This is a genomic window from Sporosarcina sp. AD_1, from assembly GCF_057373025.1.
In genome coordinates this window covers 346,028-403,482 of record NZ_JBPVIR010000004.1, presented here as the reverse complement: position 1 = coordinate 403,482, position 57,455 = coordinate 346,028, and the positions used below count along the sequence as shown (strand labels likewise).

The following is a 57,455-nucleotide window of genomic DNA, read 5'->3' as shown; positions in this document are numbered from 1 at the left end:
ACAAGGACGCCTCTTGGTCATCCCTTTACTTCTTCCAAACTTGCACCGTAATTAATATGATAGACGCTTCCATCAATAACCAACGCAGGAACTGACTTGACTCCTGCCTTTTCGGCTTCTTCAATCCGTCCCCGCTCGGTACCTAGATGTACAATTTCAGGATCAATTTTAGACGAATCGAGATAAGTGACCAGCACTTTCTCCGCATCCAAACAAACCGGGCAACCGGCATGATAGAAAACCGCCTTTGACATAATGAACCACTCCTTATCCTATTGATGCAGCGCTGCTAGCTTTATTATAGGATCAGGAGAGAATAGGGAACAATAGCAAATCCCCTATCCTAACGATAGGAGATTCCTATGATTCAACTGATGGTAGTTTTTTCATTCTCCATCCAGTCAATCATTTGATGTAGAAGCTTTTTTTCCATCTCCCCGCGCAAATAGAGAGGATGCCAGACCCCAAGCAGTTCGATCGCTTTCTTTAACAGCAGAACAGCGTTTTGTGTATCTCCTTGTATGTAAGACAAAAACGCATTTCTTTTCATATCTGTAATAGCATCCAGTTTTCCTATGGATTGCAGAGCATTTTCAATGCCGGGATAGCTTGCAAGCCGACCGGTGAAAAACAGAGCTGTGGCGTACGAGATATCGGCTATATCTGCGTACAGGTCATCCGTCTTTTCTGCACGGGTAAAGGCTGTCTGGAGTCCAACAGATGCAGCTTTTTCAGCATGCTCCGGAAGATGAAAGTAATTGATTGTATGCAAAAAACTTGTTGCAGACGGATCCTTCCCAGAGGTGATTAATTGTTCAACCGTATCAATCAATGTCGGATTCCACTGTTTTACATCCGTATTCCGCGACTCTTCCAACAAAATTTGGTGGCCCATTAAGAGAGCGGATTCATGCAAAGGCTCCGTTTTCAATTTTTGTATGACTAAACCATCAGTGAACACAGATTTGACCGTCGCCGGTTGAAGATTCGAAGCACCCAGCAGGAAGTTCACGAGCCCGAATATGAGTAGGAAGGGATGATGCCAGACACTGAATGCTAGCGCAATGGAAAGGATGCTGAAGGCTATGTTCGTGAACGGTCCGCCATAAATATAACGAATTAATCGGCGTTGCATATCTTCAAGTTCCAGCTTCTCAGAAAACCCCATCATAGCCCGTCCAACGTATCCTAAGGAGGAGGGGATCCAGTGTAAAACGAATTTGCCTCTATGCCGCTCCAAGACCAGGGGACCGACACTCATATTTAATACTTTCATGCCTTGTGAAAGTCCAAACAGCGCATGCCCTGTTTCATGAATAAGGACAGTCAGGGCGAAACTGATGAGAGCATACAAGACCATGCTGACAATCATGCCTAAAGACCATGCCTCTGGATATAAAATAAAATACAGGACCGCCAATAAACCAATGACGGCCCCAAGTAATGCTGAACCTACCTGTTTCATATTGTCACCTCTAGCTGAAAAATGTCTTATAAATGAAGATCAGTACGACACCTGCCAAGAATCCGATCAGTATCCGTCCAAATTGTTTCATATCAATTCCCCCCTTAATCAACCATTCGTTTTCTGTAAATAACAGCAGTAAGCATAAACATCACAACAACCCATGCTGCAATGACTGCCAGTTGCAGCCATACATCCCCAAACCCGGCTCCGGCTTCGACTTTTATCCCGATTTCAAGGAGCTGGATATTAGGCAAATAAGTCGCCGCTTTTAAAATCGGATACTGTTCTGCAAGTGAAGTAATGAATGTCCCGAATGAGAAGATGACCATAACAGGCAATACAATAACAGATGCCTCCATAACTGACTTAGCAAACAGGCCAAGCAAGGTACCAAGAGCAATATAAAATAGGGCGGACAACACGAGGGCAATCGCCACAACTGCAATATTCGCAGGTTTATATTCCGCCAGAAACATGCTCAACAAAATAGTGATAAGTGTTAACACTAAGGATAATAAGCTTTTACCCGTCAAAATTTCAGTCGTGCTGGCGGGAGATAACATCAATCCGCGCAAGGTGTTCTTTTCTTTCTCCTCTGCAATAAGACAACTTTGTACAAAAGCTGCTACCATCGCAAAAGCAAGATTAATCAGCACATAATGGGACTCAATTGCTGTCACGCCCATTCGGCCATAAATGGCTGCCAGAACTGGTGACAAGAAAATCACAATAGATACTGCAAAGTTTCGTGAAAAATCTTTATAATCTTTCATAAATATTGCGTTTACCCGTTTCCAAGAAAATGTCATGCTAATTTCCTCCCTGTCACTTGTACAAAAATGTCACCGAGTGTCGGCTCGTTCGAGTGGATGGTCTCCACTTCATTGGCTTGCATATAATCATAAAGCTGCTGTGCCCCGTCAGCACCGGCGGGCAGTATGATTTTTTCCTCGCTTTTCAGCTCGACTGTAATGGTCGAATCGGAAAACCTTTTCTTTAACTTGTCTGGCGCATCCAGTAATTGAATCCGCCCCTTGTTTAAGAAAGCGACTCTATCGCAAAGTGTCTCTGCTTCTTGCATGTCATGAGTCGTCAGGAATATTGTCGTTCCTTTTTTATTGAGGGCACGCAATCCTTCATAAATATGAAGCGTGTTCACCGGATCAAGAGCTGATGTCGGCTCATCTAGGAATAACAGCTCCGGTTCATGCAAAAGGGCGCGGGCTAATGTGACACGCTGCGTCATTCCTTTTGATAAAGTGGAGATTCGTTTCTTCTGGTCTTCCTGCAAATTGACAGCTGCGAGAACTTCGCCAATTTTTGCGTATGGAACATCATACAAATCGCAATAAAGCTTTAAGTTATCATAGATGGAAAGTCTTCCATACAGGCCGCTGTTGTCCGTTAACACGCCGAATCGTTTACGATAGGCGGGCTGTTTCAACTTCGCGATAGACTCTCCAAAAACTAGGGCTTCTCCGCTGGTCGGCACCAATTGTCCGGTCAATATTTTAATAGTTGTTGTTTTCCCTGATCCGCTCGGGCCGAGAAATCCGAAAATCTCGTCTCGTCTCACTTGAAAATCTACACTCTCGATTGCTTTTTGATTAGAGAAGATCTTCTCGAGGTTTTTCACTTCGATAATATTTACCATTTTCATCCTCCTGGGAATCGTTCTTCATTTCGTATTTGCATCCTTAGATTACTAGGAAGTGAAGAGGCGGGCAGTATATTCCGGATGAAAAGAGCAACCGAGCTAGTCAATGGAGCAATGGAACCGTGAATGGAGCCTCGAATAGTAAAAACTTATTCAGTAAACTGCGTCAAATTACTAGATTAGATAACTGCAAGAGACAGGACATGCCAGAAAACGGTTGGACAAGCGAAAAAAGCCGAAATATTTCCGGGGAAATAATCGGTTTTTCCACATTATTTGAGTCCGAGCATCTCTTTGAGTTCGACCATTTTCGATTTGGAAAGCGGAATTGTCGATTTGGAGATATCCTCCAGGACGAGACTGTAACTATTTCTTGTCCAGGTGACAACTTCCCGTACTTTTTGTAAGTTGACGATGTAGGAGCGGTGACATCGGAAGAAGCCAAATGGCAATAAACGTTCTTCCAACTCGGTCAGTGTAAAGACACAAGGGAAGGACTCTCCCTTAATATGTAAAAAGGTTTGCCCTTCATTACTTTCTATATAATCAATCTCCGGCGGGTTAAAAAGGACAATTTTTTCATTTACCTTAGTCGGTATTTTTTCAAACCGGACGGGTTGTGTGCTTGAGACCGTGCCAGTTGGATCAGATGTCTCTTCGTCCTCATCTGCTTTCAGTTGAATGGAACGCAATCCGTTATCGTCTAATTGAAAGACGGTATCGGCAGACGTAACAGCGCTTTCCAAATTTCCCGTCAAAATGAAGACGACTTTGCCAGCTTCCCGAAGGTGCTGGAGGATCGACAGGTAAATCCGTTTTGATTCCAAATCCATATTTTGATCGGGTTCCTCCAACACAAAGATGGCAGGATCTTGGATGAGCAAACAAGCGAGTTGCACACGTTTCTTCTCCGAAAAGGATAGCTGTTTGATTTTTACTGAACGCTTCCCATCCAGCTGCACCATACGCAAGATATCATCGGCTGAGGCCTTAGAGCTGTGAAGCCTTTTCGTGAACTGCAACATCTCTGCAATGGAAAGGCGCTCATACAGGCCATGATGTAAAAAGAGAAAGCCGGCGCTGCTTGGCTGTTTGAGCTTCTCGTCAAAACGAATTTCTCCATGGGACAGTATTGTTTTACCTAATAATAGGTGAATCAGCTGCTCCCGGACATTTACGCTTGAATAGACAGCAACAACTTGCCCATTGTTTATCTTTAAATTGAATGAAGGGAAAATCAAGGAATCATGAATGCGTTTTTCTGCATTTACAAACTCAAGTGTCATCAAGGTGCCTCATTTCGTTTCAATCTTATATAGAGAGTATAACAGCAATTCTGATAGACTCGAATAGTTGAAGAGAAGATTTTGGTTGGAAAGGGTAAGGGTGGTTTTTTTCTCTCATGGGTAAGATGGAGAATATTTGAATGGAAACATTTCATAGGACCTAGGCGTTCCTAATAATATGAATCAAAAAATGCCAATTTAGCTTTTGTAGGGAGATTGAAACAACATGGATGAACTAACAAAACAGTACATGGTCGGCTTGCGCAATGTAGGCAGTGAGTTAAAGCGCTTCTCCATGGTTTATAAATTTGCGCTGGACGAAATGAATACGAAAATCAATATATTGAAGGAAGAGTTTCTTCATATTCATGATTACAATCCCATTGAACACTGCAGCTCCCGCTTGAAATCACCGGAAAGCATATTGAAAAAGGTGCACCGGAAAGGAATTAAGTTTTCATTAGCGGCCATCAAAGATAACATTAAAGACATTGCCGGAATCCGGATCACCTGTCCTTTTGTATCCGATGTCTTCAAAATTAGTGAAATGATCGGGAACCAGAAAGACGTAGAAATGGTTGAGGTGAAGGATTATATTACGAATCCTAAGCCGAACGGGTATCAAAGCCTACATCTGATCGTCAAAATCCCTGTATTCATGTCAGACCGGGTCGAAGACGTGTTTGTGGAACTGCAAATCCGGACAATTGCCATGGACTTCTGGGCCAGTTTGGAACACCGGATATTCTATAAATATGATAAGGATATACCTCAGCGGATCAAAAATGATTTGAAAGAAGCGGCCCTGGCCGCCTCCGCATTAGACGCCAAGATGGAGAATATTAATAAAGAAGTCGTGATGATCAAAAAGAAGAACAACGAAGAGGCCATTTTTGAAGATACATTAGATGTGCCGCAGCCAATTATTGAATTGCTGTTCAAGGATATCTTCGAGTCCTCGCTTGGAGTGCCGAATCAACTATCGGAACTGCCAGTAACGAGTAAATAAGAAAAGGGTGGAATCCAGTCGATTCCACCCTTTATTCATGGACGTCATATATGCCAAAATACGAGAATAACCGCCAAATAAACCTTCCTAGTCGCCAAATCCTAAGATTTTGCGCGAAATAAAACGGGCTGCCTGCCAAATACCAAGGAGTTACGCCAAATTACAGTGCTCGTGCGCCAAATCCTCATGCTTCTGCGCCAAAACACTATCGCGCGAATCTACTCAGAGCACCGAATAAGCGACCAGTCCCCCTCAAATTGTATCCCTAAATTTCCTTCCTCTTAAAATAAAGCAATCCTGCCAAGAAAAAGACGGCGAAGCTGCCAATAATAACGATAAATAACGTTTCCGCTGATGTATTCAAAGCACCGAAGCTTTCGCTTGAATCGGGCATCATCAATAGGAAAGGCTGCGCCCACGGATAGTAAGGCCCGAACCGCTCTGAATTGACGATCAGCATGTTTGGAATCGTAAAGATAACATTAATGGCAAGCGGAGCTGCAAAGCTTGACCAGGCAACGGATACAAATAGTTGCAGTGCGAGCAATGGCATACATGCCAGCCATCCGCCGAAGATACTTGAACCGATAACATCCCATGGGATATCCGTTGGAAATCCTTTTATCCACCCAATGACGAGCAATGCTACAACAAACAGCAACTGGGTCAGGCCAATCAGTAGGGCGACTAACATCATTTTCACGACATAGACACTCCCGCGTCGAACCGGCAGTGTAAGGAGTTGCTTCCAGCCGCCGCCCGCATGTTCATATCGGCAGACGAAGCTGGCAAAAACACCAGTCAAAAGGGGAAGGAAAAGAATCGCGTGACCGACAGTCATCATGCCCAGTGTCGTAACCCATTGCATTCCTTCAAATTGGGGCACTTCATTGAACTCCAAGAGGCCGATAAAAAATGAAAGCAGCGGACTGACAAAAATTAATAGCCAGATCGACGACTTTCGAAGTTTATAAAACTCGGATGCAAATAAAGCTGCCATTCATTTCACATCCCTTCGTGAAAAATCGATGAGACTGAGCAAATAAATGCCGAGTCCTGTGATAATACCGAATAGGACGGAGTAAACTGGTTCCTCCCATTCATTAACGAGCCAAGGCCATTTCAATGGCATCCAATCAGGGAAACCTGTCGCATACATCGAGACAATTGTGCCTAAAATGCCTGTCGTTAAAGGAATCGCCTGATTCTTCATGGAGATAGCGAGCCATGTTTGAAGCGCTAAAAAAGGCATGGCAGCAAGGAACGGAAAGAAACACATTTTAAGTAAATACAGAATCGGAATATCTGCCCCAAAATTGAGAGCAATGCCTAAAATGATGGTTCCGACGACCAGCAATATGCAAGACATGAATAGTAGTACAAATGACAGCAGCGCTTTCCCTGCAAATACCTTCATTTTAGAAACCGGCAGGGAGAGGAGCTGTTTCCATGCATTCGTCTGGTGCTCTATGTTTGCGATCATGGATGTGAGAATGGTTAGCCCAATCAGAATAGTAGGTACGGAAAGCATCGTCACTTCTCCGATGAGTCCTCCCCATAAATCGTCTTGATATTGGCTGGTCAGCCAGTCATACCGGAGTCCAAAATTGACGGCCTCAAGACCAACAACGCCAAGAGGTCCAAGTACAACAAGGAAGAGAATAAGCTTCCGTTTGATTTTAATAAATTCAGAGAGCATAATTCGTGTCATAGAAGACCGCCCTCCTTGCCAGTCAGCTCAAGGAAGATTTCCTCCAATGATTTCTTTTGTTCTTCCACCCGATAAATCGAGAAATCATGCTCCACAAGAGATTTCACAATGGCCGCCACCTGATCATCCGTCCCGCGATCAATAGTTATGTTATTTTGGACCAAGTCAGTCGTAAAACCGTTCGATAACAGCGTTTTCCACGCAGCTTCCACATCATTCACAGTCAATTTGATGCTGCTGGAAGCCTGCTCCCGCAGTTTTTGGATGGAGTCCTGAAAAATAATGCGGCCTTTTGTAATGATGCCGACTTGAGTCGCCATCTGATCGATTTCCGACAGCAAGTGACTGGACACGACAATCGTGATGCCGTGTTCCTTTGGCATGCTTTTGATCAACTCGCGCATTTCCAAAATACCGGACGGGTCCAGGCCGTTCGTCGGTTCATCCAGAATGAGCAGTTCCGGATTGCCGAGCAGGGCGGTTGCGATGCCAAGACGCTGCTTCATGCCTAAAGAAAAGCCTTTGACGGGGCGTTTTGCGTCTTTTGTCAGCCGGACAATGGAAAGGACTTCATCAATCCGTGATTTTGGTACTTCCAGCAGCACGCGGACCGCTTCTAAATTTTCACGGGCCGTCAAATGTCCATAATAGGAAGGGTACTCCACGAGAGAACCGACTTTTCGAAGGATAGCCAGTTTTTCCTTGCGAATATCCTTTCCGAACATGTGAATCGATCCCTTTGAGGGGCGGGCGAGTCCTAACAGCATGCGGATCGTTGTCGTTTTTCCTGCACCGTTCGGTCCCAAAAAACCGTAGATTTCCCCCTTTTTCACTTTCAAGTCCACATGATTCACGACACGTGTTGTTCCAAACTTCTTTGTTAAATTTTTCGTTTCAATAATGAATTCACTCATGTGTATCACCTCACTATCCAGCTTACCGGGGGAAGGTTAAATCAAAGAGGCGAGGAAGTTTAAATTTCGTTTAAAAAATAAAACCGGCTACACTTGTGTTGAAGTGTAGCCGGCGTAAGGACTTTCATTATTCTTCCATGTGACTTCTGATTTTCTTCGGTATCATAACCACTTCGGTAGTTAAATCTTTTGATCCAAAGGAAGCGTCAATGCATTCATCCCAATAGGCGAGGTGCTGTTTGTCAATCCAATGCTCTGATTCTTCCACGTCTTGGCCACCCTCACCACGTACGGAATACCAATATAGATATTCTTCTCCGTTCAACGTCTCGCGAAAAATCGTTTCCACGTACATCTTTTCACCTTCCAACGTAACAAGTACCTCATCCATATTGTCATTTAGAAACGCCAGCCATTCATCCACACGCTCTGATTTTCCTTCTTTTACTCGATATCTAGTTAGTTCAATGTTCATGATTATTGCTCCTTTGTCTCTGACGGATTGTCATTGTTGTTCCATGCGTAGTTGTTTGGATATCCCATTCCAAGTTCATTTCCTTTATCATCAAGGAAACGATCGAAAGCCCAATGCCGACTCCTTGAGAAGGCGACTTGGATTTCATTCCGGGACCATGATCTTCGATAATCAGTGTTTCTTCTTGAATTCGAATGGCAATAAAGCGGCCATCCACTGCATGCCTATGAATATTTTGCAGCAAGTTATCGAGAATTCGGCTGAACCATTGAGGGTCTGCCTCCCAGAAAACTTGCCGGTCGGGTATATCCAATTCCATCGTGAACTGCAAATTCTCGAAAACTGGATACCACGCGGCGAATGAGGTACGGACGAGCCGGACGATATCAATTTGTTCCGGATGGAACGGGTACTTGCCAGTCGTCAAAAGCGTATAGGAGACAAGATTGTCGATGAGCCCGTCCATGTACTTAATTTTTTCATCAAGTAATTTCACCGATTCCGTTCCCTGTTCACTCAACTGTTCTTGTTGCAGCCGATAGGCGTGACCGCGGATGGTTGTCAGCGGTGTCCGCAGGTCGTGCGATAAGTTGGCAATCAATTCTTTTCGTAATTCCTCTTCCTCTAGTTGGCGATGCCGACCTTCCTCTACTTCTTGAACCATCCGGTTGAAGGACAATTCCAGCTGTCCGATTTCATCCTCGCGTGAGACAGCTACGGGGGAAGGTATCCCGCTTTGATCCGAAATGACCATCGCTTCTTGCAAATGAAGAAGTCGTTTGCGGATACGGTAGAAGAACAAAGTGGAAATGAGAATGAAGACGATAAAAACAGTTAGCAACGCAATTGGAAAGAGAAAATTGTATTGTTCTCTTAATTTATCACTTGGGCTTTGCATATCAGCCCGGGGCAATTGGAAGACGATAAAACCGTTTGTCCCTTGATCTCCAAGGAAAGCGACTGTGGTGAATGGGTCGGTCGTCAGTCCTCTATGATCTTTCATGAATTGAATGGCGTCCGTTGCACTCCATTGTTGCCGTACTGAAAGATTCGCAGGGAACATCACGCGTGTCATCCCTTGTGCATCGACCCAATATAGATTCGCATCTGTGTAGACTTCGTTCAGTTGGTGAAATTTGACCCGGATCTCTTTTTCAGTTGCCTGTTCAAGTCCTTTCGCCGTACGGTGCCACATTTCCTCAAGATCTGTTCCGTTATATAAACGATCGACGGACTCTTCCTTGTACAGCGTATTGTAAAAAACAATGGATAATCCGACCATGGAGACGGGCAAAATCATCGTCGCAAATAAAATAATCAGGACATACTGGACCAATAACGAACGTCTCAGCCGTTTCATTGCTTCACCCGATATCCGATGCCCCGGATCGTTTCAATGATCGTTGGCTGGCTCGGATCTTTTTCGATTTTTTCCCGTAAATAACGGATATGGACTTGGAGTGTTTTATCCCCCTCTAGATAGGGCTCCTGCCAAATGCCCTCGTATAATTGCTCTTTCGTCAGTATTTGGTTCGGGTGTCGCAGGAGATAGGTAAAAATCTGATGCTGCTTGGCAGTCAATAATATTTCATCACCTGCCGTCGTCTCAATCCGGTTCTCCTTTAAATTAACTCGCAAATGCCCTAAAGTTATTTCTTCAATAGAATCCCGTCCAGACCTCCGCAACAACACATCAATCCGCGCTGCCAGCTCATCGGGATGAAAAGGCTTAGTCAAATAATCGTCGGCGAATTGAAGTCCGGCCAATTTATCATCTACTGCAGTACGCGCAGACAACATTAAAATCGGAATATCCCCTTGCTTCCGCTTTAATCGCTGCCCAATCGTAAAGCCGTCCAAACCCGGCAGCATTACATCTAAAACGACAAGATCCGCCTCTGCGAGAACCTCATCCGCCCCTTCGCCTGACAGCAGCCACCGAACCGAAAACCCGCGTGACTCCAAATCATCCTTTACAAATCTCCCAATCTCTCGATCATCCTCTATATATATAATGGTTCGCATATCGTTCCCCCGCAATCTGATATAGCTCTATCCTAGCTGATAGATTGGTGAAATGTAAATCATGGAAAAAAGGAGTTGGACGGTTTAAGACGAAAGGAACTGCAAGGGAGCTGATGGAGTTGAAGAAAAACAAGACGGAGGAAAATGAGAATCTCGTTCACAAGGAGAGGGAAGGGAAGCCCGTCGGAAATGTAAAAGACAGTCTTGATCAAGGGAGCCGGGGTCTTCGGGAAATGAGCTGGAAAGCGACCGGTGTTTTGATTACTGGAGCGCTTCTTGTCTACATAGCAATTGTGATCTTGAGGTGAAGGATGGTGTGACGCAGCTGTCGCCGAAATGCTTTTGGCGATAAAAAAAGAAAGGAATGGAAGACAGAAATAAAACATGAGGAGCACTTGAAAAAATACGAGCGGTTCGGCACAATAATCGAGCGCTTCCCGCAATATACGAGTGGTTCAATACAAGATACGAGCGTTTGCCAAATTATACGAGCGGTTCCTGGAATATACGAGTGGTTCGACACAAGATACGAGAGGTTACAGCAAGTATACGAGCTGTTGCTGTTATGCAGGAGTCACGGAAATACATTTGGCAATAAAACAAGACCGGTTGTACAACAAACATACGAGCAGTTACGGTGACGCAGCTGTCGTCCGAAATGCTTTTGGCAATAAAAGAAGAAAGGAATGGCAGGCAGAAATAAAACATGAGATGCACTTGGAAATATACGAGCGGTTCGGCACAATAATCGAGCGCTTCCCGCGATATACGAGTGGTTCAATACAAGATACGAGCGGTTGCCAAAATATACGAGCGGTTCCTGGAATATACGAGTGGTTCGACACAAGATACGAGCGGTTACAGTAAGTATACGAGCGGTTGCGAAATGCAACAGTCACTGTCATGCAGCGGTCGCAGCAATCACAAAGCAACAAACATACTTAACGGTTTCCAAAAAGACTAACGCCACAGTCGAACATTTAATGAAAACATATCATCCTGTCAGGACGTAAGTACCTTTTGAAATAGGGTGTTCCCTTATAGGTTCAAAGAGATTTTTGCCGTATGATGGTCAATAGTAGAAGAATTGTCTTTATAATCGAGAAGAGAGTATTCCCTTGACTTGCGTTTTGCAGTTTACTTATATGATTAATTAAGAATAATGTGATATTTTAGTAAAGAAATAGTACAACATTACTGGAAATGAGCAAGTCGGTGGAGTTCCCGTTGAATTGTGCAGAACCGGATTATATTCTTGAAAGAAAGCATATCTAATTATATGGAAAAAAGGCGCTTCGCTCATTTTCCATTAGGGAGTCGTAGCCATGAAAGAGGAACTATTTAATGTCCAGCAGGAAATCGAAGGGATTCAGAAGGAATTTGATTTCGATTATGTGGGAGTGGCGTTCGTTCAATCAGCGGATCGGCGGTTCGAATTACGTTGGAAATATGTGACGGGGAACCAGAGTGACCGGCATCAGCGGCTCATTTTGCAGTCGGGGAAAGGGATTGCGGGGCTCGTCTTTAAGACGGGAAAGCCGATGTTCATTTCGAGTGCAAATGAGGAACTTGGCGGGGAGGATCTATATAATTATCCGATCGTTGTGGCGGAGGGACTCATGAGTTTTGGCGCCATCCCGCTTTATAAGTACAACCGGGTGAGAGGTGTGCTGTTAGTGGGATACCGGACAGACGGTAGACTGAAGGCCGATGTTTTTCAGGAGTTCCAGGAATGGATGGGTCCGCAATTTGGTCCGTTTTACAGCAAGGAGATGGTGTGCGAATGAATGGAATCAGTGGAATGCAGTTGTCTGAGCTGTTGATGAAGCTGTATGGCAACTCGGCCGAAGCGATCTTTTTTTTCGACCGGGACGGCAATGTGCTGGGGATGAATGACGCGGCAGCGGATATTTTGGAGGAGGATGTGTACCGTCAATTGATGGCTGGCCAGTCGGGGGCGATCTGCCAAACGTGCAAAGGGTATATGAGTTCTGATGAATTGCAAACGTGTGCTTCTTGCTATATGTCCAAGCCGGATGAAGATATCAGCTCGTTTCAAGTGTATTTTGACACGAAAGGGAAGGGTGTCATCCCGTATTCCGCGAGCATTCAAACGATAGATCAGGAGAGTGGCATCCGGGCGTTTTTGCTTCGGGATATGACACACCAGTTCCAAACGCAGGAGGAACTGAACCAGAAGCGGATGATGAAGCGTGTCATTAAAGCGCAGGAGAATGAACGGAAACGGATTTCCCGTGAACTGCATGATAGTGTGGCGCAGGAGATGCTTAGTTCACTCGTCGATTTGCGTGTGCTGAAATATATGAACATCAGTGAAGAGGCATTGAAGAAATTACAACAGACAGAAGGCTCGCTGATGAGGTTGTTGGATGATATCCGGCATTTGTCCGTTGAGCTCCGCCCTGCCACGCTCGATGATCTCGGCTTGAAGGCAGCGTTCCGGACGCATTTCAAATGGATCGAAAAGAATTATGGATTGGCGATTCATTTTGATACTGGCCTGGAATTGGAACGTTACGGGGGAGAAGTGGAAACCGTCTTCTACCGGGTCTGTCAGGAAGCCGTATTCAATGCACTGAAATATGCCGATGTAGAGGAAATCACCGTCGAGCTTGACGAAAAGGATGAGACACTCCAATTGGTTGTGAAGGATGAGGGCAAAGGGTTTGATTTACATGAAATCGAACCGAAAGGAACGGGTCTTGGTCTGTTTGGAATGAAGGAACGCGCGGAACTGGTGGATGGCGACTTGACAGTGGAATCGGTGATCGGAAAAGGGACGTCCATCCGCTTGCGGGTGCCTGTGAAGAGGAGGGAGGACGCTTGAAAATTGTCATAGCTGACGATCACGCGGTAGTGCGAAGCGGATTCATGTATATTCTAAATTTCCAGGAGGATATGGAAGTGGTGGCTACGGCCGCGGATGGCCTGGAAGCGTATGAAATGGTGGCCAAGCATCACCCGGATATCCTGCTGATGGATTTAAGCATGCCGCCAGGAGAAAGCGGGTTGATTGCCACCGGGAAAATCAAGGAAGACTTCCCTGAAACGAAAATAATCATTTTGACAATGTATGATGATGAAGAGTATTTATTTCATGTGTTAAAAAATGGGGCGTCCGGTTATGTACTGAAGAATTCGCCCGATGAAGAGCTGCTCACGGCAATCCGGACTGTACATGACGGCGGTACATATATCCATCCCTCCATGGCGACATCGCTCGTCCGGCAGTTTGTCCAGAAGGATTACCAGGAGGAAGAAACCGATCCTTATAAAATCCTTTCAAGACGGGAAATCGAAATTCTGCCCCTCGTCGCTAAAGGATATGGGAATAAAGAAATTGCGGAAAAGCTATTTATCTCGGTAAAAACAGTAGAAGCACACAAGTCGAAGATGATGGAAAAGCTGAATTTGAAAAGCCGTCCGGAGCTAGTCGAATATGCGTTGAAAAAGAAATTTCTGAACTTCTGAAAAAGGAGGTCCTCACACGTTATGAAATCGACCTATGACGATGAATTGCCGGCAATCGATGTGCTTAAAAATGAACATAATTTTTTGTCGAAACTGATGGGAAGTTGGCATACCGCTGTTTTGGGCTTCCGGGGGGATAGATATACGCAAGCAGAGGGCAGGGAAGTATGTCAGTCACTGCGCAGACAGATCAAGGAGTTTATCGGACCCTTCAGAAACCATACAGAGAAAGAGGAAGAGTTTCTTTACCCTTTGCTTGTAAAAAACGCGGAAACCGAGCGAGATTTATTCTCCATCAAAAAGGTGAAGGAAGAGCATACAAGGATCTTTGCGGTTATCGAATATTTACTGCGGTATTCCTATGAAGATATTAATAATATGTCTTTGGTGGAATTAAAAGCAATTGCCAAGGATGCAGGTGAACTGTTTGATATGATGACGGCCCATTTTAACAAAGAGGAAACGCTCCTATTTCCAAAGGTTCTTACTAGCCTGCGTTCTCCGGAACAGCAACAGCTGTTTAATGATGTATATACATCTATTATTTAATATCATCGGACTTCTTTTGTTTGGCTGTCTTCTCAAAGACTGTTGTTATTGATTTATAATTAATCTTTAATTCCTGCAAAAATGTATCTACTTGTATATTAATACACCTAATTAATTGGAGAATAAACTTGGTGGTGGTTATTTGAAAAAAAATTTCTTCCTGATATTATTGGTAAGCCTATTATTACTTTCTGCCTGTACTACTGTAGATACGAATGGAAAAACGCAATCATTAGAAGAGTTTTATAAAGATGCAAAAATTGAAAAGGTAGATAAAGTTATCATTCAAGATGGTTCAACTGGTGCTTCTAAAACGATAACTAAGCAGGAAGATATCGGTGAATTTCTATCTCTTATTAAAGCAATTGAATTTACCCCACAAGATAATCAAGAAGAGCGTGTCGGCTGGCTATATGGTATTACTCTTTTTGATGGAGAAAAAGAATTTACGTTTACTCTAAATCACATTGACAATACATATTACGATACAAATCCAGATATTCACCCAATTGTAGATAACTATTACAAACAATTAGACATTGAGGAAGAATAAAGGCTTTAATACTAATTAGACCTCTTTCTATTTAGGTCTCAGACTGTAGACAAAGTCACTTCGAGATGAATAGAAATGCATAAACCAACCGGCAGGGAGCGCAACTTCGCTTTCCATGGGCTTGGCTTCAGCCTCCTCGTCACTTCGTTCCTGCGGGGTCTTCAGCTCAAGCTATTCCCATAGGAGTCTACGTTGCGCTCCCTGCCTTTGATATAATTTCTTTATGTTTAAGTAAATATGAAATTTCTTTTAACTCCCTATATACAAGGTTCATCATTTTTATTATTACTAACATAACTTGTTAGCAGAACATCCGTTGATTGGAGCGGAAGGCGTCGACTCCTGGGGGATGAGCGGGACAGGTGAGACCCCACAGGAAAAGCCGTAACAAGGAACGGCATTTGCGACAAAAAGCAGAGCGTTTGAAGCAAGCTTGAATCGCGAAACAACAGGTAGAGGATGCCTTAATTTCTGCAAAGAACGCAGAAATACGGCAAATCGAACTCTTCGTTGTTCGATTGGCTCACCGCCTGCCCCGGAAAGCGACCGCCAGAAGCGGAAATCAAATTTACTAGGAATCTAAATGTAAGTAGCGGTTGTATATTATTTTTATACGCCACAACAAATTAATATGCTTTTGTCTACGCTCTAAGACCTCTTTCTATTGAGGTCTTTTATTTTGACTTTCTTCATATCTCACCAGTAGTATAATTTGATTTTTGAAACGCTGAAATAAGCATTTTTTTAACTTTCTTATCAAATGCTAAATTCTTTCCTAATTCAAGACGACGGAACCAAGAGGTAGTTATCCAGATAATAAGATCCTACTCATTGTAACTTTCCATCTTCTTGTTTCATCGTTTCAAATAACGCTATTTCCCCTGATTTTGTTAATTCACTGACCTCTTCATACACATCTTTCAACATACTCAAACACCTCCTTAACCCCCATTGCATCAACCTTTTATTAATGGCGTCAAAAAAGAACCCCTGCATTTCTGCTGCAGGCACGGTATACTGAAAGAGATAGAATCGTCAGTTAGTGATAGATATATATAATAAAAAGCAGAACGGGGAAGGCAATTTAGAAATGCTGGCAATTCATGAGGTGGAGGGCGACTTGGAAAAGTTATCCTCATGCCGATTGTCAATATGGCTTCGATCCGTTCCGAGGGCATCCAATCATACCGATTGGAAGCTCTCGGTTTATTTGTCGGAAAGGGGTGTGGGGATGGACAGCAGGTATTCGAGACAAATGCTTTTCAAGCCGATCGGGGAAATGGGACAAGAACGGATTAGCTCGGCTCATGTCGTCATCATCGGCTGCGGTGCGCTCGGTTCCCCGATTGCGGAAATGCTGGTCCGAGCGGGCATCGGGAAATTGACGATTGCGGATCGTGATTATGTGGAACGGTCGAATTTGCAGCGCCAGCAATTGTTTATCGAACAGGATGCGGATGAAGGGACGCCCAAAGTGGTTGCCGCAGAGCGCCGGCTGAAAGACATACGGCGGGATAGCGATATCCGGATTGTGCTGGACCATGTGGACGGTCCATTGTTGGAGGAATTGGTTGCCGATGCCGATTTGATTATGGATGCGACGGACAATTTTGAAACACGTTTGCTAATCAATGACGCGGCTTGGAAGAAGGGCATCCCATGGATACACGGCGCCTGCGTCGGCAGTTCGGGGACGGTATTTCCGTTCATCCCGGGAAGAACCGCCTGTTTCAGATGCCTGCTGCCTGTTCTGCCATCCGTCAATGAAACATGCGATACAGCGGGGATTATCGCACCGGCTGTTCAACTGGTGGCGGCACGGCAGACTGCGGAGGCATTAAAGTGGCTGACAGAAAATGAAGACGCCATGATGACGAAGCTGCATCACTTTGATATGTGGAATAATACGCAGGTGGAAGCAGGTATTTCACGCCTCCGCCGTCCAACTTGCGAGACATGCGGCGAGATGCCGACATACCCGTCTTTACATAAGCCGGAAGGGACGAATTATGCTGTTCTTTGTGGCCGTGAAACAGTGCAAATTAGCCCAGACAGCGGCCGTGCGCTAACAATGGACGATGGAGAGAACGTTGCGAAGCGGATCGGGAGCGACTATAAGCGGACACCCTTTTTCATCGAATTTCATGTGGACGGCTATCGCTGCGTCCTCTTTCAAAACGGCCGCCTGCTGATTCATGGGCTGCGGGATTTGAATAAAGGCCGTCAGATATACCATCAATTGTTCGGATAGGGGGAAGGAAGTTGTCGGAAGTGCTGCCAACAGATAAACGAAAGCCGATAGGCGTAGGTATCTTAACTGTCAGTGATACGCGTACCGCAGCAAATGATAAAAGCGGTGATGTAATAGAAGAGCTAGCGAGAGCAGCAGGCCATCTCATTCACGTACGGCAAATCTGTTCGGATGAACGGGAATCGATTGAATCGGTCGTGAACCAATGGCTGCAGGACGGGCGCGTCGAGGCTATATTGATCACCGGCGGAACGGGGATCGGTTTGCGGGATGTGACGATTGAAACTGTGACACCCTATTTCACGAAGCCGATCGATGGCTTTGGAGAGCTCTTCCGCTTTTTGAGCTATACAGAGGATGTCGGGTCGAAAGCGATGTTAAGCCGCGCTACAGCTGGCGGGATTGGAGAAAAGGCGCTTTTCGCGTTGCCCGGCTCGTCCAAGGCTGTAAAACTTGCGATGGAAAAATTGATTGTGCCGGAGCTCCATCACATCGTTTATGAGTTGACGAAGCACCGGTTGTAATCAGCGACTCATTTCAAACGGGTTGCCGTGTGTAATCGCCATTTTTACCGCCTGTTTTGGATAGCAGCATCGTCGGCCCGATAATCATGTCCTTGCCGGCTGCTTTGCACATATCGTAAATGGTGAGGGCTGCAGCCGAGGCGGCAGTGAGGGCTTCCATTTCGACACCGGTCACGCCTTTTGTTTTGACTTCCGCTTCAATTCGAACCTCGTAGTGACGGGCCGTCTCGTCAATATTCCAGCTAAAACGGACATCGACTCCTGTCAAAGCGAGAGGATGGCACATTGGAATGATGGAGGATGTATTTTTGGCGGCCATAATGGCAGCAACTTGCGCTACGGCGAAGACGTCGCCCTTTTTATTCGTCCCCTCGGTAATTTGAGAGTGGATCGTTTCATTGACGACGATGGACGAAGTTGCAACGGCAGATCGTGTCGTAATGGATTTGTCGGAGACGTCGACCATCTTGGCGCGGCCTTGCTCATTGAAATGCGTGAGTTCAGACAATGGATTCATTCCTTCCGTCATAGTACTGTTAGTATAAGAGAGTTCGAATTTTACGAACTCAAGGATAACTAGTTTATTGTATAAGTATAACAGAAGAGGGGAGCGGGTTTGCATGGTGGAAATGAGAAAGCCGATTCCGGTTTCCGAAGCAGTCCGTCTTGTCATGAAACATGTTGCATCGCTTGGGACGGAGAAGATAGTACTTGATCAGGCGTATGGCAGAATACTGGCCGAGCCGATTGTGGCAAAGCACGATGTACCGCCTTTTGACCGATCGCCTTATGACGGTTTTGCCATTCGTTCGATCGATTCCGAAGGAGCATCCGGCGATAACCGGAAATCTTTCCGGGTGATTGGCGAAATTGGCGCGGGGTATGTGGGCGACAAGCCGATTGGTGAAAAGGAAGCATATCGGATCATGACGGGAGCTCAGCTGCCGGAAGGAGCAGACGCAATCGTCATGCTGGAGCAGACAGTGGAAGGAGAAGCCGGTTTTACGCTGCGCAAACCATTTGAACCCGGCGAGAACATTTCCTTTAGAGGGGAAGATGCCAAAGCGGGAGAACGGCTGGTGGAAGCAGGTGCCCTCATTCATCCGGGAACAATTGCGCTGCTCGCGACATTCGGTTACGCCCAAGTGGAAGTGGCGAAAAAACCAGTCGCAGGTGTACTGTCAACAGGAACAGAGCTGCTCGATGTGGCGGATGAACTCGTGCCCGGAAAAATTCGCAACTCGAACGGACCAATGATTCGCGCCCAGCTGGAGCGCATGGGGATCGCATACCGTTCGTACGGCATGATGGCAGATGATCTAGATGCCTGCACAGAACTTGTAGCCAAGGCGATTGAGGAGACGGATCTTCTATTGACGACAGGCGGCGTTTCGGTCGGCGATTATGATTATTTGCCAGCTATTTATGAGCGGCTCGGCGCAAAAGTGTTGTTCAATAAAGTAGCAATGCGTCCAGGCAGCGTCACGACGGTAGCAGTTTTAGGGGAGAAGCTGCTGTTTGGGCTGTCCGGTAATCCCTCTGCTTGCTTTACAGGATTTGAACTTTTTGCCCGCCCGGCCATTCTCGGCATGATGGGCGGCCATGCACCCTATATGCCAAGGATGCGAGCACGGCTTGGAGCGGATTTTACGAAGCCCAATCCGTTCACACGATTCATCCGGGCGATTTGGGAATTCACTTCCGATGGAATCATCGCTTCGCCGGCAGGTTTTAATAAATCCAATGCGGTCTCTTCGATCGCCCGAGGGAATTGCCTGATTGTGCTGCCGAGCGGGACACGTGGTTATGAGTCAGGTGACGAAGTGGATATCCTCCTTCTAGGAAGCGAGCAAGGCGTCAGCGAGTGGACATTATGAAAACATTGCATGTCGTCGGCTATAAAAACAGCGGGAAAACGACACTCATTTCAAGATGGGTGCGCTTGCTCAAGGAACAGGGAGTCTCGGTCGCCGTACTGAAACACCATGGCCATGGCGGCAAGCCCGTGATGCCTGATGAAGGAACGGATACCGGTACATTTTTAACAAACGGCGCAGATGCGACCCTCGTCGCGGGGGGAGGTTCGGTTCAATTCATCTGGAATGAAGAACCTGATTTTAACCAGCTGAAAACGATCGTTTCCCAAGGTAAGCCTGACATCTTATTCATAGAAGGGTATAAAGGGGAAAAAGGAGAAAAAGTGATTCTCCTTCGAAACGAGGAAGATTGGGAGTCCCTGCGAGATATAGAAGGGAAACAGCTTGTGATTGGATGTCCCGATATCGAAACGGAATGCGTGCATATTGATTCGCGGGAGAATGAACGGGAAATCGATGAATGGTTTGCCAAATGGATAGCAGGGGGGCGTACAGATGAAACCGTTTGAAATTGTTGAGGAACCGATCGATGTAAAAAAATATATGGATTACGTCCTGCACCCGGCTGCTGGGGCAGTGACCGTTTTCACAGGCAATGTGCGGGAATGGACACATGGAGTTAGGACGCTGTATTTATCATACGAAGCTTATGTTCCGATGGCGGAGAAGAAAATGACGGAAATTGGGGCAGAGATGGAGGAAAGATGGCCAGGGGTTCGAGTTGCGATAGCCCACCGAATCGGGGAGCTCCAAATTTCCGATATTGCGGTCGTGATCGCTGTTTCATCCCCCCATCGGAAAGCTGCTTATGAGGCCAATGAGTACGCCATTGACCGCATTAAGGAAGTCGTTCCGATTTGGAAAAAAGAGATTTGGGAAGATGGCGAAGAGTGGATCGGTGCGCAGCAAAAATATCCGGCGAAAGGGGTGGAGTGAAATGATTACAGTAAAATATTTTGCTAGGTTGCGAGATGTGGTCGGGAAAGGCGAGGAGACGCTGGATCGGGAAGAGCTGACCGTTGCGGAGCTGCTTGACTGGGCAGAATCCACATACCCGGGTTTTGGTGCAGACAACGTACAAGTTGCGGTAAATGAAGAATATGCATTAAAGGAAGATCTAATCCGATCTGGAGACGTTTGCGCATTCATCCCTCCTGTGAGCGGAGGCTGATGCGGACGGCAGGAATTGTCCTTGCGGGCGGCTTGTCCAGCCGGTTCGGCTCTCCTAAAGCATTTGCGGAGTGGGAAGGGGTACCGTATTTTAAGTACTCTCTTCAGGCTATGGCTCCTTTTTGTGAAGCGTGCCTAATTGTCACGAGACCGGAATTGGTGCCGCAGTTTCCAGAAGGAATAAAGACGGTGACGGATTTGGCTGAGATTGCAGGACAAGGTCCAGTTGCAGGCATTCTGTCTGGCATGGAATCAATGGAAGCTGACCGATACATCGTGCTGCCTTGTGATATGCCCTTCATGGAGCCGGGCGTGATCGGTGAATTGCTAAAGAGGCATCAATCGGGAGTGACGGCAGTCGTTTTAGACGGTAAGAAACATCCGCTCGTTTCAGTATGGGATGTCTCGGCAAAAGCTGAATTGCGGCAAGCGCTGGAGAGCGGACAGAGACGTGTGATGGATGTGCAGGAGAAGATCGGCATCCAGTGGGTGGATGGCTGTTCATTGACAAGCAACCCTGCAAAGGTTTTCGAGAATGTGAATACACCCGGTGTGTTGGAAAGGAGAGGATCAGATGGAGGCGATCGTCGATAAGCTTGGGCGTCCGATCCGTGATTTACGGATTTCAGTGACAGACCGATGCAATTTTAGATGTACGTACTGTATGCCAAAAGAGATATTCGGTGATGATTATGTTTTTTTGCCGAAAAGCGAACTGCTGTCATTTGAAGAGATCGAGCGATTATCACGCATTTTTGCCTCTCTCGGCGTAAAGAAGCTCAGATTGACGGGCGGCGAGCCATTGATGCGGCGGGATCTTCCCAATTTGATTGCCAGGCTGACGAATATCGAGGGAATTGAGGATATCGGACTGACGACGAACGGCGTGCTGCTCGCCCAGTACGCCAAGCCACTCTATGAAGCGGGTCTCCGCCGATTGAATATGAGTCTGGATGCGCTCGATCCGGAGCTGTTCGGAGCAATGAACGGCCGGGGCATCAAGCCGGATCTCATCCTTTCCAATATCGATCGGGCAAAGGAAATCGGCTTTGACATCAAAATGAACATGGTCGTACAAAAAGGGATCAACGAAAAGGAAATCCTGCCGATGGCTTCCTATTTCAAGGAACGGGGCATTACGTTGCGTTTCATTGAATTTATGGACGTCGGCAACGACAACGGCTGGAGCTTTGAGAAGGTCGTTACGAAGAAAGAAATCTATGACATGCTGAAAGCGGAGTACGAGATGGAGCCTGCTGAGGAAGCGTATTTCGGCGAAGTCGCGAAACGCTACCGCTATCTCGACAACGGCGCGGAAGTCGGTTTCATCACGTCTGTATCGGAATCATTCTGTTACTCCTGCACACGGGCAAGGCTTTCTTCGGAAGGCAAGCTATACACCTGCCTATTTGCATCCAGCGGCTTCGACTTACGCGAGTTGATCCGCAGTGGAATGCCGGATGATGAGGTTCGTGACCGTATTGTTTCCGTATGGGAGGGGCGCGGCGATAGGTACTCCGATGAGCGGACGGAACAGACAGCGAAAAACCGGAAGAAGATTGATATGAGCTATATTGGTGGGTGAGGAAAACGTTCTGCGGCCGGGAGAAGCGACTGTGGAGCGTTTTTTCTTTTACCTGTCTACCATTGTGCAATGCATCTGCAGGTTTTATTCGTTTGTTAATCAATGACTGAATTATGCTACGATAGATGAAACGAAATCGGGAGGTAAGGGGAATGAGACCGAGTGTGTTCATTACAAGAAAGTTGCCGGAGGAAATAGTAGCTCCGCTTCGGGAGAAGTTTGAAGTCAGGATGTGGGACTCCGATGTATCGGCCGTACGCCGTTCCGTATTGCAAGAGGAAATTGCACAAGTGGATGCGCTATGGACAGTGGTATCAGATCGTATTGATCGCGAGCTGCTGGAAGCGGCGGGACCATTGAAAGTCATCGCCAATATGGGGGTAGGATTTAATAATATTGATATAAATACCGCGAAGGACAAGGGAATTATCGTCACAAATACGCCGGATGTGCTCACCGAGACGACGGCTGATTTGGCGTTTGCCTTGCTGCTGGCAACGGCGCGCAGGCTGAATCGAGCGGAACGGGAATTGCGCCATGGCGGGTGGTTATCCTGGACACCGATGGGCTTTACGGGAATGGATGTCGGCGGGAAGACGCTTGGCATTATCGGAATGGGCCGGATCGGGGAAGCGGTTATGCGGCGTGCCAGCGGATTCAACATGCGTGTCCTGTACCATAACCGGAGCCGGAAAGTTGAAGTTGAACAGACATACGGTTGTGAGTACGTGGAGCTGGAACAATTGTTAGAGAGGGCCGATCATGTCGTTGTTTTAGCACCTTTGACAGAACAAACCGCCGGAATGATCGGGCAGCGGGAACTGGGTCTTATGAAAAAGACGGCGACCTTGATCAGCATGTCGCGCGGTGGGATTATCGATGAAGACGCGCTGTATGAAGCGCTAATAAATGAAACGATTTGGGGCGCTGGTCTGGATGTCTGGGAAAAAGAACCGGTGTCCAAGCATCATCCATTGCTCACGCTTCCGAGTGTAACGGCCTTGCCGCATATCGGCAGTGCAACAGTGGAGACAAGGAAAGCGATGATGCAAATGAATGCCGAAGCCATTCTGGATGTGTTGGAAGAACGGGAGCCGGATAATCGGGTTGTGTAAAGGATGTTGGGAGATTCCCTGCCGAATAAGTGAAACGAGTTTCGAATCTCAAGTAAAACGAAGGTGAAATGATGCACATCTATATGCTTCTTCATGACCCACTGGAAGCACAAGGGTTGAAATGGCTGCTCACATCGCAATGGAATGATATGCAAGTATCGATCGCAGAGCAAGCAGCAGATTTGAAATGGATGCATGAGGCCGATTTCTATATTATTGATATGAAGTTCATTACCGAAGGGAAAATGACCATACCTGCTCATGTGGAATGGCTTGGCCTTTCATCAGAACGTACTTTTCAGACCGTATACGAGGCTCTGTCCATGAAAGCGGAAGATATCCTGTTTAGGCCGTTGCAGCCGGAGCGGCTCATATCGCATGTCCAGCAGCTTCGGTTTCGGCGGCGCAATGAAAAAGTGCAGCTGAAACGGCAGGACAAATCCGACCTACCCCTCTCCTATGAAGACTTTCTAGTGGGCAATACGTACCCAGACCGCTTATTGCTTATTGGCTTGATCGCCCCGTCTCATCTGGATAAGCTGCATTATCTCGTGAGAGAACTGGAAAGGTACGATTTTCCGACTCGTTATGATGTGTTTCCATTTTCGGATTTTGTTCTCCTTGTCCATGAAATGAAAGATTCTGCTGAACTTCTGGAAGCATACCGCGCCTTCTTCTCTGAATGGAAATACCAGTCGAATACGCTTTTGACGATCTATTTGCATGAAGGAACAAAGCGGATCAGCTATCGTGAGCTGTATAGGAAAATGCGCCGGTTTCACGAACGGATTTTTTATGACGGGTACGACATTCTTACGTTGGAGAAGGAAGACGTCCATTGGCGGGATCTGGATCCATTTTTATCGCCTCTTGAACAGAGGAAATGGATTGAGATGTTGGAGAAACAGCAATCGGCCGAAATTAGAAGTTGGATGGAGCAAGATTTCCTGACGTTATCCGCACCGTACCCGAACCCGGAGATGGTAAGGATACGTTTGACGAGCATCTTGGCACAAGTGCGACGTTACATGACATCAAAATCACTCATATCGGAGGCGGCGGAGAGTGCCTATTTAACCCTATTCGAAACGATCATCAGGGAGCCTGTCGTTTACCGGATCGTCGAGTCGTTCATCACATTTGTCACTACGCTTTTCGGAACAGCACAGATCGTTTCGAGGCACTCAACGCTTGTCGAAGAAAAAGTGAGGGAGCGCATTGCCTTAAATTATTGGAATGCCTCGTGGAGCCTCGCTGCTTGTGCGGAAGAATTGAATATGCATAAGAGCACGCTGAGCCGGAAGTATTCGAACGAGGCAGGAGAGTCATTCAGTGACTCCTTGCTGAAAAAAAGGGTGGAGGAAGCCGCCCGTTTATTGAAAGAAACAGATCTTTCGATTGCGGATGTCGCCAAGGCAACCGGATTTACACATGCGCCATATTTCAGCAGGCGGTTTAAGGAGAAGACAGGGCTAACCCCAAATCAATATAGAAACCGGTAACAGCGGCGAGGTTCTATCCTCGCCTTTTCTATTTTTCAGCTTAGAAAGGCTACAAGTCTATGAAAGAACAAAATGGATAGAGATATTGTGTAAGAATGTGAAATAATATATAAAAATCATCTAAAATGATTGTAAAAGTATAAGTAATAATAAAATAATATAAACAATTAACCGAACATTACCTATAGAATGAAAGTAACGAAAAAAGGGGGTCGTCAAAAATGAAAGCGGATACAATGGAGAAGGTAGTTCAATACAGGGGGACAGAATTGAATACGAAAGGATGGCAGCAGGAAGCGGCGCTTCGGATGTTGATGAATAATCTGCATCCTGACGTGGCGGAGCATCCGGAAAATCTCGTTGTCTATGGCGGCATCGGCAAGGCGGCGCGGAATTGGGAGAGTTTCGACGCGATTGTCCGGTCGCTGAAGGAGCTGGAGAATGATGAAACGTTGCTCATCCAGTCCGGAAAGCCAGTCGTCATTTTTAAAACCCACGCAAACGCACCGCGCGTCTTGATTGCGAATTCGAATATTGTTCCGGCGTATGCGAATTGGGATACGTTCCATGAGCTAGATAAGAAAGGCCTGATGATGTACGGCCAAATGACGGCGGGTAGCTGGATTTACATCGGCTCGCAAGGGATTGTGCAAGGAACCTATGAGACGTTTGCGGAACTTGGGAAACAGCATTTCGGAGGCTCTCTGAAAGGAACCATCACGCTGACGGCTGGCCTTGGCGGCATGGGCGGAGCTCAGCCACTTGCCGTGACAATGGCAGGCGGCGTCTGTATCGCGGTGGAAGTGGATGAGACGCGGATCGACCGACGCATCGAAACAAGATACACGGATGTTAAAACGGATTCCTTGGATGAAGCGATCCGTTTAGCAGAAGAAGCTAAGAAGGAAGGAAAGGCACTGTCAATTGGACTGCTTGGCAATGCGTCAGACCTCCTGCCTGAGATGCTCGCTCGCGGTTTCAATCCGGATGTTCTGACGGACCAAACATCGGCACATGATCCGCTCAATGGGTATATTCCTTCCGGCATGACACTTGCCGAAGCGTCTGAGCTACGCGCATCAAATCCGGAAGAGTATGTGAAACGTTCCAAAGCATCGATGGCAAGGCATGTAGCAGCCATGATCGACATGATGGATAAAGGCGCAATTACATTCGACTATGGAAATAACATACGCCAAGTGGCGAAGGACGAAGGAGTCGACCGTGCGTTTGATTTCCCTGGATTTGTTCCAGCTTACATCCGCCCGCAGTTCTGCGAAGGAAAAGGGCCTTTCCGCTGGGTGGCATTATCCGGGGATCCGGAAGATATCCGGAAGACGGATGAAGTGATTCTTCGTGAATTTAGCTATAATAAACATTTATGTAATTGGATTAAAATGGCGCAGGAGAAAATCCAGTTCCAAGGCTTGCCTTCCCGGATCTGCTGGCTCGGTTACGGTGAACGGGCACGCTTCGGAAAGATTATCAACGACATGGTTGCAAGTGGTGAAATCAGTGCGCCAATCGTCATTGGCCGTGACCATCTCGATTCCGGTTCTGTCGCCTCGCCAAACCGCGAGACCGAAGCGATGAAGGACGGTTCCGATGTTGTATCCGACTGGCCGATTCTAAACGCGATGATCAATGCGGTCGGAGGGGCGACATGGGTGTCGGTCCACCACGGGGGCGGCGTAGGTATGGGATATTCGCAGCACGCCGGTATGGTCATTGTCGCGGACGGCACGAAGGAAGCGGAAGAGCGTTTGGAACGCGTCTTGACGACAGACCCTGGTATGGGGATCGCGCGACATGTCGATGCAGGATACGAACTCGCCATTAAGACGGCGAAAGAAAAAGGGGTTCACATCCCAATGCTGGAAGGTGAGAATTATTGAAACCAGTTTGGATTAAACATGCAGCACAGTTAGCGACAATTCGCGGAGAGAACGGTCCGAGAAAACGCAAGGATATGTCGGAGCTCGGCATTATTGAAGATGGCAGTGTATGGATAGAAGAAGGTGTCATTCAAGCAGTTGGCACAACGGAAGAACTGGAACGCAAGTATGGGGAGCGTTCCAAGGAAGCGGAAGTGGTCGATGCGACAGGACGCCTTGTCACGCCAGGTCTCGTTGATCCTCATACTCATGTCGTCTTCGGCGGCAGCAGAGAACGGGAATTTGAAATGCGTCTGGAAGGCGCCACGTATATGGATATCATGAATGCGGGCGGCGGTATCCACGCGACAACCCGTATGACGCGGGAAGCGACAGAGGATGACTTGATCGAGCAAGCTTCCAGGCGCCTGGATTCATTCCTCGCGCATGGCGTCACAACAGTGGAAGGGAAAAGCGGCTATGGACTTGACCTCAAAACAGAGCTGAAGCAGTTGCGGACGATGAAACGGCTGAAGGAGCTTCATCCGATCGACCTAGTGTCGACATTCATGGCGGCACATGCCGTTCCGCAAGAATATAAAGGGAATGAAGAAGAATATATTACTAGCATTATCAATGACATGCTTCCAGTCGTAGCGGAAGAGAAGTTAGCCGTTTTCAACGACGTATTCTGCGAAGTCGGCGTGTTCACTCCGGAGCAATCGGAGCGGATTCTGGAAGCTGGGAAGAAGTACGGGTTGATCCCGAAAATCCATGCGGATGAAATTGAATCGTATGGCGGGGCGGAGCTTGCTGCGAAAGTCGGTGCGATTTCGGCGGAGCATTTATTGAAAGCGTCCGATGAAGGGATTCGGAATATGGCGGAAGCCGGTGTTATTGCATGTTTATTGCCTGCGACAGCGCTGTTCCTAAGGGAAGAAGCGGCGAAAGGGCGCCAGATGGTTGATGAAGGGGTGGCGGTCGCCATTTCGACGGATTGCAATCCAGGTTCATCGCCGACTACGTCAATGCCGCTCGTCATGAATCTGGCTTGCATAGCAATGCGTCTCACACCGGCGGAAGCGCTTGTTGCTGCAACAATGAATGCGGCATGCGCCATTCGCATGGAGGAGAAGGTCGGTTCGTTGGAAGTTGGCAAACAAGGCGACGTAGTCCTGTGGAATGTGTCCAACTATCAAGAATTGCAGTATTTGTTCGGCGTGAACCATGTCGGGCAAGTGTGGAAGAAAGGGAAACGGGTTGTAGGGTAAGAAATAGCCGTGAATGGCGGGAGAATCATTCACGGCTTTCTTGTAACAAGAGAAGATTGAATATTCAAATGAGGGGTGAGGAAGATGGCTCAATTGCAGGAAAGTGTGAAAACCCGTTCAACTCCGGGGATGTGGAAGTTTTTTGTGTTCAGTGCAATCGGGGCATTCATGTTTTTTGTGCCCATTACAATTGGTGAGAAGAATTCGATCATGCTCGACCATATTGTGACGTGGATTCAGACAAATGCAGCTGGTGCGCTGCCGTATTATGCATTGTTAGTCATTTTGGCTGGTGCTGTCTATCCGTTTGCTTCTGGAACATGGAAAAAATCGAAGGTTAATATGATTTTCTCGTTTTTCAAAGTCATCGGCTTGATTGTCGGCATTATGCTCATATTCAATATCGGGCCGGCTTGGCTGTTTGAACCGGGCATGGGACCGTTTTTATTGAATAAACTTGTAATTCCTGTTGGCTTGCTCGTTCCGATTGGCGCTGTGTTCTTGGCGCTGTTAGTCGGGTACGGCTTGCTGGAGTTTGTTGGAGTTCTTGTGCAGCCTGTGATGCGGCCAATCTGGCGGACGCCGGGCCGCTCTGCGATTGATGCCGTCGCCTCATTCGTCGGTTCGTATTCATTAGGGCTGCTCATTACCAATCGGGTTTACAAAGAGGGGAAATATACCGCAAAAGAAGCGGCCATCATCGCAACGGGATTTTCGACTGTTTCAGCAACGTTCATGGTGGTTGTGGCGAAAACACTCGATTTAATGAGCATGTGGAACCTTTATTTCTGGGTAACGCTCGTTGTCACATTCATCGTGACGGCCATCACTGTTCATTTGTGGCCGCTCCGTTCCATCAAGGATGAATATTACGAAGGTTCAACGCCGCAGCCAGAAGTGAAGCCGGAAGGGAAGCGGTTTGCAGCAGCTTGGAGCGAGGCGATGGAGACAGTATCCAAGGCGCCATCGTTCGGGCAGAACATCGTCATGAATGTGCGCGACGGCTTGCTCATGGCGATGGCCATCTTGCCGTCCATCCTATCCATTGGGCTGCTTGGTCTGGTGTTAGCGGAATTCACGCCGGTGTTTGATTGGATTGGCTATATTTTTTATCCGTTCACATGGGCGTTGCAGCTGCCGGAACCGATGCTTGTAGCAAAAGCAAGTGCGCTCGGCATTGCAGAAATGTTCCTGCCGGCGATGCTCGTCGTAGAATCGGCGCTCGTCGTCAAATTTGTCATCGCGGTTGTATCCGTCTCGTCGATCATCTTCTTCTCAGCAGTCGTGCCATGTATCGTGTCGACGGAGATCCCGATTTCAATCCCGCAATTGCTAGCCATTTGGGTACAGCGGGTCATTCTGACAATTATTATCGTGACACCAATTGCCTTTTTATTGCTATAACTAAAGAGACATCCGGCCGCTCCATGCGTACCGGATGTCTCTCTTTTTATTTTCCGCCCAACATATTGAACAATCCGCCTGCAATACTGCCTTCATCCTTAGAGCCGCCTGGAGTTCCAGGTGCTGCAGCGAAAACGCGGCTGGCAAGACGGGAGAATGGCAACGACTGGATCCAGACTTTTCCGGGACCGCGCAGAGTAGCGAAGAACAATCCTTCCCCTCCGAATAAAGCCGTTTTTACACCTTTCACCATTTCGATGTTATAGTCGACGTCCTGCGTCATGGCAACCAGGCAGCCTGTATCGACACGCAGCATTTCTCCTGGAGCAAGCGTCTTTTCGACAATCGTTCCTCCCGCATGGATAAAGGCCATTCCGTCCCCTTCAAGCTTTTGCATGATGAAACCTTCTCCGCCGAAGAAGCCAGCACCCAGTCTGCGCTGGAACTCTACGCCGACAGAAACCCCTTTGGCCGCAGCAAGGAAAGCGTCTTTTTGACAGATTATTTTTCCGCTATATTGGCTTAAATCGACAGGAATGATTTTTCCCGGATAAGGAGCAGCGAAGGAGACATGCTTCTTGCCGGAGCCTGTATTCGTGAAGGTCGTCATGAATAAGCTTTCGCCTGTAATCAGCCGTTTTCCTGCTCCCATCAATTTCCCCATCAAACCGCCGCCTCCGCCGGATCCATCGCCAAAGATGGTCTCCATTTCAATACCGTCCTGCATCATCATGAGGGAACCAGCTTCTGCAACGACCGTTTCATGAGGATCCAATTCCACTTCTACAAATTGCATGTCATCCCCGTAAAGCTTGTAGTCGATTTCGTGATTGTTCATAGTGAACCTCCCAGTTCATATTTGGTAGTCAATCTACGCTGGGGAAAGAGAAAGGTTTCATTTGATTAATTATTTTATTGCTTCCAAATCAATATATTGCCATAGTAAATTAGCGATTTCATTTGCATGCAGCGTGTGAGGCCCTTCCTTGCTGAATAACTCGCGGAAGGAACGGGCGACGGCTTCCATAATATGCTGCTTCTTGTTGGGTTGCTCGAGTTCATTCAGCAAGTAATCCACATACTCCAGTCCCTCCAAGTGCTTCTCTTTTGCTAAAGATTTACGAAAGTACTGCAACTTATCGTGGAGTTGTTCTTTAATATCACCAGGGCTTTTAACAGCGGAACTGACGGCAGCTTGTACATCAGAACCGAGCAACGTATCGTTGTGCTCTATCATGTCAAAGATGATGGCATCCACACGTCTAATGGCGAAATGGACGAGTTTATTGATATCCAGCGACTCTTTTGAATAAGCATTCCAAAAATGGATCAGCTGCTTGATCATCCCTAAAACCATAATGGCGCATTCCATCGTATAGGGACGGGCCGGTTCACCATATACATCAATCAAACGGGAAGAAATCCAATTCAGTTCTTCTAAATGATAGGAAGTGACGAACTGTCTCAGTTCCTCATCTCCTGAATAAAACACGGCTTCAAAAATCGGCAATAAATTCCGTTCCCGGTTAATATGCATCCGAATTAAAACCTGTTCAGCTAAAATCATCTTGTCATCTTTCCGCTGGCCAATGAGCAGTTCCCGTCTGCGAATAGTGGACTCTTCATGGGCGAATTCCAAAATCGCCATCAAGCATTCGTTTTTGGACGTGAAATAATTATAGAATGTTCCTTTTGAAATACGGGCTTCCTCGATAATGTCCTGAACGGAAGTCGAATTAAAGCCTTTTTCAACAAATAGGCGCTGTGCAGTAAGAAGTACATGAAGTTTGCGTTCGTTCATTTATATAATCCCCCATGTTCCATAAGGTAGGAATCTGTAGTTTTGTACTGTGAGTCTAACTATATTCTAGTGTGAAAAGCTTGTAATATCAATTATTAAAAGTTTTTTTGGATGAAAGCGATTTCTACAATTGATTATTTTGGACTGACGGTATAAAATGTAGAAATGTTGTACGCAAGGTACAATCATGTTAAATAGATATGGGGGAATCAAGCTTGGAAATGGATATTAAAAAAATGCATGAAAAGCCGCCGTATGGAATGATTGCCATTCTGTTCTTCGGGGCCTTCGTTGCGATTTTGAACAATACATTATTAAATATTGCACTGCCTTCCATCATGAATGAGTTTCAGGTCAAGCCATCTGCTGTCCAATGGCTGACAACGGGCTTCATGCTCGTGAACGGAATCATGATTCCGGCAAGTGCCTTCTTCGTTCAGAAGTTTACAAATAGGAAGCTGTTCATCACGGCGATGCTCCTGTTTTCTCTTGGTACTGGACTTGCGATCGTCGCGCCGTCATTCGGACTGCTCGTATTATCGCGGATGATCCAGGCGTCAGGTTCGGCATTGATGATGCCGCTATTGATGAACGTTATGCTCGTTGCCTTTCCGATTGAAAAACGGGGCTCTGCGATGGGACTTTTCAGTCTAGTTATGTTTACAGCTCCGGCAATTGGACCGACATTGTCAGGGTGGATTGTAGAACATTACTCGTGGCGCACGCTGTTTGAAATTGTTCTGCCGTTTGGGATTATCTCCATTCTGCTCGCGATTTTCAAACTCAAAAACATTACCCCGAATCGTGAAGTTCGTCTTGATGTTGGTTCACTTATCTTCTCAAGCATCGGCTTCGGCGGTTTGCTCTATGGTTTCAGTTCGGCAGGGGATAAAGGCTGGGGTTCGCCAATCGTTTATGGAACAATTGCAATCGGCACAGTATCGCTGCTCATCTTCATCTTCCGCCAGCTTCGCATGAAGGAGCCGTTGCTTGATTTCAAAATTTACAAGCATTCGATGTTCGCACTTGCATCGATCATTTCGATGATTATGTCTGTCGCGATGTTCTCTGGTATGATTTTGACACCGCTGTACGTACAGAATGTCCGGGGCATCTCGCCATTCGATGCAGGTCTACTCATGTTGCCGGGTGCTATCGTTATGGGCGGCATGGCGCCGATTACTGGGCGGATTTTTGATAAGTACGGCCCGAAATTCATTGCGATAACGGGACTTGTCATTACGATTGCCAGCACATTCTACTTAAGCCGTCTCCAGTTGGATTCAGGGTACTACTATTTGATGGCCCTTTATACAATTCGGATGTTCGGAATGTCGATGGTTATGATGCCAATCATGACAAATGGCTTGAACCAGCTGCCAATGAAATCAAATCCTCACGGTACAGCCATCAATAATACGATTCAGCAAGTGTCAGGAGCTATCGGGTCGGCCCTCCTGCTTACTATTATGACAAAGCGCATGGAGAAATCAGGGGAAGAACTGGCACAACAAGCGATGGCGAGCGGCCAGATGCCGACTGACCAGGCGGAAGCATTGGCCATGCAGAAGGAAATCGGGTTGCAGGCGATGCTCGATGGAATTAACCACTCCTTCTTCATCTCGACACTCATTGCGGTTGCCGGGCTGGTTTTGACACTTTTCATCAAGCGGGTGAAACCGCCAACTTTTAATGCTGCAAAATCACCGGCGGTAAAAGAAACATTTGATCCTAAAACCCAACCCGTGCAGGAGTAATCTTCCTGCACGGTTTTTTTGTAGGAAGGGAAATCAATTCGTGATGTAGAATGAGTAATAGAGCATCCAGAAGAAGGAAGTGGTAGTGTGATTGGACGTAACGAACCATGCCCTTGCGGCAGTGGTAAGAAATATAAAAAGTGCTGTGCGCAGAAAGAATCAGTCACAAACGAACAGCTCGTGCAAGAAGAAACGGAACGGGTAATTCGAAGTTATTTTGAAAGTGGACTTCAGAATAACGTGGATTTTAACGATTTAGATCAATATGGCCGTGAGTGGAAACGAAAAGTCGGCCAGATGGATGATAAAGAGGATTCGGAAAATACCATGTTAGATGCCTATATGTTCATTGAACGGGAGGATCTTTGGAATCGGCATTTGATGAAATGGCTGAATACGCCGCTTCGCCCTGTGACGAGAAAGATACTGGAAAGCTGGCGACAGCCGATCGTTTTGCTAGCTAAAGTGACGAGTGTCAAGGGTGGGCGAATTATATGCGAACAATTGCTTGAAGACAGCATGTATGAGTTTGAACAGATGGCATATATGGAGGTGCCGCCGAAAGAAGGATATTATTTATTCAGCATAGCCTTGCGGGACAAAGAACTTTCGGAAAACGGAATTCGCATCATTGACGGTCTTCAGCAATTTCAATCTCCAAATAATTTGATAGAGTCAAAGCAAAGCAAGATGGCGGAGGAAAGCGGCTTGTCGAACAGCCGTGAGTTCTACCGTACGCATTTCGCCGATATTTATAAAATGATCAATGGAGTTTTGGAAATGACGCTAGAGGAATTAGTTGAGCCGGACCAGCTACAAGCCTTTGTTTTGCTGGAGGAACAGCTGAAAGCCCACGGCGGTGGAAAAGTGGCGCTGGAATTTGGACCAGCATTACTCATGGCATATTACAAAGAATGCAATCCAGTCGTCAGAAAACATGAAGGTGTGGCCGCTGCTACATTCAAAGTGCTTTATGACCAGGGCTTGCTGGGGGCAAAGCATTTCACACAAAAAGACATCGCAGCATTGTTTGGAATATCCGTATCTTCCATGACAAAGCATATTGATCCGATGTACGAGATCCTCAACAAGGCCGAAGAGGAGATGGTGACTAAGGAGCAGCCGCAAATCAATTATCAGATTGGACTCCACCCATATACGACCGAACGAATGAACTGGGAAATGTATCACAAATCAGCAGAGCTCGAATTTGATTCATTGGAGGCGTTGAATCAGTATTTCATGGAGGAGGGAAACCGGTCATTTATTCCCGAATCAGATGCCGACCGGGCCCAGATGCTTTGCTATGATGCGTACGCTGCATTCCCTGATGTTGAGAAAGTGGAGGTATTGATTCGAGAAGCTGGGAAACTGGATCCTGAGTCTGTGGATGTGCATTTGCTCTTAGCGGAACTTTCCATGGATGTGAAAGATGCAGAAAGCCTTATTGAAAAGGCGGTGCAGCTCGGTGAAAAAACATTTGAACCAGTTGAAATCCCATGGGCATTAGTGACAAACCGGCGGTATATGCGTGCTCTTTTCATGCTGGGCGTACTCCAGTATGAAGAAGATCGCTTTGGCGAGGCGGCGGCTTGCTTTGAAAAGCTGGTTGAGATAAATCCGAGTGATCAGCAAGGCGCTCACTATTTGGCCATTTCTTCGCGTCTGAGAGGTGGAGATTGGAAGAGGGCGGACGAACTCATTCACATGTATGAATCGGAATTACCAGATCCTACGCTTTCTTTTTTGAAATGGAAGCTGGAACTTAGCCGGAATGATGGGTGGAATAAAAAAGTTGAAGCCCTTTTTGAAAAAGCGAAGTTAGAGAATCCATACGTCGACCATCTAATTGAAAATGACATGCCTAAATTTCCCTACCCGGATCATCTTGTGATCGAGCCTGGAAGTTTGGATGAGGCCATGTATATTTGGAGTTTACTATGAAATAAGCCGGGGGAGCTAAGCGCTTCCTTGCTTTTTTTGGTTCGAATAAAAATAATCATCTGATTTACTGTTTATTTCAGAAATAAGGAAGGATTCCGCTAGTTTGTGTCGAAATAGAGTAACTGAAAGCGGTTTCAAAAAGTTCGAGAGGGAAAGGGGAATGTTGTAATGCAATTGAACAATTACATCGGAGGTTCATGGCAAGACGGTGGGGGAGCGAAATATACAGCGGTCACGAACCCGGCGACTGGAGAAGAACTGGCGCAAGTGCGTCTGTCCACAAAGGAAGATGTCGCTCTGGCCGTTCAGGCGGCGAAGGAGGCCCAGAAGAAATGGGCGCTCGTGCCAGCACCGAAACGGGCAGATTACTTATATGCAATCGGCAATATCATGAAGGAAAAGAAGGAACATCTCTCACAAGTACTGACTAAGGAAATGGGGAAAGTGATCGAGGAAGCACGCGGGGAAGTGCAGGAAGGCATCGACATGGCCTATTATATGGCGGGTGAAGGTCGCCGGCTGTTCGGTGAAACCGTGCCTTCCGAATTGATGGATAAATTTGCAATGAGCGTCCGGGCGCCAATCGGTGTTGTCGGGCTGATCACACCGTGGAATTTCCCGGTAGCCATCGCTACGTGGAAGTCGTTTCCTGCGATGGTCGCGGGGAATACATTCGTTTGGAAGCCTGCCACAGAGACGCCAATGATGGCCTATGAAATGGCTCTTATTTTCGAGGAAGTCGGCTTGCCAGCAGGCGTGGCCAATATCGTCTTCGGGTCCGGCTCGGAAGTCGGTACGGCAATGATTGAACACCCGGATGTCCGCGTCATCTCCTTTACCGGTTCGACAGAAACAGGCCGCCATGTTGCTGAAACGGGCGGGCGCCATCTGAAAAAAGTATCCCTTGAAATGGGCGGCAAAAATGCGGTCATCGTCATGGATGATGCCGATTTGGATCTGGCCGTAGAAGGTATCCTTTGGAGTGCATTTGGTACAGCGGGTCAGCGTTGTACGGCATGCAGCCGGGTCATCGTGCATAAAGATGTAAAGGAAGAGCTGGAGCAGAAGCTTCAAGAGGCGATGAAAACCTTATCCATCGGAAATGGTTTGGACGAGTCCGTCAAGGTGGGTCCTGTCATTAACGGAAAAGCCATCGAAAAGATTCAAAAGTACGTCGAAATCGGGAAAGAAGAAGGGGCCAAGCTTATCGCGGGCGGCAATGTGCTGAATGAAGGAGAAATGGCGAACGGCCACTACTTTGAACCGACGTTGTTCACGGACGTCAAGTGGGACAGCCGCCTGGCACAGGAGGAAATCTTCGGTCCGGTCGTTTCTTTAATTGAAGTCGGAAGCCTTGATGAAGCGATTGAAGTGAACAACAGTGTCCTGTACGGCTTGTCGAGTTCTATCTTTTCCAAAGATGTGAATACGATCTTCAAAGCGCAGCGAGATCTGGATACTGGCATCGTGTACGTCAATGCCGGAACGACAGGCGCGGAAATCCATTTGCCGTTCGGGGGGACGAAGGGCACAGGAAACGGACATCGGGATTCGGGTGTCGCCGCACTGGATGTGTTCACAGAGTGGAAGAGCATTTACGTGGACTTCAGCGGCAAGCTGCAGCGCGCCCAAATTGATACGGAGTAATGTTCCGTTCATCATCGAATTGAAAAGCACCTGAGGACACGGAAATCTTAAAGGGAAGTAGGGGTTGTATGATGAAAGTAGTAGTACTCGGAGCCGGATTAATGGGGAAAGAGGCAGTGCGTGATCTTGTGAAAAGTGATGATGTTCAAAAGGTGTACTTGGCGGACTTGAATGTGCAGCAGGCGGAAGAGTTTGCGTCGAAGCTTTCGTCCGATAAGTTGGATATTCTATCGCTCGATGCGACAAACGATGAGCAATTGAAGGAAGTGATGGGACTTGGGGATGTCGTCATCAATGCGTTATTCTATTCCTTCAATGAAAAAGTGGCCCGGACGGCTGTTGAAATCGGCGTTCATTCCATCGACCTCGGCGGCCATATCGGCGGGGCGACCGATGCCGTGCTGGGGCTCGCGAAAGAGGCCGAAGCCAAAGGGGTAACAATCATTCCGGATCTAGGGGTGGCTCCGGGAATGATCAACATCCTGAGCGGCTACGGTGCAAGCAAGCTCGACAAGGTCGAGAGTATTAAATTATATGTCGGAGGAATTCCGGTGAAGCCGGAGCCGCCGCTCAATTATAATATCGTCTTCTCGCTCGAAGGGGTATTCGATCATTATACCGATCCGTCTCATGTCATCCGTGACGGTCAATTGCTCGAAATTCCGTCCCTCTCTGAAGTGGAGTCCATCCACTTCAAGGATTATGGGGAGCTGGAAGCATTCCATACATCCGGCGGAACATCGACATTGACGAAGACGTTCTCGGATGTGCAGACCTTGGAATATAAGACAATCCGGTACAAAGGGCATGCGGAGAAATTTCAGCTCCTCGTCGATCTCGGCTTGCTGTCAAAGAACAGCGAAGTTGAGGTTGGCGGCTCGAAAGTGAAAGTGCGGGACGTCATGCGGGAACAGCTGTCACCGCAGCTTAAATTAGGCGACAAGGTGGATGCGGTCTTGCTTCGCGTCATTGTCAGCGGAGAGAAAAACGGTGAAACGGCAACGTATGAATACAATCTCGTAACAGAAAAAGATATGTCTGTGAATGAAACAGCGATGGCCCGAGCAACAGCCAACACTATCTCGGTTGTCGCGCAGATGATCGGAAATGGAACGATCACTAAGCGCGGAGTCCATCCGCCGGAGAGCATCGTCCCAGGCGAATTATATATTGAAGAAATGAAAAAACGCGGTGTCGACATTGAAGAATCTGTAGGAAAAACAGAAGCACACGTGTAAGTTTCAGGGGAGGTGAGAGCCTTCCCTTTCGAATGAAAGAAAGGGGATCGTGACATGAATTTCGAGTTTACTGAAGAACAAAAGATGTTGCGCAAAACAGCCCGTCAATTTGTTGATGAGGAAATCATGCCGCATATCCAAAAATGGGATGCGGAAGGCGGCTTTGACCCTGCCATTTGGAAGAAACTCGCCGATCTAGGATTCATGGGCGTTTGCATACCGGAGAAATACGGTGGGAGCGGCATGGATTACAATTCGCTCGCCATCCTTTGCGAAGAATTAGAACGGGGCGATACGGCATTCCGGACGGCTGTCTCTGTCCACATCGGACTCAATTCCATGACGTTGATGCAATGGGCAACGGAAGAACAGAAGCAGAAATATCTTGTACCGCAAGCCGAAGGTAAGAAAATCGGAGCGTTCGGCCTGACAGAACCGGGTGCGGGCTCTGACGTGGCGGCAATGTCGACAACGGCTGTCCGCGATGGCGATCATTATGTCATAAATGGACAGAAGACGTGGATCTCCCTTTGCGACGTCGCAGATCATTTCCTCGTATTCGCTTATACGGATAAATCCCAGAAACATCATGGCATTAGTGCGTTCATCGTCGAGCGGACATTCCCTGGGTTCTCTTCCAAAGCGATTAAAGGGAAATATGGGATCCGTGCGGGTAATACAGGTGAACTGTTCTTCGAGGATATGCGTGTCCCTGCAGAAAACCTTCTTGGCAAGGAAGGGGAAGGCTTCAAAATTGCCATGGCCGCATTGGATAACGGCCGATTCACGGTCGCGGCTGGTGCTGTCGGCCTGATCATGGCATGTCTCGAAGAAAGCGTGAAGTATTGCCACGAACGCGAAACATTCGGCAAAGCGATCGGCAAACATCAGCTCGTTCAGCGGATGATTGCCAATATGGAAGCGGGCTATCAAATGAGCCGTCTTCTTGTGTACCGTGCAGGCGAATTGAAAAACAAAGGCGTTCGCAATACGCGCGAAACGTCCTTAGCGAAGTGGCAAGCATGCGATTTTGCGAACAAAGCGGCGGATGATGCATTCCAAATCCATGGGGCTTACGGATATTCTGATGAATACCCAGTTGCCCGCTTCTTGCGTAACTCGAAAGCGCCAGTCATCTACGAAGGCACTCGCGAAATCCATACGATCATGCAGGCGGAGTATGTATTAGGCTACCGTGAAGATAAGCGGCTCAGCCATATGCTGCCAGAATGGCCGTTTGAATAAATAAGCAGAGGTCTATTGCTTGTTTAGTTGATTAATGATAAAATATTTTTACTATTTATTGATCGGAGGTGAGGAATGATGTTGGACACTGTGAATGCGCGTGAAGTACTATTGGAATATTTAGCCACTTCATGTGCGATTACTCATGAAATTGCGCTCAACGGGATACGTATGCCCTTTTTTAGACAATTTCAGTAATCACACAGCGGTTCGGCACATCATTCCTTACGAATTAGGAAAGATTGCATAAGGCATTACTAGATTGAAGACGATACGGTTCTTTGCTATTTGATTCTCCCTCGTGTGCATGCGCTGCCTTATTTGGCTCTGCCTGCAGCGTCAGGAGTAATGAATGGCGATCAAACCGGAGCACGAACGATGGAAGTGCTTATCGACAGTCTGCTACTGCCCGAACGCAGTCTTTTTTTGTGCGCTTTCTGCTGTGAAAACAGGATGAGAGGAAGCGGAAATTATGATTTGTACAATACAGAAGGTTAGCAAGATGCTAGGCGGCACCAACATATTTCATGACATGTCGTTGGAAATTAAGACAGGTGATCGGTTAGGAATCGTCGGTCGAAATGGAAGCGGCAAAACGACATTATTCAAATTGATTGCCGGAGTAGAAGCAGTCGATTCAGGCTCAATTCACTTTAAAAAAGGAACGAAAGTCGGCTACCTGTCTCAAATTCCTTTACTCGAAAAACCGATGACTGGATACGAAGTGCTGAGGAGTGCATTCGGCGAACTGTTGGAAATAGAAGAAAGCTTGAAGAAACTTGAATTGAAAATGTCGTCGGAATCCGCGGATATGGAGCGGCTGCTCCTGCAATATGGGCAGTTGCAGGAAGAATTCCTGCGCCGGAATGGATATGCGATGGAATCGGAAATCGAAAAAGTGATCAATGGGTTGCAGTTACGAAGTTTCATTCATCAGGATTTTTCGGTGATGAGCGGTGGAGAGCAGACGAAGATGATGCTGGGCAAGCTGCTATTAAGCCAGCCGGATTTATTGCTCCTCGATGAACCGACGAATCATTTGGATTTATTCGCAGTGGAATGGCTGGAGGGTTATTTGTCCGAATATGACGGGACTGTTGTCATCGTGTCGCATGACCGTGCTTTCTTGGATGCAACAGTGAGCAAAATAGCCGATTTGGAAGACGGGGAGCTGCAACTTTACCATGGCGACTATAGTTCGTTCGTCCAGCAGAAGGAGGATCTGCTGCTTCGCCAATTCCAAGAATACGAAGAACAGCAAAAGAAAATCAAGAAAATGAAAGAAGCCATCAAGCGGCTGAAACAATGGGCAAATGAAGCGAACCCGCCGAATGCTGGATTGCACCGGCAAGCGAGAAATATGGAGCGGGCACTGGAAAGGATGGCCAAAATCAAGAAGCCGCTGGTCGACCCGAAAAAGATGGCTTTGTCGTTTGAACCGACAGAGCGCAGCGGGAAAGAAGTCGTTGTCATGGACGATGTCTGCAAATCATTCGGTCCAAAACAGATTTTGACTGAGGCAAATCTTCATATTTATTGGAAAGACCGAGCGGCAATCGTCGGGCAAAACGGCACTGGCAAATCAACAATTTTAAAGTTGCTTATTGGACAGCTGACGGTGGATGAAGGGGTTTGCAAAGTAGGCAGCAACGTGAAAATAGGTTTCTTATCCCAGCATGCCGAAGCGGCAAATCCGAAAGCGAGACTGATCGATGTTTTCAGGGAAGAGGTCAGTGTAGCAGAAGGGGAGGCGAGACATATTCTGGCGAAGTTTATGTTCTACGGACCGGACGTCTTTAAACGTTTATCCGATTTGAGTGGCGGGGAAAGAATGAGGCTCCGGCTGGCACAGCTCATGCATCAGGACATTAATCTTCTGTTGCTCGATGAACCGACCAATCATCTTGATATTGAATCCCGAGAAGTGTTGGAGGAAGCATTGGAAGAGTTTCAGGGTACCATTTTAGCGGTATCGCATGACCGCTATTTCCTAAATAAAATTTTCGACAGGACAGCCTGGCTGGAAGATGGAGAGTTGAAAACATTTGAAGGTCCGTTCGACTGGGCACGCAGAAAATGGGCAGAATTGTATGAGCTGAATAAGTGAGTAAGGAAGGCCTTCCAATTGGGAGGCCTTTTGTTGTGCGTAAAAAAATCTCGTGAAATACTTGAAATTCATTCTAAGAGGGCGTATCATAATGACTGGATGACCGGAATGGTTTTTTAGTCAGCAACAGGAGGTGAAGAAGTGGATCGAAGACGGGAAATTTTGGAGGCAGCTGCAAAATCGTTTTCCCTGTTCGGATACAAGGCGACGACAATGGATCAGGTAGCGAAGATCGCCAATGTCGGAAAAGGAACGATCTATACATTCTTTACGAATAAAGAAGAATTGTTCAATGCCATTGTACTAAAAATGATCGAGGAAATGCGAGCGGCATCGGATTCAGTTGCGGTAGAGGGAGGTTCATTCGAACAAAATGTTCATGCCCGCCTTATGCAATTGCTCAAATTCCGAAAAACGCATCAGCTTTACGCCAAACTGATCGACGAGGAAAAAGAACTTCGAACGCCTGCTGTTACAGAAGTGCTGGCTGGAATTGAAAGAGAAATCGTCTCTTATGTGAAGCTGAAAATTGAACGGGCGGTCAGCAGAGGTGAGTTGAAGCCGTGTAACTCCGAATTGATTGCATACCTTCTTTTCAAGTCGTACTTGGCTCTTATTGTGGACTGGGAGAAAACGCATGACACGGAATTGACGGAAGAACAAATCACTACGTTGCTGAGCGACACGATTTTCAAGAGTCTCCTGCGCTGAGACTTCTTTTTTGATTAAAAATGACCAAATGAGGTTTATGGTCAAGTGGTTTTAAGGAGGAGATACAATGAAAAAGACGATGACATTTGCGGAATGGAAACAAATCTTCCGCTCGAGGAAGCTGCTCGTCCCTATGCTGGCGATCCTCTTCATACCTGTCCTGTATGCGGGCATGTTCTTATGGGCTTTCTGGGACCCATATGCCCAATTGAATTCATTGCCAGTCGCGGTTGTGAATATGGACGAAGGAGCCGAATTGGAAGGGGAGCAATTAGCTCTCGGTAATGAGTTGGTTGACAAGTTAGTGGAAAACAAAGACTTTGATTTTCAAAAAGTAAGCAAAGAGCAGGCGGAAACAGGACTGAAAAACCAAGATTATTATATTGCGATTGAAATACCGGAAAACTTCTCCGCTCATGCGACATCTTTGCTAGACGAAAATCCGGAGAAATTAACGATCATATACAAACCGAACGAAGGGTACAACTTCCTCTCCGCGCAAATTGGGGAAACCGCGATGGAAAGAATCCGGGCGGAAGTAAATAAAAACGTCACGGCTACTTATGCAGAGCAGCTTTTCGATTCGATCACCAAACTGGGTGACGGTTTCGGAGATGCGGCAGATGGCGCCGGCAAATTGTATGACGGCACGAATGAACTGGCAAATGGCGCCGATGATCTGAAGGGCTACTTGGAAACACTGGCGTCCAGCACGGTTACATTGAAAGAGGGCACGGACAGCCTCGCGAAGGGTGCTGATAAGGCTGCCAAAGGTGCGAACGATCTTAACAAAGGGATCGGCACACTGGCATCCGGCGCTGCAGAACTCCAACAAGGAGCCCAAAAAGCGACGGCGGGTGCTGCTGATTTACAAAAAGGCATCGCGGATTACACGGCCGCTGTCGATCAGTTAAAAAGCAGCTACGCCCAAATCGGCCAAAAAGAAGCTGAATTCGGAAGCGCAGTCAGCACGTTGAATGAAAAATCAGGTGCCTTGCAAGGGGCGGCTTCCAAACTGGCAGACGGCGCACAAAACGTCAATGCCGGCATTTCCAATCTCTCCGACCAATTGGCACCAATCCTTGCCTCGCTTCCGGAAGATCAGCAATCCGGTCTAAAAGCGGCGCTCAGCCAATTGCAACAGGGCAGTGCGGAAGTGGCAGGCGGCATGAAAGAATTATCATCCGGCACTGCAGCACTTCACGAAGGGACAACACAATTGAACGGCGCGGCTAGCCAATTACGTGACGGCCATGCGCAAGCGCTCGCCGGATTAAATAAATTGAGCGAGTCCTCACCTCAGTTGGCAGGAGGAGCAAAGGCGTTGGCAGACGGCAATAACGCCTTGTCAACAGGTCTTGCTCAGCTCTCCCAAGGAGCAAACGCAGCGAAAGCCGGAGCAGGAAGTTTAGCTTCCGGATTGAATGAACTTTCCACAGGTTCAGGCACTCTGAAGGAAGGAACTGGCACGCTGGCATCCAAATCAAAAGAGCTCGCCGACGGTTCTTCCAAATTGACGGAAGGTGTGCATGAATTGAAAGACGGCACGCTTACGTTGAAAGACAAACTGGCCGAAGCAAATGAAACTGCAAGCGAAGTGCATGCAAACGATAAAACGTATGACATGGCAGCAGCACCAGTCGATGTCGACAAGGAAGGCATCAACCATGTACCGAACTATGGAACAGGGTTTGCACCATATTTCCTATCACTCGGTCTGTTCGTGGGAGCCTTACTCGTTTCCATCGTCTTCCCGCTAGTCGAACCGGCCATCCGTCCGACAGGCGCATTCAGATGGCTGACAAGTAAAGTATCCGTCTTGGCTGTGGTCGGCTTAGTTCAAGCCTTAGTTGCAGTTGCCGTTCTCAAATGGGGGCTCGGCTTGGAAACTGAAAACTTCGGATTGTTCGTTCTCACATCAATCATTACGAGCTACACCTTCATCGCCATCGTCCAAATGCTCGTCTCCATTTTCAGTGACGCAGGACGATTCATTGCGATTCTCATCTTGATCTTGCAATTGACCACGAGCGCCGGAACATTCCCATTGGAATTAATTCCACAACCGCTCCAAGTGTTCAACACCCTATTGCCTATGACGTACTCCGTCCAGGCATTCAAAGCAGCCATCTCCACAGGAGACATCGCCCACCTCTGGGCAAGCAACGGCATCTTGCTCGGCTTCATCGCCGCTTGTCTCCTTGTCACATTCGGCTACTTTGCACTCGTATTCAACAAACGCTATTCCAAAGAAGTCACAGCCGAAGCTTAATGAAAAACGATCCACGGACAGTACCTGTCCTGGATCGTTTTTTTTATGTTGTAGGGGGAGATGCGGGAGAACGGGAGGACGTCGGGAAATCAGTGCGAACGCCAATATCACGGGCTGAACGCCAATAACCCGAGCTGAACGCCAATAACTCGAGCGGAACGCCAATAACCCGAGCGGAACGCCAATAACCCGAGCGGAACGCCAATAACCCGAGCGGAACGCCAATAACCCGAGCGGAACGCCAATAACCCGAGCGGAACGCCAATAACTCGAGCTGAACGCCAATAACCCGAGCGGAACGCCAATAACCCGAGCGGAACGCCAATAACCCGAGCTGAACGCCAATAACCCGAGCGGAACGCCAATAACCCGAGCTGAACGCCAATAACTCCGATTGAACGCCAATAGCACCGTTTGGACTCCAATAACTCGAGCTGAACGCCAATAACTCATGTCGAACGCCAATAACCCCGATTGAACGCCAATAGCACCGTTTGAACTCCAATAGCACCGTTTGAACTCCAATATAACGGGATGAATGGCAATCAGACATGGCTAATGCCAAATCCAACAGTCCCCGCGCCAAAAAACATCTTCGCCAAATCCACCAGTCCCCGCGCCAAATTGGATCCTATCCACGCCAAATCCACCTGTCCTCGCGCCAAATCAACGCCCATGCCCGCCAAAAAACCTAACCAACGCGCCAAAATCCATCCGCATTCCCGAAAAAAAACGACCGCTCTCGGCGGTCGTTGCTCACTACATATTCACTTTAAGATCCTACAAAATCTCCGCCGTCGACATGGATTGTCTGGCCGGTCATGTAGCTGGAGTCGTTGGAAGCGAGGAATACATAGGCCGGCGCGTTTTCAGAAGGCTGGCCGCGTCGTTTTACTGGTGTATCGGAACCGTGTTGCTCCACTTTTTTTGCGTCGAAGGTCGCCGGGATGAGCGGCGTCCAGATTGGACCGGGTGCTACGGCATTTACGCGAATGCCTTTTTCCGCCAAGTTCAATGCGAGGGAGCGGGTAAAAGTTGTGATTGCCCCTTTGGTAGCGGAGTAATCCAGCAATCCAGGAGATCCGTTGTACGCCGTTACGGAAGAAGTGTTGACGATGCAATCGCCTTCTTTCATGTGGGCTAACGCAGCTTTGGACATGAAAAAGAGGCCGAAGAAATTCGTCTCGAATGTTTCGCGCAATTGATCGCCGGAGATGCTGGCGATGTGATCTTGAGGGAATTGTTTCCCTGCGTTATTCACAAGGATATTCAGGCTGCCGAATTCTGAAATGACATCCTCGACAAGGCGTTCGCAATTTTCCTCTTCACTAATATCGGTCCGGTATTTTTGCGCTTTGCCGCCATACTTCTCAATGAGTTCAATTGTTTTATTCGCATCAACATCTTCTGCTTCGTCCAAGTAGGCGATGGCGACATTGGCCCCTTCCTTGGCAAATGCGACTGCAACAGCACGTCCGATTCCGCTGTCGCCTCCTGTGATCAGCGCATTTTTTCCTTTCAGCTTGCCGGAACCTTTGTAATTCTCATCGTCATAAATCGGAGCGGGCTCCATCTCGGCCTCCACGCCAGGCTGTTGGTCCTGTGTTTGCGGAACGACTTGTTCATCAATTTTTTCATATTTGTCCATAAGGGCATTCTCTCCTTTGATACATATTTCTATATCAATGATTCCCTGTGTAGCGGCCATTAAACGTTCGAAAGGAAGTAGAGAGTTTGTACTCTACTAAAATCTTAGATGAAAAGAAAAAGTGGCTTTTACGATATAATAAAAGCTAAAAGGGGATGAGATGATGAAGACATTACTTGTGACAGGATTCGAACCATTTTTGAAATATCCGGTGAATCCGACGCAGAAGATTGCGGACGAGCTGGATGGCATGATGATCGGAGAATATAGAATTCATAGTGAAATCCTGCCTGTCGATTTCAGCCAATCTGGGGACCTGATCGTAAAACATATTCAAGAAATTAAACCGGATGCCGTTCTTTCGCTGGGACTATCCGGCGGACGCTATAAAATTACGCCTGAGCGGATCGCCATCAATGTCAGTGATGGCCCGAAAGATAATAGCGGCTATGCTCCTGTCGATGAACCTATCGTGGAAGACGGGGCGGATGGCTATTTCACGAACATGCCGATTCGGAAGATGGTCAATGCCATGAAGGAAGCAGGTCTTCCAGCAGAGATCTCCAATACTGCGGGCGCCTATTTATGCAACAACGTCATGTACCGGGCACTCCATTTAGCAAATACGGAACGGCCCGATATGCTCTCCGGTTTTATTCACATCCCGGCTTCTCATGAACTGGCTGTTGAGCATGGACGAGTGCCGAGCTGGTCGCACGAGGATTTAAAGCGTGCCATTGAAATATGCATCGAAGTGTTAAGTGAATCGTAATGAAAAATGCGCGAAAGAGGGCAAAATCCTCTTCCGCGCGTTTTTTTATTTCACAAAAGGCCGACCCATTTCCAATACGTCGCGCTGAACAGCAAGATGAGCAAATAGCCGATGACAGTAAGCGGAATCCCGGATTTCAGGAAGTCGCCTACCGAGAATGCGCCTGTTCCGTATGCCAGCATGTTTTGCGGTGCGCTTACCGGCAATAGGAAGCCGAAGCTGATGACGAACTGTTGAATCAGCACGAACCCGATGTCATTCGCATTGATCGCGATGGTCGAGGTCAGTGCGATGAAAATCGGTATGAGTGCTGAGGACAAGCTCGTCGCACTTGCAAATCCGAGGTGAATCAAAATGTTGAACAACGACAGCAGTGCGATAGTGGCGAGCAGCGGCATTGTATCCAGCCCCATTGCGCCAAATACTTTATCCGAAAGCCATTGCGCTCCGTTCGTATCGAGCAGGATGGTTCCAAGTGCAATTCCGACCGCAAACACAATAATTGTGCCCCATGGAATGAGTCGTTCTACGGTCTTCCAATCAAACACCCCGATTTTAGGAGACAGCAACACGGCGATGGCAACGACAGTTACAGTCGTCGTATCAAGCGGGTGCAGTTTCTCTTCGGTGGCCCAAAGGAAGAGCAGAATGAGAGAAACGACAATGAGTCTAATCTCCGCCGGCTTCATTGGCCCCAATTCCTTTAACTGACCTTGAATCAACTCCTTGCCGCCTTCCACCACTTTTGTTTCCGGCTTAATTAATTTGATCATGACGAAATAGAGGACGAACGACATGAGGATTGACCAGGGAGCGGCGTATATGAACCATGTACTCCAGGCAATTGATTCACCGAACTCCTTCTCAATAAAACCAAGCGCCACCATATTTTGCGCGGCAGCGGTTTTAATACCGATATTCCATACCGAAACGGCCTGGACGGCAGTTATGACAAGCAATGCCGCGAGCCGGCTGTTTGTTGGCAGGCCAAAAGCGGCAACCATTCCAAGCAGGATCGGAACGACTGCTCCCGCACGTGCAGTCGCACTTGGTACGAAAAAAGCAAGAATAATGGATACAAGTATTGCGCCAAATACGATAGCGCCGGTCTTCACGCCCACTTTGGATAAAATGTACAGGGCAAGTCGTTTATGCAAATTGGTCGCCTGCATCGCGGAGGCGAGGAAGAGGGCGGCGGCAACGAGAGCAACAGCTGAATTCGAAAATCCGCCTAGCGCCATCGTGAGTGCTTTCTTCGTTCCGATATTCACCTCAGGATTTGCCATATCCGGTGAAAAGCCGATCAATAAAGCGACAAGGCCAATAATCATAGCCGCGCTGACAGGATACGTCACGGCTTCCGTCACCCAGAGGATGACCGCGAACGCTAAGATGGCGAGTGCCCGCTGACCCATGACAGGCAGATCGTCCGGAGTTGGCAAAAGAACAATAACAATCATGACTGCGAAAGCGAGGGCAATCCAAATCGGTTTTAAATTATGCTTCGGTTTTGCAGCCTTCATCTGCGCTTCCACCAAGTATCAATCCCTTCTATATGCATGTTATGTGAATAGATTACCCTGGAAAGGAATTTGCAAACGGTATAGAGAGGGAGAGATTTTACTTGCCAACTCGGTTGGAAGTCTGTATGTTTAAATAGTAATGATTACTGTTTGAGGGGCGAAAACATGAAACAACAAATTCCAGTTACCGTGTTAAGCGGCTATTTAGGAGCAGGCAAAACGACGTTATTAAATCATTTATTGGCGAACCGGGAAGATAAACGCATCGCAGTTATAGTGAATGATATGAGTGAAATTAATATCGATTCGGCGCTCATACAGGACAGCGGTTTTTCGCGCACAGAGGAGAAGCTCGTGGAACTGACAAACGGATGCATTTGCTGCACGCTGCGCGAGGATTTGATTATCGAAGTCGAGAAGCTGGCGGCGGCAGGGGATATTGATTACATCGTCATCGAATCGACTGGTATTTCCGAACCAATTCCGGTTGCCCAGACGTTTACGTACATAGATGATGAGGTAGGTGTGGATCTATCCAAAGTGTGCAGATTGGATAGCATGATAACGGTCGTCGATGCGTTCCGTTTTTGGAAAGACTACGAGAGCGGGGAGACGCTGCTGGACCGCAAAGATACAGATGACCCTTATGACCAACGAGACGTTTCGGATTTACTCGTCGATCAATTGGAGTTTGCCAATATTTTGGTCGTCAATAAGTTGGATTTAGTCGAGGAAAGCTATCGTGAACCGTTTACTGCGTTTTTACGGAAAATGAATCCGGATGCTGAAATTATTTTGACAGAATTCGGAAAAGTGAAACCGTCGCAGCTGCTGGACCGGAAGCTATTCGATTTCGAAAAATCCAGCCAAGGGGCCGGTTGGATCAAAGAATTAAATGAAGAACATGTGCCGGAAACAGAGGAGTACGGCATCACTTCTTTTGTATACCGAAGAAAACGCCCCTTCCACCCGGCAAGGTGGCAGGAGTGGCTGTCTCATTTGCCGAGTGAAATCGTCCGCTCCAAAGGCTTTTTCTGGCTTGCCACGCGCCCAGATATGGCCGGCTTGCTGTCCCAAGCAGGCGCATCGATCACATTCCAAGGCGCGGGCCAATGGATCGCCGCCTTGCCGAAACGCCAGCAGCAACAAATTATCGCCGAGGATCCCGAGCTATTGCGCCGGTGGGATAACCAGTACGGTGACAGGCAAACGGAACTTGTTTTCATCGGCCTGGACATGGAACGGGAAGAAATTGAAGCGCAATTGGACCAATGCCTGCTGACAGAGCAGGAGATGACAATGGACTGGTCCACTTTTGAGGATGAACTTCCTAAATTCGTAGCGGCTGGATAACGCTTGGTGTTCATAGCTAATTTACTGGCGTTTAGCTCGTGATACTGGCGTTCGAAATGAGTTATTGGCGTTCATCTCGTTATATTGGCGTTCAAATGGATTTATTGACGTTCAGCACGATATATTGGCGTTCAATCCGATAATCTGGCGTTCGAACTGATTTATTGGCGTTCATCCCGTTATATTGGCGTTCGAAATGAGTTATTGGCGTTCAAACTGATTTATTGGCGTTCATCCCGTCATATTGGCGTTCAAATGGATTTATTGGCGTTCATCCCGTTATATTGGCGTTCAAATAGATTTATTGGCGTTCAATCCGATATTCTGGCGTTCGTTCCAGTTATCTGGCGTTCAATCCGATAATCTGGCGTTCAATCCAATAATCTGGCGTTCGCTCCAGTTATCTGGCGTTCATTCCGATAATCTGGCGTTCGCTCCGGTTATCTGGCGTTCAAACCGGTAATCTGGCGTTCGTTCCAGTTATCTGGCGTTCAATCCAATAATCTGGCGTTCGCTCCAGTTATCTGGCGTTCAATCCGATAATTTGACGTTCGCTCCAGTTATCTGGCGTTCAATCCGATAATTTGACGTTCGCTCCAGTTATCTGGCGTTCATTCCGATAATATGGCGTTCGCTCCGGTTATCTGGCTTCATTTCAATAATCCGGCGTTCAGCACGAGATACCGGTGCTCATCCCGATGTTCTGAGGTTCACCCCAGTGTACGAGCATCCACCCAAATCAACAAACGTCCACCCAGTCTCCTATACAATAATTAAAGCCGGAGCAGTCACGTAGACTCTCCGGCTCTCATCATTTAAAAGAAATATAACCCAATGCTGATCACAATGCCGCTTAACACCAAGACGAACACACAATACCCCATAATATCTTTGGCGCGGAGGCCGGCGATCGCGAGGGCTGGCAAGGCCCAGAAAGGCTGGATCATGTTAGTCCAGGCGTCACCCCACGCGATGGCCATGGCGGTCTTTGAATAGCTGACGCCAAGAGTTTGGGCGGCATCCAGCATGATCGGCGCCTGGACGGCCCATTGTCCGCCGCCGGACGGGACGAAGAAGTTGACGAGACCGGCTGCGTAGAATGAGAAGAGCGGGAATGTCGTTTCGGTTGAGATATTGACGAACCACTCTGACATGACGCCTGCAAGGCCTGAGGCGACCATCATGCCCATGATTCCGGCGTAAAACGGAAATTGGATGATGATGCCGCCCGCTGTTTTCACGGCATTGGCGACAGCGGCCAGGAAACGTTTCGGCGTTCCGTGGAACAGTATGCCGAGCATGAAGAAGATCAGATTGACGATATTGAGATTCAAATCAAACCCTTTGCCAATGAAGTGTTGAATCAGATAAATGACACCGAGCGCGCCGATGAGCATCGATAGGATATAGCTGTTTTCCATTCGGCTCGCGGGCGTCGGCTTCTCTTCTTTTTCCACAATGATTTCCTCATTCAGCAATTCAGGATCGACGGTTACCGTGTCTTCCCGTTTCGGCATCATGAAACGGTTCAACAGCGGGACCGTAACGAACAGAAGCCCAACAATTACGAGATTATACGTTGAAAAAATAGTTTCAGAGGTCGAAACAACACCCATCATATCCTCAAATGGATGGCCTTCCGTCGCGATGGAAAGCGGAATGGAGCCTCCAAGTCCGCCATGCCAGACGATAAATCCGGAGTAAGCGCTTGCAATCAACAGGCGGTAATCCACAGTTGTCACTTTCCGTGCGATTTCTTTTGCAAATAAAGCCCCGATAACCAATCCAAATCCCCAGTTGATCCAGCAGGCAATCAATGAAACGACTGTCACGAGTAAGATGGCGGAGCCAGGCGACTTAGCTAGTCCTGCCAGCGTACTCAGCAGTTTCTTGAATACGGGACTGCTTGCCAGCACGTGGCCAGCTACTAGCACAATGACCATTTGCATTGTAAACTCTAGCAGTTTCCAGAAGCCATTCCCCCAATGGTTGACCATGTCGAGCGGGCTGGAGTCGGTTAAACCGAGTCCGAGCAGAAACACGACGATCGTCAAGATGGCGACAAATATGTACGGATCCGGCAAATAGCGATCCATGATTGCGTTGGACCAACGCGTTAACACTTTCAAAATCATTCCCCCTTTTTTATCCCTCGAAGTAAGACTATCATATTCCTCCAAACGAAATATAATGTTTGATTCAGAAAAGTGAAACGTAAATGGAGGAAAGGAGTCTAATGGTATAAGAAAAGTTGGAAAGGGTTGGATGGCATGAGGAAACCGTTCAGGTGGTTAAGCGTAGCGTGTGTGGTGGCGATCGGTGTGATGATTTTCGCCTTCATGATTGAAAAAGTGGGGATGGCTGCATCGGGAGGTGCGTTCGTGGAGCATGGATGGGATGTGCAATTTACGGCTCCACTGAGCAAGCAGGCAATTGAGAAAGAGGCTGTATATGTAACGGATCAGCAAGGGAAGAAAGTCAAGGCGAAACTGGTCTTGAGCAAGGATGGCAAGGAGTTGCAAGTGAAGGGGCTGGAACCTGGCGAATACGCCTTGAATATTGATGATCAGGCGCTCACGAGAACATTTTTAAAATCCTTCAAGCAGAATAAAATCAAATTCACTATGTACGAATCAATCGAAACTGTAAAATCCGCAGATGATTTAAAAGCGTATTTTGAAATGGCGAAAAATCTACAAGGTAGAAATCAAAGTGAAGAGGTTACCTTGGAAAGTGCTGAAGTTGCATCTGACAGTAGCAACAAAGCTTCAAGCGGCAGTTCAGGACACTCAGAAACAAATGTCCAAGTGCAAGGGATTGATGAGCCGGACATCGTGAAGACAGACGGGGATTATGTCTACAGCATTGCGGAAGCGACTGTGCGCATTACGGATATCCGCAATGGCCAAATGAAGAAAGTTGCCTCCATAAAAATGGAAGAGGATTTCTATCCATCGCAGCTATTCATCCAAGAGGATACGCTAATTGTTCTTGGGGAAAAGATGATCCGTTATGATAAGAAAATGGCAGCACAGGATCAGATCATGCCAATGAATGGGATGACGACCATCCGTTTGTACGATATGAAGAAACGGACTGCTCCTAAGCTGTTGAGGGAAGTTTCGGCGGAAGGCTATCTCAGCAATGCCCGCATGACGGATGATACGTTATACATCGTGACCAATTTGTATCCGATGCTTTGGGCGCTGGAGGAAATCGATGGGGCAACTGTGCGTCCGCGGATTACGGATACGTCGGATAAAGATCTTCGCTATATGGCATACGAGGATATTGCGATTTTGCCGGGTGCGACGGAGCCTTCTTATACGGTTGTGACGGCTATTGATCTGCATTCCCCGGAGAAGAGCGAGCTATCAACAAAGGGGTACCTCGGCAGCAGCAATCAGTTGTATATGTCAAAGGACCATCTCTATTTGACGGCGACTAAATACCATTTTGAACAGAATAATTCCAAGGCGATGATTTGGAATCCTGGAACTGCCAATACGCAATTTTTCAAGTTCACGCTGGATGGGGTGAAGGTTGAATTTACAGGGTCCACTGAGCTGAAAGGGACTGTGCTGAACCAATTTTCAATGGACGAGGATAACGGTTACTTCCGTGTCGTGACGACGGAAGGGAATATGTGGGATGAAAAAAATCCATCTAAAAATCATCTATTTGTTTTAGATAAAGGGATGAAACAGGTCGGTTCGGTGGAGAATCTGGCAAAAGGGGAGCGCATCTACTCCGCCCGCTTTATGGGGGATAAAGCTTACATGGTGACGTTCCGCGAGACGGATCCGCTATTCGTCATCGATGTAGCAGACCCGGCAAAGCCGAAAGTACTGGGGGAATTGAAAATACCTGGTTTCTCCAAATACTTGCATCCGCTTGATGAAAATCATCTCATCGGATTTGGTTACGAGACCGTTTCAGAGAAAAATCCATCAGGCGGCGAGCCGTTCATTCGCACAAAAGGGATGAAAGTCTCCCTCTTTGATGTAACCGATTTTGCCAATCCGAAAGAGAAGGATACGGTGATCATCGGAGGGGAAGGCACCTATTCGCCGGTGCAATACGATCATAAGGCGCTGTTCCAGCAAGCGGGCCGCAATCTATACGGCTTCCCGGTCAGTGTGTATGAAGAGAATGGCAAGCAGCATCAGCTCGATTTCAAAGGGGCAGGCGCTCTCATTTATGAAATAACGCCGGAACGGGGCATCGTCTTGAAGGGCGATCTTATCCGCAAACCGGAAAAGGGCCAGCAATACGAGGAGTGGGAAACGCAAGTGCAGCGGCTTGTCTATAGCAAAGACCGGCTCTATACGGTATCCTACAGCGATTTGAACAGCTATGATTTCAACACGTTTAAAAAGCTGGAGCAATTGAAGTGGGACGACAAGAAGTAAGCAATGTTCAGCCAGGAGCGTACATCCATGCTCCTGGCTTTTTAATTTCGTTTCACGAACTCAAATTGTATTTTCGTTTCTTCTTCGATAAGATGGATAGTACAACGTAACAGGGAGTGAGAGAGAGATGAGCGATAAGGAAATGGCGATTGACTGCTGTTTGCTGGCCGGCCGGCTCATGATGGAAGCGGGGGCGGAGACGTACCGGGTGGAAGATACGATGGACCGCATGGCGAAGACGCAGGACCTTGCCGCGATCCATAGCTTTGTCACTCCAACGGGCATTATTCTGTCTCCGGGAAGTCCTCATCATACGAAGCTGATCCGGATTACGAACCGCTCGACCGACTTGGAGAAAATTGCACTGGTCAACGCGGTATCCCGCAAGTTATCCACTGGGGAATACTCACTTGAGCAGGCCTACGAGCGGTTGAAAGAGATTGAGAAGGCGAATGTCATGTTTCCGCTTTGGCTCCAAATTGCTGCGGCCGCGGTTGCGAGTGGCTCCTTCCTCATGTTGTTCAACGGATTGTGGCAAGACGTGGCAGCGGCTGTCGTGGCTGGAGGTATCGGATTTATCGTCGTGACATTCTTTCAGGAATTGACGAACGTCAAGTTCTTCGCAGAATTTGTGGCCGCATTGGCAGTCGCATTAACCGCCTTTTTTGCAATTAAAACGGGAATTGGCATTGAACTTGATAAAATCATCATCGGGGGCGTCATGCCTCTCGTACCGGGATTGCTCATTACAAATGCGGTCCGCGATCTGATGGCAGGCCATTTTATGTCGGGCTTGTCCAAAGGAGCGGAAGCTTTTCTGACGGCGTTTGCGATCGGTGCTGGCGTCGCGCTTGTTTTATCTTTCTAATGAAGAGGTGTATTGAATGACGTGGATCATACAAGCAGCGCTCAGTTTTCTTGCCGCCATCGGGTTTGGGATTATATTCAATGCGCCGCGGAAAATGCTGTTTTATTGCGGGGTCGTCGGGATGGCCGGCTGGCTCATATACAGTGTCAGTGAAACGTATTCAGGGGATGCGGTCAAGGCGTCGTTTCTTGGGGCGTTCGCTGTGGCTCTCGTCGCCCATATTTTCGCTAAACGGTTTAGGACACCAATGATCGTGTTCAGTGTAGCGGGCATCATTCCGCTTGTTCCGGGAGGGATGGCATACAATGCGATGCGCCATATCGTCGAAAATGATTACATAACAGCGATTTCATTCGCGTCTAAGGCGTTCATGGTTTCCGGAGCCATCGCGATGGGACTTGTATTCGCAGAAGTGAGCATCCAGCTTTTATATCGAGGCCGCTCGAAACGAAGGAGAGCGACTTGATAGGGGCCAAGAGGCTCTTTTTTTATTTCTAGAATGGCAATCAAATCGTAAGCTATGATTCCTAAAGAAAAACGGAGCGCCCGGCAGGCACTCCGCTCTATCATTCAAATGTAATTTGATCTTGTGTTACTGGTTGGCCGATGTAATAGCCTTGGATGGCATCGACACCCATTTCAATCAGCATATCGAATTGTTCCTGCGTTTCCACGCCTTCAGCCGAGACGGTAAGTCCCATTGATTTGCATAACATGATCATGCCTTCCACAAGCTGCTTTGTCTTCGGATGAGTCGTCAGCGCCTGGATGAAGACCTGGTCGATTTTTACACGCGAGATCGGCAGGTTCTGCATATATCTTAAAGAAGCATAGCCTGTCCCAAAGTCGTCTAGAACAAATTGCACGCCAGCGTCTTGAAGCGTTTGCATTTGCCGGATGATCGATTTCTCGACTTCTGCCTGAAATGCAAATTTCTCTGTAATTTCCAAGTGGATCCGGTTCGCCGGGCAATTCGTATCCCGCAGGATATCCAATATCGTATTCTTCATATCCGGCTTGCTGAATTCCCGGACGGAAGAGTTGATAGAAACACAAATATTGCGCTTATCCTTGTCCCACTCGGCGGCAAGCTTGGCGGCTTCTTCGATCACGTAGGCACCGATGGCATGGATTTGCCCGTTCTCTTCCGCAATTGGAATCAACTCATCCGGCATGACGTATCCGAGTTCCTCGTCTTCCCAGCGGACAAGCGCTTCATAGAGATTGATTCTTCCGGAGGCGACATCGTACTGCGGCTGATAGACGACTTGCAAATTGCGCCGGTCTAAAGCGGTCAGCAGTTTGCGGTCAATCAAGGCGCGCCGGTTCAGCCCCTTATGGGATTCAGCAGATAAGGAAGCAATACGTCCGCCGCCGCTGTCCGTCATTTCCTTCGTAGCGGCGAGTGCTGCGGTGATCAGCTGCGTATAGGTTTGCTGATCCTCAGGGTAGCGTACAATTCCGCCGCTGATGGAAAGCGGCAATGCCGTATGTTCAATGTAGATCGGCTGTTCCTTCAGAAATGCCAGGAATCCTTGTATGTACCAATCCCCATAAGGAGTGAGCAGAGCAAATTGGCCTACACCGACCCGCGCAATGGGGCTGTCTTGGAAATAGCGCTTGAGTCGATTCGTAAATTCTTTCATTAAAATCCGTTCAGAGTCGTACGTCTTATGGTCTTTCAGTGTATAATAGTGATCGATCGTTATGTAAACAAATGAAAAATGTCGTTTGCTTTCGATATATTCATTGACGAGCGTTTCCAGCCGATGACGGCTCATGAGACCAGTTTCGAAGTCGATGAACGCGATTTCTTGCAGTTTTTCCCGAAGCTCGACGTCATCAGTAACGTCTAATTCGAGAAATGTGGCGGAGCAAAGTGTATCGGAATTATCCATAAATGGAACCGCGACCATCTTGACGAAATAAGGATCTCCATGGCGCGTTGTTTTCTTTGTTGTGCCAAACCAGGATTTCCCGCTGGAAAGACGGCTCCATATGGCATGGGATTGTTCTTGGCCTTCTTCGTCGTTCGGAAACATCTGCCAAAACGATTTTCCTAATATTCGTTTAGGTGTCCAATTGCTTGTTTCTAGGAAGTTCCGGTTTGCATATGTAATCAAGCCCTCGCCATCCGTACGGGTTACCATATAATACTTCTCGAGACTATCCATGATATCCGGCAATTCGAGTCTTTTGTCATTCTCGGATTTCAACATTCTGTCCCCTTTCGGATGTTTTATGTAACAAATTATTCATTTGATGATAGTATACATCATAGTTTCGGTGAATAACTAGTCTATCTGTCTGTTTGTAAATAATTAGTCAAAATGGTGGTAGTGCAAAATGAATAGATTAAAAGGTATTCTGATGATCATTTCCGGCGCCATGATGTGGGGGGCGACCGGCCCGATGATGGAATGGATGCTGTCAACTAGCGACATG

At 47.4% G+C, this 57,455-nt stretch carries 58 protein-coding genes and 1 pseudogene (1 of these 59 cut by a window edge); 38 read left to right on the top strand and 21 right to left on the bottom strand.

Going from position 1 to position 57,455, the window contains the following annotated elements:
* Positions 1-17 precede the first annotated feature (17 nt).
* From ACSW3C_RS10495 to ACSW3C_RS10475, 5 genes are all read right to left on the bottom strand, one after another.
* Complete coding sequence (locus tag ACSW3C_RS10495) at positions 18-254, bottom strand: thioredoxin family protein (RefSeq protein ID WP_486562496.1); 237 nt, start codon at positions 252-254, stop codon at positions 18-20.
* Between the two features lie 113 nt (positions 255-367).
* The gene (locus tag ACSW3C_RS10490; RefSeq protein WP_486562494.1) at positions 368-1,465 is read right to left on the bottom strand and encodes a site-2 protease family protein; all 1,098 of its coding nucleotides are present in this window, start codon (positions 1,463-1,465) and stop codon (positions 368-370) included.
* A gap of 104 nt (positions 1,466-1,569) precedes the next feature.
* Positions 1,570-2,277 carry an ABC transporter permease gene (locus ACSW3C_RS10485; RefSeq protein WP_486562493.1) on the bottom strand — a complete coding sequence of 236 codons (708 nt, stop codon included), beginning with the start codon at positions 2,275-2,277 and terminating at the stop codon, positions 1,570-1,572.
* On the bottom strand, positions 2,274-3,122 hold the full coding sequence (locus ACSW3C_RS10480) for an ABC transporter ATP-binding protein (protein ID WP_486562491.1): 849 nt from the start codon (positions 3,120-3,122) through the stop codon (positions 2,274-2,276). Before ACSW3C_RS10480 ends, ACSW3C_RS10485 begins: the two co-directional genes overlap by 4 nt.
* A 275-nt stretch (positions 3,123-3,397) precedes the next feature.
* Positions 3,398-4,411 carry a LytTR family transcriptional regulator DNA-binding domain-containing protein gene (locus ACSW3C_RS10475; RefSeq protein WP_486562490.1) on the bottom strand — a complete coding sequence of 338 codons (1,014 nt, stop codon included), beginning with the start codon at positions 4,409-4,411 and terminating at the stop codon, positions 3,398-3,400.
* Positions 4,412-4,637: 226 nt separating this feature from the next.
* On the opposite strand from ACSW3C_RS10475, the gene ACSW3C_RS10470 reads away from it, so the two are divergent.
* Positions 4,638-5,420, top strand: a complete 783-nt coding sequence (locus tag ACSW3C_RS10470) for a GTP pyrophosphokinase (protein WP_486562489.1) — start codon at positions 4,638-4,640, stop codon at positions 5,418-5,420.
* A 265-nt stretch (positions 5,421-5,685) separates the two neighbouring features.
* Here the strand turns inward: ACSW3C_RS10470 and ACSW3C_RS10465 are convergent, their stop codons facing one another.
* The 6 genes from ACSW3C_RS10465 to ACSW3C_RS10440 all read right to left on the bottom strand — a co-directional run bounded on the left by ACSW3C_RS10465 (position 5,686) and on the right by ACSW3C_RS10440 (position 10,545).
* Positions 5,686-6,420, bottom strand: coding sequence for an ABC transporter permease (locus ACSW3C_RS10465; RefSeq protein ID WP_486562488.1), 735 nt, complete (start codon positions 6,418-6,420; stop codon positions 5,686-5,688).
* A complete protein-coding gene (locus tag ACSW3C_RS10460) occupies positions 6,421-7,131 on the bottom strand; it encodes an ABC transporter permease (protein ID WP_486562487.1) in 711 nt (236 codons plus the stop codon).
* Complete coding sequence (locus ACSW3C_RS10455; RefSeq protein WP_486562486.1) at positions 7,128-8,045, bottom strand: ABC transporter ATP-binding protein; 918 nt, start codon at positions 8,043-8,045, stop codon at positions 7,128-7,130. The genes ACSW3C_RS10460 and ACSW3C_RS10455 overlap by 4 nt, the downstream gene beginning before the upstream one ends.
* Before the next feature lie 127 nt (positions 8,046-8,172).
* Entirely contained in the window at positions 8,173-8,520 is a 348-nt protein-coding gene (locus ACSW3C_RS10450; protein ID WP_486562484.1) for a DUF6176 family protein, read from the bottom strand.
* Entirely contained in the window at positions 8,510-9,880 is a 1,371-nt protein-coding gene (locus tag ACSW3C_RS10445) for a sensor histidine kinase (RefSeq protein WP_486562483.1), read from the bottom strand. The genes ACSW3C_RS10450 and ACSW3C_RS10445 overlap by 11 nt, the downstream gene beginning before the upstream one ends.
* Positions 9,877-10,545 carry a response regulator transcription factor gene (locus ACSW3C_RS10440; RefSeq protein ID WP_486562482.1) on the bottom strand — a complete coding sequence of 223 codons (669 nt, stop codon included), beginning with the start codon at positions 10,543-10,545 and terminating at the stop codon, positions 9,877-9,879. Before ACSW3C_RS10440 ends, ACSW3C_RS10445 begins: the two co-directional genes overlap by 4 nt.
* Before the next feature lie 47 nt (positions 10,546-10,592).
* On the opposite strand from ACSW3C_RS10440, the gene ACSW3C_RS10435 reads away from it, so the two are divergent.
* From ACSW3C_RS10435 to ACSW3C_RS10400, 8 genes are all read left to right on the top strand, one after another.
* On the top strand, positions 10,593-10,853 hold the full coding sequence (locus ACSW3C_RS10435; protein ID WP_486562480.1) for a hypothetical protein: 261 nt from the start codon (positions 10,593-10,595) through the stop codon (positions 10,851-10,853).
* Positions 10,854-10,940: 87 nt separating this feature from the next.
* Positions 10,941-11,186 (top strand): hypothetical protein, encoded by a 246-nt coding sequence (locus ACSW3C_RS10430; protein WP_486562479.1) that lies wholly within the window; start codon positions 10,941-10,943, stop codon positions 11,184-11,186.
* The gene (locus ACSW3C_RS10425; protein ID WP_486562478.1) at positions 11,134-11,412 is read left to right on the top strand and encodes a hypothetical protein; all 279 of its coding nucleotides are present in this window, start codon (positions 11,134-11,136) and stop codon (positions 11,410-11,412) included. Before ACSW3C_RS10430 ends, ACSW3C_RS10425 begins: the two co-directional genes overlap by 53 nt.
* A gap of 458 nt (positions 11,413-11,870) precedes the next feature.
* On the top strand, positions 11,871-12,332 hold the full coding sequence (locus tag ACSW3C_RS10420) for a GAF domain-containing protein (RefSeq protein ID WP_486562477.1): 462 nt from the start codon (positions 11,871-11,873) through the stop codon (positions 12,330-12,332).
* On the top strand, positions 12,278-13,393 hold the full coding sequence (locus ACSW3C_RS10415) for a sensor histidine kinase (RefSeq protein WP_486562476.1): 1,116 nt from the start codon (positions 12,278-12,280) through the stop codon (positions 13,391-13,393). The genes ACSW3C_RS10420 and ACSW3C_RS10415 overlap by 55 nt, the downstream gene beginning before the upstream one ends.
* On the top strand, positions 13,390-14,037 hold the full coding sequence (locus ACSW3C_RS10410; RefSeq protein ID WP_238079585.1) for a response regulator: 648 nt from the start codon (positions 13,390-13,392) through the stop codon (positions 14,035-14,037). The genes ACSW3C_RS10415 and ACSW3C_RS10410 overlap by 4 nt, the downstream gene beginning before the upstream one ends.
* 21 nt (positions 14,038-14,058) lie before the next feature.
* A complete protein-coding gene (locus ACSW3C_RS10405; protein WP_486562474.1) occupies positions 14,059-14,586 on the top strand; it encodes a hemerythrin domain-containing protein in 528 nt (175 codons plus the stop codon).
* A 142-nt stretch (positions 14,587-14,728) separates the two neighbouring features.
* On the top strand, positions 14,729-15,139 hold the full coding sequence (locus ACSW3C_RS10400; protein ID WP_486562473.1) for a hypothetical protein: 411 nt from the start codon (positions 14,729-14,731) through the stop codon (positions 15,137-15,139).
* Positions 15,140-15,828: 689 nt separating this feature from the next.
* Here the strand turns inward: ACSW3C_RS10400 and ACSW3C_RS10395 are convergent.
* Positions 15,829-15,967 (bottom strand): annotated as a pseudogene (locus tag ACSW3C_RS10395) (IS1595 family transposase); the annotation flags it as partial.
* Between the two features lie 403 nt (positions 15,968-16,370).
* Here ACSW3C_RS10395 and ACSW3C_RS10390 point away from each other — a divergent pair.
* Both ACSW3C_RS10390 and ACSW3C_RS10385 read left to right on the top strand, forming a co-directional pair.
* Positions 16,371-17,390: a ThiF family adenylyltransferase gene (locus ACSW3C_RS10390; RefSeq protein ID WP_486562472.1), complete on the top strand. Its 1,020-nt coding sequence runs from the start codon at positions 16,371-16,373 to the stop codon at positions 17,388-17,390.
* A gap of 11 nt (positions 17,391-17,401) precedes the next feature.
* Complete coding sequence (locus ACSW3C_RS10385; protein ID WP_486562471.1) at positions 17,402-17,914, top strand: MogA/MoaB family molybdenum cofactor biosynthesis protein; 513 nt, start codon at positions 17,402-17,404, stop codon at positions 17,912-17,914.
* Between the two features lie 13 nt (positions 17,915-17,927).
* Here ACSW3C_RS10385 and moaC read toward each other — a convergent pair whose 3' ends face one another.
* The gene (gene moaC / locus ACSW3C_RS10380) at positions 17,928-18,422 is read right to left on the bottom strand and encodes a cyclic pyranopterin monophosphate synthase MoaC (RefSeq protein WP_486562470.1); all 495 of its coding nucleotides are present in this window, start codon (positions 18,420-18,422) and stop codon (positions 17,928-17,930) included.
* 112 nt (positions 18,423-18,534) lie between these two features.
* Between moaC and ACSW3C_RS10375 the strand changes: the two genes are divergently transcribed.
* The 11 genes from ACSW3C_RS10375 (at position 18,535) to ACSW3C_RS10325 (ending at position 29,712) form a co-directional block, all read left to right on the top strand.
* Complete coding sequence (locus ACSW3C_RS10375; RefSeq protein WP_486562469.1) at positions 18,535-19,791, top strand: molybdopterin molybdotransferase MoeA; 1,257 nt, start codon at positions 18,535-18,537, stop codon at positions 19,789-19,791.
* A complete protein-coding gene (gene mobB, locus ACSW3C_RS10370; protein WP_486562557.1) occupies positions 19,788-20,300 on the top strand; it encodes a molybdopterin-guanine dinucleotide biosynthesis protein B in 513 nt (170 codons plus the stop codon). Before ACSW3C_RS10375 ends, mobB begins: the two co-directional genes overlap by 4 nt.
* Positions 20,287-20,727 (top strand): molybdenum cofactor biosynthesis protein MoaE, encoded by a 441-nt coding sequence (locus tag ACSW3C_RS10365; protein ID WP_486562468.1) that lies wholly within the window; start codon positions 20,287-20,289, stop codon positions 20,725-20,727. Before mobB ends, ACSW3C_RS10365 begins: the two co-directional genes overlap by 14 nt.
* 1 nt (position 20,728) lies before the next feature.
* Positions 20,729-20,962: a molybdopterin converting factor subunit 1 gene (gene moaD, locus ACSW3C_RS10360; RefSeq protein ID WP_486562467.1), complete on the top strand. Its 234-nt coding sequence runs from the start codon at positions 20,729-20,731 to the stop codon at positions 20,960-20,962.
* Positions 20,962-21,555, top strand: a complete 594-nt coding sequence (gene mobA, locus ACSW3C_RS10355) for a molybdenum cofactor guanylyltransferase (RefSeq protein WP_486562465.1) — start codon at positions 20,962-20,964, stop codon at positions 21,553-21,555. Before moaD ends, mobA begins: the two co-directional genes overlap by 1 nt.
* Positions 21,536-22,546 carry a GTP 3',8-cyclase MoaA gene (gene moaA, locus ACSW3C_RS10350; RefSeq protein WP_486562464.1) on the top strand — a complete coding sequence of 337 codons (1,011 nt, stop codon included), beginning with the start codon at positions 21,536-21,538 and terminating at the stop codon, positions 22,544-22,546. The genes mobA and moaA overlap by 20 nt, the downstream gene beginning before the upstream one ends.
* 152 nt (positions 22,547-22,698) lie before the next feature.
* Complete coding sequence (locus ACSW3C_RS10345) at positions 22,699-23,661, top strand: 2-hydroxyacid dehydrogenase (RefSeq protein ID WP_486562463.1); 963 nt, start codon at positions 22,699-22,701, stop codon at positions 23,659-23,661.
* A gap of 71 nt (positions 23,662-23,732) precedes the next feature.
* Positions 23,733-25,163, top strand: coding sequence for a helix-turn-helix transcriptional regulator (locus ACSW3C_RS10340; RefSeq protein WP_486562461.1), 1,431 nt, complete (start codon positions 23,733-23,735; stop codon positions 25,161-25,163).
* 221 nt (positions 25,164-25,384) lie between these two features.
* Positions 25,385-27,058, top strand: a complete 1,674-nt coding sequence (gene hutU / locus ACSW3C_RS10335) for a urocanate hydratase (RefSeq protein ID WP_486562459.1) — start codon at positions 25,385-25,387, stop codon at positions 27,056-27,058.
* Positions 27,055-28,308, top strand: a complete 1,254-nt coding sequence (gene hutI, locus ACSW3C_RS10330) for an imidazolonepropionase (RefSeq protein WP_486562458.1) — start codon at positions 27,055-27,057, stop codon at positions 28,306-28,308. Before hutU ends, hutI begins: the two co-directional genes overlap by 4 nt.
* An 84-nt stretch (positions 28,309-28,392) precedes the next feature.
* Positions 28,393-29,712 carry a YjiH family protein gene (locus ACSW3C_RS10325; protein WP_486562456.1) on the top strand — a complete coding sequence of 440 codons (1,320 nt, stop codon included), beginning with the start codon at positions 28,393-28,395 and terminating at the stop codon, positions 29,710-29,712.
* A 46-nt stretch (positions 29,713-29,758) separates the two neighbouring features.
* Here the strand turns inward: ACSW3C_RS10325 and ACSW3C_RS10320 are convergent, their stop codons facing one another.
* Together ACSW3C_RS10320 and ACSW3C_RS10315 are read right to left on the bottom strand one after the other, a co-directional pair.
* Positions 29,759-30,550, bottom strand: coding sequence for a TIGR00266 family protein (locus tag ACSW3C_RS10320; RefSeq protein ID WP_486562455.1), 792 nt, complete (start codon positions 30,548-30,550; stop codon positions 29,759-29,761).
* 69 nt (positions 30,551-30,619) lie between these two features.
* Positions 30,620-31,513: a TetR/AcrR family transcriptional regulator gene (locus ACSW3C_RS10315; protein ID WP_486562454.1), complete on the bottom strand. Its 894-nt coding sequence runs from the start codon at positions 31,511-31,513 to the stop codon at positions 30,620-30,622.
* A gap of 221 nt (positions 31,514-31,734) precedes the next feature.
* Here ACSW3C_RS10315 and ACSW3C_RS10310 point away from each other — a divergent pair, with 221 nt between their 5' ends.
* The 9 genes from ACSW3C_RS10310 to ACSW3C_RS10270 all read left to right on the top strand — a co-directional run bounded on the left by ACSW3C_RS10310 (position 31,735) and on the right by ACSW3C_RS10270 (position 44,434).
* Complete coding sequence (locus tag ACSW3C_RS10310; RefSeq protein ID WP_486562556.1) at positions 31,735-33,270, top strand: DHA2 family efflux MFS transporter permease subunit; 1,536 nt, start codon at positions 31,735-31,737, stop codon at positions 33,268-33,270.
* An 87-nt stretch (positions 33,271-33,357) separates the two neighbouring features.
* Positions 33,358-35,214: an SEC-C metal-binding domain-containing protein gene (locus ACSW3C_RS10305; RefSeq protein WP_486562453.1), complete on the top strand. Its 1,857-nt coding sequence runs from the start codon at positions 33,358-33,360 to the stop codon at positions 35,212-35,214.
* A gap of 168 nt (positions 35,215-35,382) precedes the next feature.
* Positions 35,383-36,861: an aldehyde dehydrogenase family protein gene (locus ACSW3C_RS10300; RefSeq protein WP_486562452.1), complete on the top strand. Its 1,479-nt coding sequence runs from the start codon at positions 35,383-35,385 to the stop codon at positions 36,859-36,861.
* 71 nt (positions 36,862-36,932) lie between these two features.
* Positions 36,933-38,099 (top strand): saccharopine dehydrogenase family protein, encoded by a 1,167-nt coding sequence (locus ACSW3C_RS10295; protein ID WP_486562451.1) that lies wholly within the window; start codon positions 36,933-36,935, stop codon positions 38,097-38,099.
* 54 nt (positions 38,100-38,153) lie between these two features.
* Positions 38,154-39,344 carry an acyl-CoA dehydrogenase family protein gene (locus ACSW3C_RS10290; RefSeq protein WP_486562450.1) on the top strand — a complete coding sequence of 397 codons (1,191 nt, stop codon included), beginning with the start codon at positions 38,154-38,156 and terminating at the stop codon, positions 39,342-39,344.
* Positions 39,345-39,419: 75 nt separating this feature from the next.
* Positions 39,420-39,542, top strand: coding sequence for an RAxF-45 family protein (locus ACSW3C_RS10285; protein ID WP_381447389.1), 123 nt, complete (start codon positions 39,420-39,422; stop codon positions 39,540-39,542).
* A gap of 271 nt (positions 39,543-39,813) precedes the next feature.
* On the top strand, positions 39,814-41,451 hold the full coding sequence (gene abc-f, locus ACSW3C_RS10280; RefSeq protein WP_486562554.1) for a ribosomal protection-like ABC-F family protein: 1,638 nt from the start codon (positions 39,814-39,816) through the stop codon (positions 41,449-41,451).
* Between the two features lie 141 nt (positions 41,452-41,592).
* Positions 41,593-42,162 carry a TetR/AcrR family transcriptional regulator gene (locus ACSW3C_RS10275; RefSeq protein ID WP_486562449.1) on the top strand — a complete coding sequence of 190 codons (570 nt, stop codon included), beginning with the start codon at positions 41,593-41,595 and terminating at the stop codon, positions 42,160-42,162.
* 67 nt (positions 42,163-42,229) lie between these two features.
* Positions 42,230-44,434: a YhgE/Pip family protein gene (locus tag ACSW3C_RS10270; protein WP_486562448.1), complete on the top strand. Its 2,205-nt coding sequence runs from the start codon at positions 42,230-42,232 to the stop codon at positions 44,432-44,434.
* Between the two features lie 43 nt (positions 44,435-44,477).
* Here the strand turns inward: ACSW3C_RS10270 and ACSW3C_RS10265 are convergent, their stop codons facing one another.
* The 3 genes from ACSW3C_RS10265 to ACSW3C_RS10255 form a co-directional block, all read right to left on the bottom strand.
* Positions 44,478-44,999, bottom strand: coding sequence for a hypothetical protein (locus ACSW3C_RS10265; RefSeq protein ID WP_486562446.1), 522 nt, complete (start codon positions 44,997-44,999; stop codon positions 44,478-44,480).
* Positions 44,980-45,141 carry a hypothetical protein gene (locus ACSW3C_RS10260; RefSeq protein WP_486562445.1) on the bottom strand — a complete coding sequence of 54 codons (162 nt, stop codon included), beginning with the start codon at positions 45,139-45,141 and terminating at the stop codon, positions 44,980-44,982. Before ACSW3C_RS10260 ends, ACSW3C_RS10265 begins: the two co-directional genes overlap by 20 nt.
* Positions 45,142-45,206: 65 nt before the next feature.
* Positions 45,207-46,082, bottom strand: a complete 876-nt coding sequence (locus tag ACSW3C_RS10255; RefSeq protein ID WP_486562444.1) for an SDR family oxidoreductase — start codon at positions 46,080-46,082, stop codon at positions 45,207-45,209.
* A 163-nt stretch (positions 46,083-46,245) separates the two neighbouring features.
* Here ACSW3C_RS10255 and pcp point away from each other — a divergent pair, with 163 nt between their 5' ends.
* Positions 46,246-46,854, top strand: a complete 609-nt coding sequence (gene pcp / locus ACSW3C_RS10250) for a pyroglutamyl-peptidase I (RefSeq protein WP_486562443.1) — start codon at positions 46,246-46,248, stop codon at positions 46,852-46,854.
* A gap of 50 nt (positions 46,855-46,904) precedes the next feature.
* On the opposite strand, the gene ACSW3C_RS10245 is transcribed toward pcp, so the two are convergent.
* Positions 46,905-48,377 carry a DASS family sodium-coupled anion symporter gene (locus ACSW3C_RS10245; RefSeq protein ID WP_486562552.1) on the bottom strand — a complete coding sequence of 491 codons (1,473 nt, stop codon included), beginning with the start codon at positions 48,375-48,377 and terminating at the stop codon, positions 46,905-46,907.
* 165 nt (positions 48,378-48,542) lie between these two features.
* Here ACSW3C_RS10245 and ACSW3C_RS10240 point away from each other — a divergent pair, with 165 nt between their 5' ends.
* Positions 48,543-49,730 (top strand): GTP-binding protein, encoded by a 1,188-nt coding sequence (locus ACSW3C_RS10240; RefSeq protein ID WP_486562442.1) that lies wholly within the window; start codon positions 48,543-48,545, stop codon positions 49,728-49,730.
* Positions 49,731-49,974: 244 nt separating this feature from the next.
* Positions 49,975-50,193 (top strand): hypothetical protein, encoded by a 219-nt coding sequence (locus tag ACSW3C_RS10235; RefSeq protein WP_486562441.1) that lies wholly within the window; start codon positions 49,975-49,977, stop codon positions 50,191-50,193.
* Between the two features lie 352 nt (positions 50,194-50,545).
* Here ACSW3C_RS10235 and ACSW3C_RS10230 read toward each other — a convergent pair whose 3' ends face one another.
* Positions 50,546-51,859 (bottom strand): short-chain fatty acid transporter, encoded by a 1,314-nt coding sequence (locus ACSW3C_RS10230; RefSeq protein WP_486562440.1) that lies wholly within the window; start codon positions 51,857-51,859, stop codon positions 50,546-50,548.
* Between the two features lie 141 nt (positions 51,860-52,000).
* On the opposite strand from ACSW3C_RS10230, the gene ACSW3C_RS10225 reads away from it, so the two are divergent.
* The 3 genes from ACSW3C_RS10225 (at position 52,001) to ACSW3C_RS10215 (ending at position 55,476) form a co-directional block, all read left to right on the top strand.
* Positions 52,001-54,142, top strand: a complete 2,142-nt coding sequence (locus tag ACSW3C_RS10225; RefSeq protein ID WP_486562438.1) for a beta-propeller domain-containing protein — start codon at positions 52,001-52,003, stop codon at positions 54,140-54,142.
* 127 nt (positions 54,143-54,269) lie between these two features.
* Positions 54,270-55,010, top strand: coding sequence for a threonine/serine exporter family protein (locus ACSW3C_RS10220; protein WP_486562437.1), 741 nt, complete (start codon positions 54,270-54,272; stop codon positions 55,008-55,010).
* A gap of 16 nt (positions 55,011-55,026) precedes the next feature.
* Positions 55,027-55,476, top strand: a complete 450-nt coding sequence (locus ACSW3C_RS10215; protein WP_486562436.1) for a threonine/serine exporter family protein — start codon at positions 55,027-55,029, stop codon at positions 55,474-55,476.
* A 100-nt stretch (positions 55,477-55,576) separates the two neighbouring features.
* Here the strand turns inward: ACSW3C_RS10215 and ACSW3C_RS10210 are convergent, their stop codons facing one another.
* Positions 55,577-57,229: a sensor domain-containing protein gene (locus tag ACSW3C_RS10210; RefSeq protein ID WP_486562434.1), complete on the bottom strand. Its 1,653-nt coding sequence runs from the start codon at positions 57,227-57,229 to the stop codon at positions 55,577-55,579.
* A 127-nt stretch (positions 57,230-57,356) separates the two neighbouring features.
* On the opposite strand from ACSW3C_RS10210, the gene ACSW3C_RS10205 reads away from it, so the two are divergent.
* A protein-coding gene (locus ACSW3C_RS10205) for a DMT family transporter (protein WP_486562433.1) crosses the window boundary here: on the top strand, positions 57,357-57,455 show its 5' end (the start). Its footprint extends 807 nt past the window's final position; only the first 99 of its 906 coding nucleotides appear in the window; the start codon lies at positions 57,357-57,359; its stop codon lies beyond the right edge, outside the window.

What these genes read in the sequence shown, in the direction of transcription:
- ACSW3C_RS10495 (WP_486562496.1), bottom strand. Translation starts at nt 254, where the DNA reads ATGTCAAAGGCGGTTTTCTATCATGCCGGTTGCCCGGTTTGTTTGGAT.
- ACSW3C_RS10490 (WP_486562494.1), bottom strand. Translation starts at nt 1,465, where the DNA reads ATGAAACAGGTAGGTTCAGCATTACTTGGGGCCGTCATTGGTTTATTG.
- ACSW3C_RS10485 (WP_486562493.1), bottom strand. Translation starts at nt 2,277, where the DNA reads ATGACATTTTCTTGGAAACGGGTAAACGCAATATTTATGAAAGATTAT.
- ACSW3C_RS10480 (WP_486562491.1), bottom strand. Translation starts at nt 3,122, where the DNA reads ATGGTAAATATTATCGAAGTGAAAAACCTCGAGAAGATCTTCTCTAAT.
- ACSW3C_RS10475 (WP_486562490.1), bottom strand. Translation starts at nt 4,411, where the DNA reads ATGACACTTGAGTTTGTAAATGCAGAAAAACGCATTCATGATTCCTTG.
- ACSW3C_RS10470 (WP_486562489.1), top strand. Translation starts at nt 4,638, where the DNA reads ATGGATGAACTAACAAAACAGTACATGGTCGGCTTGCGCAATGTAGGC.
- ACSW3C_RS10465 (WP_486562488.1), bottom strand. Translation starts at nt 6,420, where the DNA reads ATGGCAGCTTTATTTGCATCCGAGTTTTATAAACTTCGAAAGTCGTCG.
- ACSW3C_RS10460 (WP_486562487.1), bottom strand. Translation starts at nt 7,131, where the DNA reads ATGACACGAATTATGCTCTCTGAATTTATTAAAATCAAACGGAAGCTT.
- ACSW3C_RS10455 (WP_486562486.1), bottom strand. Translation starts at nt 8,045, where the DNA reads ATGAGTGAATTCATTATTGAAACGAAAAATTTAACAAAGAAGTTTGGA.
- ACSW3C_RS10450 (WP_486562484.1), bottom strand. Translation starts at nt 8,520, where the DNA reads ATGAACATTGAACTAACTAGATATCGAGTAAAAGAAGGAAAATCAGAG.
- ACSW3C_RS10445 (WP_486562483.1), bottom strand. Translation starts at nt 9,880, where the DNA reads ATGAAACGGCTGAGACGTTCGTTATTGGTCCAGTATGTCCTGATTATT.
- ACSW3C_RS10440 (WP_486562482.1), bottom strand. Translation starts at nt 10,545, where the DNA reads ATGCGAACCATTATATATATAGAGGATGATCGAGAGATTGGGAGATTT.
- ACSW3C_RS10420 (WP_486562477.1), top strand. Translation starts at nt 11,871, where the DNA reads ATGAAAGAGGAACTATTTAATGTCCAGCAGGAAATCGAAGGGATTCAG.
- ACSW3C_RS10415 (WP_486562476.1), top strand. Translation starts at nt 12,278, where the DNA reads ATGGATGGGTCCGCAATTTGGTCCGTTTTACAGCAAGGAGATGGTGTG.
- ACSW3C_RS10405 (WP_486562474.1), top strand. Translation starts at nt 14,059, where the DNA reads ATGAAATCGACCTATGACGATGAATTGCCGGCAATCGATGTGCTTAAA.
- ACSW3C_RS10390 (WP_486562472.1), top strand. Translation starts at nt 16,371, where the DNA reads ATGGACAGCAGGTATTCGAGACAAATGCTTTTCAAGCCGATCGGGGAA.
- ACSW3C_RS10375 (WP_486562469.1), top strand. Translation starts at nt 18,535, where the DNA reads ATGGTGGAAATGAGAAAGCCGATTCCGGTTTCCGAAGCAGTCCGTCTT.
- mobB (WP_486562557.1), top strand. Translation starts at nt 19,788, where the DNA reads ATGAAAACATTGCATGTCGTCGGCTATAAAAACAGCGGGAAAACGACA.
- ACSW3C_RS10365 (WP_486562468.1), top strand. Translation starts at nt 20,287, where the DNA reads ATGAAACCGTTTGAAATTGTTGAGGAACCGATCGATGTAAAAAAATAT.
- moaD (WP_486562467.1), top strand. Translation starts at nt 20,729, where the DNA reads ATGATTACAGTAAAATATTTTGCTAGGTTGCGAGATGTGGTCGGGAAA.
- mobA (WP_486562465.1), top strand. Translation starts at nt 20,962, where the DNA reads ATGCGGACGGCAGGAATTGTCCTTGCGGGCGGCTTGTCCAGCCGGTTC.
- moaA (WP_486562464.1), top strand. Translation starts at nt 21,536, where the DNA reads ATGGAGGCGATCGTCGATAAGCTTGGGCGTCCGATCCGTGATTTACGG.
- ACSW3C_RS10345 (WP_486562463.1), top strand. Translation starts at nt 22,699, where the DNA reads ATGAGACCGAGTGTGTTCATTACAAGAAAGTTGCCGGAGGAAATAGTA.
- ACSW3C_RS10340 (WP_486562461.1), top strand. Translation starts at nt 23,733, where the DNA reads ATGCACATCTATATGCTTCTTCATGACCCACTGGAAGCACAAGGGTTG.
- hutU (WP_486562459.1), top strand. Translation starts at nt 25,385, where the DNA reads ATGAAAGCGGATACAATGGAGAAGGTAGTTCAATACAGGGGGACAGAA.
- ACSW3C_RS10325 (WP_486562456.1), top strand. Translation starts at nt 28,393, where the DNA reads ATGGCTCAATTGCAGGAAAGTGTGAAAACCCGTTCAACTCCGGGGATG.
- ACSW3C_RS10320 (WP_486562455.1), bottom strand. Translation starts at nt 30,550, where the DNA reads ATGAACAATCACGAAATCGACTACAAGCTTTACGGGGATGACATGCAA.
- ACSW3C_RS10315 (WP_486562454.1), bottom strand. Translation starts at nt 31,513, where the DNA reads ATGAACGAACGCAAACTTCATGTACTTCTTACTGCACAGCGCCTATTT.
- ACSW3C_RS10310 (WP_486562556.1), top strand. Translation starts at nt 31,735, where the DNA reads ATGGATATTAAAAAAATGCATGAAAAGCCGCCGTATGGAATGATTGCC.
- ACSW3C_RS10300 (WP_486562452.1), top strand. Translation starts at nt 35,383, where the DNA reads ATGCAATTGAACAATTACATCGGAGGTTCATGGCAAGACGGTGGGGGA.
- ACSW3C_RS10295 (WP_486562451.1), top strand. Translation starts at nt 36,933, where the DNA reads ATGAAAGTAGTAGTACTCGGAGCCGGATTAATGGGGAAAGAGGCAGTG.
- ACSW3C_RS10290 (WP_486562450.1), top strand. Translation starts at nt 38,154, where the DNA reads ATGAATTTCGAGTTTACTGAAGAACAAAAGATGTTGCGCAAAACAGCC.
- ACSW3C_RS10285 (WP_381447389.1), top strand. Translation starts at nt 39,420, where the DNA reads ATGATGTTGGACACTGTGAATGCGCGTGAAGTACTATTGGAATATTTA.
- ACSW3C_RS10270 (WP_486562448.1), top strand. Translation starts at nt 42,230, where the DNA reads ATGAAAAAGACGATGACATTTGCGGAATGGAAACAAATCTTCCGCTCG.
- ACSW3C_RS10255 (WP_486562444.1), bottom strand. Translation starts at nt 46,082, where the DNA reads ATGGACAAATATGAAAAAATTGATGAACAAGTCGTTCCGCAAACACAG.
- pcp (WP_486562443.1), top strand. Translation starts at nt 46,246, where the DNA reads ATGAAGACATTACTTGTGACAGGATTCGAACCATTTTTGAAATATCCG.
- ACSW3C_RS10245 (WP_486562552.1), bottom strand. Translation starts at nt 48,377, where the DNA reads ATGAAGGCTGCAAAACCGAAGCATAATTTAAAACCGATTTGGATTGCC.
- ACSW3C_RS10240 (WP_486562442.1), top strand. Translation starts at nt 48,543, where the DNA reads ATGAAACAACAAATTCCAGTTACCGTGTTAAGCGGCTATTTAGGAGCA.
- ACSW3C_RS10225 (WP_486562438.1), top strand. Translation starts at nt 52,001, where the DNA reads ATGAGGAAACCGTTCAGGTGGTTAAGCGTAGCGTGTGTGGTGGCGATC.
- ACSW3C_RS10220 (WP_486562437.1), top strand. Translation starts at nt 54,270, where the DNA reads ATGAGCGATAAGGAAATGGCGATTGACTGCTGTTTGCTGGCCGGCCGG.
- ACSW3C_RS10215 (WP_486562436.1), top strand. Translation starts at nt 55,027, where the DNA reads ATGACGTGGATCATACAAGCAGCGCTCAGTTTTCTTGCCGCCATCGGG.
- ACSW3C_RS10210 (WP_486562434.1), bottom strand. Translation starts at nt 57,229, where the DNA reads ATGTTGAAATCCGAGAATGACAAAAGACTCGAATTGCCGGATATCATG.